This window comes from Marinicauda salina (assembly GCF_003122085.1).
Classification (GTDB): domain Bacteria; phylum Pseudomonadota; class Alphaproteobacteria; order Caulobacterales; family Maricaulaceae; genus Maricicauda_A; species Maricicauda_A salina.
On record NZ_QEXV01000003.1, the window covers coordinates 56,510 to 111,933 of the forward strand.

At 69.2% G+C, this 55,424-nt stretch carries 55 protein-coding genes and 1 pseudogene (2 of these 56 running past the window's edge); 12 read left to right on the forward strand and 44 right to left on the reverse strand.

All coding sequences use genetic code 11. From position 1 onward, the window contains the following. Nucleotides 1-692: the 5' portion of a dihydrolipoyl dehydrogenase gene (gene lpdA, locus DDZ18_RS05795; RefSeq protein WP_109252436.1), read on the reverse strand. 724 nt of this gene lie to the left of the window's left edge; only the first 692 of its 1,416 coding nucleotides appear in the window; its start codon is at nucleotides 690-692; the stop codon falls past the left edge of the window. Between the two features lie 149 nt (nucleotides 693-841). Here lpdA and DDZ18_RS05800 point away from each other — a divergent pair, with 149 nt between their 5' ends. Further along, nucleotides 842-1,750 carry a haloalkane dehalogenase gene (locus tag DDZ18_RS05800; protein ID WP_109252437.1) on the forward strand — a complete coding sequence of 303 codons (909 nt, stop codon included), beginning with the start codon at nucleotides 842-844 and terminating at the stop codon, nucleotides 1,748-1,750. Here DDZ18_RS05800 and DDZ18_RS13700 read toward each other — a convergent pair. The 12 genes from DDZ18_RS13700 to pdhA all read right to left on the reverse strand — a co-directional run bounded on the left by DDZ18_RS13700 (nucleotide 1,736) and on the right by pdhA (nucleotide 11,220). Continuing rightward, complete coding sequence (locus DDZ18_RS13700; RefSeq protein WP_146190614.1) at nucleotides 1,736-2,251, reverse strand: hypothetical protein; 516 nt, start codon at nucleotides 2,249-2,251, stop codon at nucleotides 1,736-1,738. The two genes, DDZ18_RS05800 and DDZ18_RS13700, sit on opposite strands and share 15 nt — an antisense overlap. Continuing rightward, nucleotides 2,248-2,727, reverse strand: a complete 480-nt coding sequence (locus tag DDZ18_RS13705) for a hypothetical protein (RefSeq protein WP_146190615.1) — start codon at nucleotides 2,725-2,727, stop codon at nucleotides 2,248-2,250. The genes DDZ18_RS13700 and DDZ18_RS13705 overlap by 4 nt, the downstream gene beginning before the upstream one ends. Before the next feature lie 559 nt (nucleotides 2,728-3,286). Beyond that, on the reverse strand, nucleotides 3,287-3,835 hold the full coding sequence (locus tag DDZ18_RS05805) for a hypothetical protein (RefSeq protein WP_146190616.1): 549 nt from the start codon (nucleotides 3,833-3,835) through the stop codon (nucleotides 3,287-3,289). A gap of 51 nt (nucleotides 3,836-3,886) precedes the next feature. Then, a complete protein-coding gene (locus DDZ18_RS05810; protein WP_109252439.1) occupies nucleotides 3,887-5,293 on the reverse strand; it encodes a pyruvate dehydrogenase complex dihydrolipoamide acetyltransferase in 1,407 nt (468 codons plus the stop codon). 30 nt (nucleotides 5,294-5,323) lie between these two features. Beyond that, a complete protein-coding gene (locus DDZ18_RS05815) occupies nucleotides 5,324-6,754 on the reverse strand; it encodes a pyridoxal phosphate-dependent decarboxylase family protein (protein WP_109252440.1) in 1,431 nt (476 codons plus the stop codon). A 122-nt stretch (nucleotides 6,755-6,876) separates the two neighbouring features. Then, entirely contained in the window at nucleotides 6,877-7,203 is a 327-nt protein-coding gene (locus DDZ18_RS05820; protein WP_109252441.1) for a hypothetical protein, read from the reverse strand. Between the two features lie 112 nt (nucleotides 7,204-7,315). Beyond that, on the reverse strand, nucleotides 7,316-7,744 hold the full coding sequence (locus tag DDZ18_RS05825; RefSeq protein WP_109252442.1) for a hypothetical protein: 429 nt from the start codon (nucleotides 7,742-7,744) through the stop codon (nucleotides 7,316-7,318). A 10-nt stretch (nucleotides 7,745-7,754) separates the two neighbouring features. Next, on the reverse strand, nucleotides 7,755-8,018 hold the full coding sequence (locus tag DDZ18_RS05830; RefSeq protein ID WP_109252443.1) for a DUF5076 domain-containing protein: 264 nt from the start codon (nucleotides 8,016-8,018) through the stop codon (nucleotides 7,755-7,757). An 11-nt stretch (nucleotides 8,019-8,029) separates the two neighbouring features. Further along, nucleotides 8,030-9,487 (reverse strand): pyruvate dehydrogenase complex E1 component subunit beta, encoded by a 1,458-nt coding sequence (locus DDZ18_RS05835; protein ID WP_109252444.1) that lies wholly within the window; start codon nucleotides 9,485-9,487, stop codon nucleotides 8,030-8,032. After that, a complete protein-coding gene (locus DDZ18_RS05840) occupies nucleotides 9,487-9,900 on the reverse strand; it encodes a nuclear transport factor 2-like protein (protein ID WP_109252445.1) in 414 nt (137 codons plus the stop codon). The genes DDZ18_RS05835 and DDZ18_RS05840 overlap by 1 nt, the downstream gene beginning before the upstream one ends. Beyond that, nucleotides 9,897-10,286 carry a VOC family protein gene (locus DDZ18_RS05845; protein WP_109252446.1) on the reverse strand — a complete coding sequence of 130 codons (390 nt, stop codon included), beginning with the start codon at nucleotides 10,284-10,286 and terminating at the stop codon, nucleotides 9,897-9,899. The genes DDZ18_RS05840 and DDZ18_RS05845 overlap by 4 nt, the downstream gene beginning before the upstream one ends. 7 nt (nucleotides 10,287-10,293) lie before the next feature. Continuing rightward, on the reverse strand, nucleotides 10,294-11,220 hold the full coding sequence (gene pdhA, locus DDZ18_RS05850; protein WP_408631536.1) for a pyruvate dehydrogenase (acetyl-transferring) E1 component subunit alpha: 927 nt from the start codon (nucleotides 11,218-11,220) through the stop codon (nucleotides 10,294-10,296). Nucleotides 11,221-11,224: 4 nt separating this feature from the next. Between pdhA and DDZ18_RS14095 the strand changes: the two genes are divergently transcribed. Then, nucleotides 11,225-11,491: a hypothetical protein gene (locus DDZ18_RS14095; protein ID WP_233245727.1), complete on the forward strand. Its 267-nt coding sequence runs from the start codon at nucleotides 11,225-11,227 to the stop codon at nucleotides 11,489-11,491. On the opposite strand, the gene DDZ18_RS05855 is transcribed toward DDZ18_RS14095, so the two are convergent. From DDZ18_RS05855 to DDZ18_RS05870, 4 genes are all read right to left on the reverse strand, one after another. Then, nucleotides 11,485-11,799: an FtsB family cell division protein gene (locus tag DDZ18_RS05855; protein WP_109253063.1), complete on the reverse strand. Its 315-nt coding sequence runs from the start codon at nucleotides 11,797-11,799 to the stop codon at nucleotides 11,485-11,487. The two genes, DDZ18_RS14095 and DDZ18_RS05855, sit on opposite strands and share 7 nt — an antisense overlap. A 98-nt stretch (nucleotides 11,800-11,897) precedes the next feature. Continuing rightward, nucleotides 11,898-13,175 (reverse strand): phosphopyruvate hydratase, encoded by a 1,278-nt coding sequence (gene eno / locus DDZ18_RS05860; protein ID WP_109252448.1) that lies wholly within the window; start codon nucleotides 13,173-13,175, stop codon nucleotides 11,898-11,900. Between the two features lie 408 nt (nucleotides 13,176-13,583). Continuing rightward, on the reverse strand, nucleotides 13,584-13,766 hold the full coding sequence (gene rpmF, locus DDZ18_RS05865) for a 50S ribosomal protein L32 (protein WP_109252449.1): 183 nt from the start codon (nucleotides 13,764-13,766) through the stop codon (nucleotides 13,584-13,586). A gap of 113 nt (nucleotides 13,767-13,879) precedes the next feature. Continuing rightward, nucleotides 13,880-14,509 (reverse strand): GIN domain-containing protein, encoded by a 630-nt coding sequence (locus tag DDZ18_RS05870; protein WP_158272083.1) that lies wholly within the window; start codon nucleotides 14,507-14,509, stop codon nucleotides 13,880-13,882. A gap of 148 nt (nucleotides 14,510-14,657) precedes the next feature. Here DDZ18_RS05870 and DDZ18_RS05875 point away from each other — a divergent pair, with 148 nt between their 5' ends. Beyond that, nucleotides 14,658-15,686 (forward strand): AraC family transcriptional regulator, encoded by a 1,029-nt coding sequence (locus tag DDZ18_RS05875; RefSeq protein WP_158272084.1) that lies wholly within the window; start codon nucleotides 14,658-14,660, stop codon nucleotides 15,684-15,686. Between the two features lie 142 nt (nucleotides 15,687-15,828). Then, nucleotides 15,829-16,530, forward strand: coding sequence for a CPBP family intramembrane glutamic endopeptidase (locus DDZ18_RS05880; protein ID WP_158272085.1), 702 nt, complete (start codon nucleotides 15,829-15,831; stop codon nucleotides 16,528-16,530). A gap of 30 nt (nucleotides 16,531-16,560) precedes the next feature. Here the strand turns inward: DDZ18_RS05880 and DDZ18_RS05885 are convergent, their stop codons facing one another. The 4 genes from DDZ18_RS05885 to tpiA form a co-directional block, all read right to left on the reverse strand. Continuing rightward, nucleotides 16,561-18,189 (reverse strand): CTP synthase, encoded by a 1,629-nt coding sequence (locus DDZ18_RS05885; RefSeq protein WP_109252453.1) that lies wholly within the window; start codon nucleotides 18,187-18,189, stop codon nucleotides 16,561-16,563. A 100-nt stretch (nucleotides 18,190-18,289) separates the two neighbouring features. Continuing rightward, nucleotides 18,290-18,688 carry a preprotein translocase subunit SecG gene (secG, locus tag DDZ18_RS05890; protein ID WP_109252454.1) on the reverse strand — a complete coding sequence of 133 codons (399 nt, stop codon included), beginning with the start codon at nucleotides 18,686-18,688 and terminating at the stop codon, nucleotides 18,290-18,292. A 46-nt stretch (nucleotides 18,689-18,734) separates the two neighbouring features. Then, the gene (locus DDZ18_RS05895; RefSeq protein WP_233245728.1) at nucleotides 18,735-19,739 is read right to left on the reverse strand and encodes a response regulator; all 1,005 of its coding nucleotides are present in this window, start codon (nucleotides 19,737-19,739) and stop codon (nucleotides 18,735-18,737) included. Nucleotides 19,740-19,842: 103 nt separating this feature from the next. Beyond that, nucleotides 19,843-20,583, reverse strand: a complete 741-nt coding sequence (tpiA, locus tag DDZ18_RS05900) for a triose-phosphate isomerase (protein ID WP_109252456.1) — start codon at nucleotides 20,581-20,583, stop codon at nucleotides 19,843-19,845. A gap of 155 nt (nucleotides 20,584-20,738) precedes the next feature. Between tpiA and DDZ18_RS05905 the strand changes: the two genes are divergently transcribed. Next, nucleotides 20,739-22,673: a peptidylprolyl isomerase gene (locus DDZ18_RS05905; RefSeq protein ID WP_109252457.1), complete on the forward strand. Its 1,935-nt coding sequence runs from the start codon at nucleotides 20,739-20,741 to the stop codon at nucleotides 22,671-22,673. 13 nt (nucleotides 22,674-22,686) lie between these two features. After that, entirely contained in the window at nucleotides 22,687-24,186 is a 1,500-nt protein-coding gene (gene trpE, locus DDZ18_RS05910) for an anthranilate synthase component I (RefSeq protein WP_109252458.1), read from the forward strand. A 3-nt stretch (nucleotides 24,187-24,189) separates the two neighbouring features. Here trpE and DDZ18_RS05915 read toward each other — a convergent pair whose 3' ends face one another. Further along, on the reverse strand, nucleotides 24,190-24,915 hold the full coding sequence (locus tag DDZ18_RS05915) for a divergent polysaccharide deacetylase family protein (RefSeq protein WP_158272086.1): 726 nt from the start codon (nucleotides 24,913-24,915) through the stop codon (nucleotides 24,190-24,192). Nucleotides 24,916-25,181: 266 nt separating this feature from the next. Between DDZ18_RS05915 and DDZ18_RS05920 the strand changes: the two genes are divergently transcribed. The 4 genes from DDZ18_RS05920 to lexA all read left to right on the forward strand — a co-directional run bounded on the left by DDZ18_RS05920 (nucleotide 25,182) and on the right by lexA (nucleotide 28,347). Further along, on the forward strand, nucleotides 25,182-25,769 hold the full coding sequence (locus DDZ18_RS05920) for an anthranilate synthase component II (RefSeq protein ID WP_109252460.1): 588 nt from the start codon (nucleotides 25,182-25,184) through the stop codon (nucleotides 25,767-25,769). Further along, a complete protein-coding gene (gene trpD / locus DDZ18_RS05925) occupies nucleotides 25,766-26,791 on the forward strand; it encodes an anthranilate phosphoribosyltransferase (RefSeq protein WP_109252461.1) in 1,026 nt (341 codons plus the stop codon). Before DDZ18_RS05920 ends, trpD begins: the two co-directional genes overlap by 4 nt. Next, complete coding sequence (gene trpC / locus DDZ18_RS05930) at nucleotides 26,788-27,600, forward strand: indole-3-glycerol phosphate synthase TrpC (RefSeq protein ID WP_109252462.1); 813 nt, start codon at nucleotides 26,788-26,790, stop codon at nucleotides 27,598-27,600. The genes trpD and trpC overlap by 4 nt, the downstream gene beginning before the upstream one ends. Before the next feature lie 72 nt (nucleotides 27,601-27,672). Beyond that, complete coding sequence (lexA, locus tag DDZ18_RS05935) at nucleotides 27,673-28,347, forward strand: transcriptional repressor LexA (protein ID WP_109252463.1); 675 nt, start codon at nucleotides 27,673-27,675, stop codon at nucleotides 28,345-28,347. Here the strand turns inward: lexA and DDZ18_RS05940 are convergent. Next, nucleotides 28,344-30,458 (reverse strand): ComEC/Rec2 family competence protein, encoded by a 2,115-nt coding sequence (locus tag DDZ18_RS05940; RefSeq protein WP_109252464.1) that lies wholly within the window; start codon nucleotides 30,456-30,458, stop codon nucleotides 28,344-28,346. The two genes, lexA and DDZ18_RS05940, sit on opposite strands and share 4 nt — an antisense overlap. 65 nt (nucleotides 30,459-30,523) lie before the next feature. Between DDZ18_RS05940 and gltX the strand changes: the two genes are divergently transcribed. Beyond that, nucleotides 30,524-31,963 (forward strand): glutamate--tRNA ligase, encoded by a 1,440-nt coding sequence (gene gltX / locus DDZ18_RS05945; RefSeq protein WP_233245729.1) that lies wholly within the window; start codon nucleotides 30,524-30,526, stop codon nucleotides 31,961-31,963. A 73-nt stretch (nucleotides 31,964-32,036) separates the two neighbouring features. Then, complete coding sequence (gene gltA, locus DDZ18_RS05950) at nucleotides 32,037-33,341, forward strand: citrate synthase (protein WP_109252465.1); 1,305 nt, start codon at nucleotides 32,037-32,039, stop codon at nucleotides 33,339-33,341. On the opposite strand, the gene lpxB is transcribed toward gltA, so the two are convergent. The 21 genes and pseudogenes from lpxB to DDZ18_RS06050 form a co-directional block, all read right to left on the reverse strand. Next, nucleotides 33,317-34,516, reverse strand: coding sequence for a lipid-A-disaccharide synthase (gene lpxB, locus DDZ18_RS05955; RefSeq protein WP_109252466.1), 1,200 nt, complete (start codon nucleotides 34,514-34,516; stop codon nucleotides 33,317-33,319). The two genes, gltA and lpxB, sit on opposite strands and share 25 nt — an antisense overlap. Further along, nucleotides 34,513-35,379 carry an LpxI family protein gene (locus tag DDZ18_RS05960; protein WP_109252467.1) on the reverse strand — a complete coding sequence of 289 codons (867 nt, stop codon included), beginning with the start codon at nucleotides 35,377-35,379 and terminating at the stop codon, nucleotides 34,513-34,515. The genes lpxB and DDZ18_RS05960 overlap by 4 nt, the downstream gene beginning before the upstream one ends. Nucleotides 35,380-35,382: 3 nt before the next feature. Further along, nucleotides 35,383-36,174 carry an acyl-ACP--UDP-N-acetylglucosamine O-acyltransferase gene (gene lpxA, locus DDZ18_RS05965; protein WP_109252468.1) on the reverse strand — a complete coding sequence of 264 codons (792 nt, stop codon included), beginning with the start codon at nucleotides 36,172-36,174 and terminating at the stop codon, nucleotides 35,383-35,385. 8 nt (nucleotides 36,175-36,182) lie between these two features. Further along, on the reverse strand, nucleotides 36,183-36,641 hold the full coding sequence (gene fabZ, locus DDZ18_RS05970; RefSeq protein WP_109252469.1) for a 3-hydroxyacyl-ACP dehydratase FabZ: 459 nt from the start codon (nucleotides 36,639-36,641) through the stop codon (nucleotides 36,183-36,185). Beyond that, nucleotides 36,638-37,663: a UDP-3-O-(3-hydroxymyristoyl)glucosamine N-acyltransferase gene (gene lpxD / locus DDZ18_RS05975; protein WP_109252470.1), complete on the reverse strand. Its 1,026-nt coding sequence runs from the start codon at nucleotides 37,661-37,663 to the stop codon at nucleotides 36,638-36,640. The genes fabZ and lpxD overlap by 4 nt, the downstream gene beginning before the upstream one ends. A 9-nt stretch (nucleotides 37,664-37,672) precedes the next feature. Then, on the reverse strand, nucleotides 37,673-38,281 hold the full coding sequence (locus DDZ18_RS05980; RefSeq protein WP_109252471.1) for an OmpH family outer membrane protein: 609 nt from the start codon (nucleotides 38,279-38,281) through the stop codon (nucleotides 37,673-37,675). A gap of 4 nt (nucleotides 38,282-38,285) precedes the next feature. Further along, nucleotides 38,286-40,571, reverse strand: coding sequence for an outer membrane protein assembly factor BamA (gene bamA / locus DDZ18_RS05985; RefSeq protein ID WP_233245730.1), 2,286 nt, complete (start codon nucleotides 40,569-40,571; stop codon nucleotides 38,286-38,288). Between the two features lie 165 nt (nucleotides 40,572-40,736). Then, the gene (locus DDZ18_RS05990; protein WP_109252472.1) at nucleotides 40,737-41,933 is read right to left on the reverse strand and encodes a M50 family metallopeptidase; all 1,197 of its coding nucleotides are present in this window, start codon (nucleotides 41,931-41,933) and stop codon (nucleotides 40,737-40,739) included. Nucleotides 41,934-41,982: 49 nt separating this feature from the next. Then, nucleotides 41,983-43,173, reverse strand: coding sequence for a 1-deoxy-D-xylulose-5-phosphate reductoisomerase (dxr, locus tag DDZ18_RS05995; RefSeq protein ID WP_233245731.1), 1,191 nt, complete (start codon nucleotides 43,171-43,173; stop codon nucleotides 41,983-41,985). Continuing rightward, nucleotides 43,170-44,003: a phosphatidate cytidylyltransferase gene (locus DDZ18_RS14100; RefSeq protein ID WP_233245732.1), complete on the reverse strand. Its 834-nt coding sequence runs from the start codon at nucleotides 44,001-44,003 to the stop codon at nucleotides 43,170-43,172. The genes dxr and DDZ18_RS14100 overlap by 4 nt, the downstream gene beginning before the upstream one ends. After that, nucleotides 43,996-44,715, reverse strand: a complete 720-nt coding sequence (gene uppS, locus DDZ18_RS06000; RefSeq protein WP_109252474.1) for a polyprenyl diphosphate synthase — start codon at nucleotides 44,713-44,715, stop codon at nucleotides 43,996-43,998. Before uppS ends, DDZ18_RS14100 begins: the two co-directional genes overlap by 8 nt. Nucleotides 44,716-44,746: 31 nt before the next feature. Further along, complete coding sequence (gene frr / locus DDZ18_RS06005; protein ID WP_109252475.1) at nucleotides 44,747-45,304, reverse strand: ribosome recycling factor; 558 nt, start codon at nucleotides 45,302-45,304, stop codon at nucleotides 44,747-44,749. Between the two features lie 38 nt (nucleotides 45,305-45,342). Beyond that, a complete protein-coding gene (gene pyrH / locus DDZ18_RS06010) occupies nucleotides 45,343-46,092 on the reverse strand; it encodes a UMP kinase (protein ID WP_199241137.1) in 750 nt (249 codons plus the stop codon). Nucleotides 46,093-46,131: 39 nt separating this feature from the next. Next, entirely contained in the window at nucleotides 46,132-47,073 is a 942-nt protein-coding gene (gene tsf, locus DDZ18_RS06015; RefSeq protein WP_109252476.1) for a translation elongation factor Ts, read from the reverse strand. Nucleotides 47,074-47,469: 396 nt separating this feature from the next. After that, a pseudogene (gene rpsB, locus DDZ18_RS14265) lies at nucleotides 47,470-48,324 on the reverse strand (30S ribosomal protein S2); the annotation flags it as partial. Between the two features lie 188 nt (nucleotides 48,325-48,512). Next, nucleotides 48,513-51,965: a DNA polymerase III subunit alpha gene (dnaE, locus tag DDZ18_RS06025; RefSeq protein WP_109252478.1), complete on the reverse strand. Its 3,453-nt coding sequence runs from the start codon at nucleotides 51,963-51,965 to the stop codon at nucleotides 48,513-48,515. A gap of 298 nt (nucleotides 51,966-52,263) precedes the next feature. Continuing rightward, on the reverse strand, nucleotides 52,264-52,959 hold the full coding sequence (locus tag DDZ18_RS06030) for an ABC transporter ATP-binding protein (protein ID WP_109252479.1): 696 nt from the start codon (nucleotides 52,957-52,959) through the stop codon (nucleotides 52,264-52,266). Continuing rightward, entirely contained in the window at nucleotides 52,952-54,283 is a 1,332-nt protein-coding gene (locus DDZ18_RS06035; RefSeq protein WP_109252480.1) for a lipoprotein-releasing ABC transporter permease subunit, read from the reverse strand. The genes DDZ18_RS06030 and DDZ18_RS06035 overlap by 8 nt, the downstream gene beginning before the upstream one ends. A gap of 84 nt (nucleotides 54,284-54,367) precedes the next feature. Beyond that, nucleotides 54,368-54,724, reverse strand: coding sequence for a DUF1467 family protein (locus DDZ18_RS06040; protein ID WP_109252481.1), 357 nt, complete (start codon nucleotides 54,722-54,724; stop codon nucleotides 54,368-54,370). Further along, entirely contained in the window at nucleotides 54,721-55,146 is a 426-nt protein-coding gene (mce, locus tag DDZ18_RS06045; RefSeq protein WP_109253067.1) for a methylmalonyl-CoA epimerase, read from the reverse strand. Before mce ends, DDZ18_RS06040 begins: the two co-directional genes overlap by 4 nt. Before the next feature lie 11 nt (nucleotides 55,147-55,157). Further along, a protein-coding gene (locus DDZ18_RS06050; RefSeq protein ID WP_456298948.1) for a ribonuclease J crosses the window boundary here: on the reverse strand, nucleotides 55,158-55,424 show its 3' end. It continues 1,431 nt past the right edge of the window; only the last 267 of its 1,698 coding nucleotides appear in the window; its start codon lies off the right edge, out of view — the gene reads right to left on this strand; the stop codon is at nucleotides 55,158-55,160.

Here is a 55,424-nt window from a genome sequence, read left to right on the forward strand (position 1 = left end):
CTGAACTGCTTTTCGGCCATCGCCGAGATCTCTTCGTCCTCGGCGGGCACGATACGGTCGACCATCTCCACGACCGTCACGTCGGCGCCCATCGTGTGATAGAAGCTCGCGAACTCGATGCCGATCGCCCCCGAACCGATGACCAGCATCGATTTCGGCATCGCCTCGGGAACCATCGCCTCCTTGTAGGTCCAGATGAATTTGCCGTCGGGCTCGAGCCCGGCCTTGGGGATCGTGCGCGCCCGCGCCCCGGTGGCGAGGATGACGTGCCTGGCCTTGTAGCCCGTCTCCTTGTCCTCCTTGCCCTTCACCAGGACCTTCGGCGCGTCGCCGCCCTTCTCGAGGCGCGCCTCGCCCTCGATCACCGTGACCTTGTTCTTCTTCATGAGATGACCGACGCCCGAGGACAGCCGCCCGGCGACTTTCCGCGAGCGCTTGACCACGGCCTCGATGTCGAACCCGACATTGTCGGCCTTCAGCCCGAATTCCTCGGCGCGCTGGAACAGGTGATAGATGTCCGAGGTGCGCAGGAGCGCCTTGGTCGGGATGCAGCCCCAGTTCAGGCACACGCCGCCGAGCTTGTCGCGCTCGACCACTGCGGTCTTGAATCCCAGCTGGGCGGCGCGGATGGCGGCGACATAGCCGCCCGGTCCGCCGCCGATGACGATCACGTCGAATTCGGTCTCGGCCAACACGATCTCCCTGGAACAGCCGGCGGGCGGGTCCCGCGTCGGCGCCGTTCATAACGGCGCCGCGCCGCGCGCGCCACCATCGCCGCGCGGTTTGCGCTTTTCTCGCCGAAGGCGCGTCTCCATGCTGTCGACGAGACAAGGAGACGCCGATGACGATAGACGCCCTGCGCACCCCCGACGACCGTTTCGCCAACCTGCCCGGCTGGGGTTTCGAGCCGGCCTATATCGACGACCTGCCCGGCTATGAGGGCCTGCGCCTGGCTTATGTCGACGAGGGGCCGAAGACGGGCGCGCCGGTCTTCCTGTGCCTGCACGGCGAACCGACCTGGGGCTATCTGTTCCGCAAGATGGCGCCGGTCTTTGTCGCCGCCGGCGCGCGCGTGGTCATTCCGGACTTCTTCGGCTTCGGCCGCTCCGACAAGCCCGTCGACGACGCGGTCTACACCTTCCACTGGCACCGGAACTATCTGAAGGCCTTCATCGAGCGGCTGAGCCTCACCGATATCTGCCTGGTCTGCCAGGACTGGGGCGGGCTGCTCGGGCTCACCCTGCCGATGGACTATCCCGACCGCTTCACGCGGCTGATCGTGATGAACACGGGGCTCGGAACCGGCCAGAGCCCCGGCGAAGGCTTCGAGGCCTGGCGCGCCTACGCCGCGGCCAATCCCGATCTCGACGTCGCCGGGCTGATGAAGCGGGCCACGCCGATCCTCGCCGACGACGAGGCGGCCGCCTACGCCGCGCCCTTCCCCGACGAGCGCTACAAGGCCGGCGTACGCCGCTTCCCCGCCATCGTGCCGACCTCGCCGGACATGGAGGGCGTCGAGACCGGAAAGCGCGCGCTGAAATTCTGGAGCGAGGACTGGGCGGGCGACAGCCTGATGGCGATCGGCATGGAGGACCCCGTGCTCGGCGCGCCGCTGATGGAGCAGCTGCACGCCCGGATCCGCAACTGCCCCGAGCCGATGCGTCTCGCCGGGGCGGGCCATTTCGTCCAGGAATGGGGCGAACCGATCGCGCGCGAGGCGGTGAAGCGCTTCGGGCTAGCTCATGCGTAGACGATCAGTCTCGGTCAAAGCGTCTCTAAGGAATTGCTTTGCCGAGTATCGAATCTCGTTTGCTAAAATATCTGTCGTCGCATATTTCACAAGTGGTTGATCAACTAGATTACGCGAATGCTCTAGGCCATCAAAATTTGATAACCAACGTTCACTTAATTTGTTATCGCGTACTTCTTTGATAGCAGAAACAATTGAAGCAAATTTGACCTCTGATTTATCTGCCAAAAGCAATTCAATTGTCTTATTAGGCTCTGACATATATGCAGCAAGCCAATAAACACTATCATCGATATAGTCTCCAGCATCCCTCTTCTGCAATTCATCGCCTCCATTTTCTTTACTTAACTCGTCAATAAGCTTAGCAGCAGCCATAGCGTGCAAATGAATGTATTTCCTCGCAATCAATCGCCTCGATATGAGAATACTCACTAGCAAAAATAGTGCACAATATAAGAAGGCGGCAATTGACAATAAATCTATGACTTGAAGAGCGCTCATTGCTCCGCTCCCGAGCGCTGTGTGTACCCAAATCTCGCGCGTGCCTCCTGAGATTTCTTTACAGTCATAGCAGCCTGCACGCCAATAGACGCAAATACAATTAACCCACATAAGACGATGAGAGGTTTCATAATTCGCATCAAGTCTAACGAAATTGCCTCTAGCTCAGACGATAGTGATGCATAAACAGCTAGGAAAGCTACACACAAAATAAGTCCGAAACCGCATAATATTGCAATAAGATTCGTAATTATTGGAAATCGAATTTTTTGCCGTAAACAATCCCAATTCAACTCTACTGCTTCTAATACGCAAGCCATAGAAATCGCCATAACAACAACAAATATATCATCAATTATATGTAATATAATCGGAACGTTAGACCCATTATTCTCTAAAACAAGAGCTTCAGCCCACTGAAACCCCAGAGGGATAATGATGATCGTTGCAGCAATCATCATGAAGATAACTTTCACAATTGCATCAATGAATAGCCGCAAACGCCTCCTCCGTTCATGCAATTTAGACGCTGAGAAATTTCAATCTAAGAGCGCCCGCCAATCCCGTCAATAATTCTGATATACGAGGGATCCGCGATGGGGCCCGTTGGGCTGCGGTTTGATGCTCCCAAATCTTACTCTTCGGTGCAACTGCGACGCGACAACCCAACAAGCGAAGAATCCTATCCGCTCAGCGCGGCAGTCGAAGCGGGGCGCGACCTCATCGCACCTCTCGGACTGTTGCGGTCACCTCTTGAGATGCGATTAGTACAGCTATCGCCGGATGTCCTAAGTAAGGCGGTCGGCAAGCCACTGTAACCGCCGTCGAGCTATTTCGACGGCGCGAGCATGCGATCGGATAGCTTGATAGCGAAGGGGCCGAACTGTTTGGCGATCCCCGTCCAGTCCTCAGCCCTGCCATCGGTCATGGCGCGAAACCTCGCGCGCGGTGCGGTCGGGTGCTGATCATCGGCAACTGCGAGACCCCCATAGCGAAAGATCAGCTTGGGGCCGGGACCCGGCTGCGGCAAGACGGTCAGCCGTCCCCGCCGCTGCAGTCGGCCTCGGCGCCGCCGACGAAGATCCAGCGTCCGCCGAGCCACGGAGTCTGACCGGCCGGGTCGGCGCGCTCGATGACGTAGGCGAAGGCGCCGCCGGTCGGCGCGGCCCAGGTCTCGTAGGTGATCTGCCGGCCGTCGCCGGTCTGCGCGGTGTTGGTGAAGTCGAAGCCGCCGCCCTCGACCGGGTAGCCGACGATGTCGATCGCCTCGAAGCCCATGCCCTCCCCGGTGAAGCGGCCGGTCACGCGGGTTTCGTCGGCGGTCTCGTCGAGCACGTAGCGGCCGTCGGAAACGACGCGCCAGCCCTCGCCGTCCTCCTCGGCGAGCATCATGCAGCCCTCGACCGCCGCGCCGTCGTCGACCATGAGGAAGGCCTGCCGGATCTGACCGTCCTCCGACTCCCAGACTCCCAGGTAAGGGCCGAAGGCGCGCCTGAGCTCGGCGTTCCCGCCGCCCGACCCGCCGGGTTCGGCCGAACACGCCGCGAGCGCGAGGGCCAGAATCGCAAAACCAAGATACCGCATCGCGCTCATCCTCCCCGCAAGGCCCGCCTCAATGCAAGCCGGACGCCTCGCCTACATCAGCATCGTCGTGGGATCCTCGACGAAGCCCTTGAACGCGGCGAGCCATTCCGCGCCGGTCGCGCCGTCGACGACGCGATGATCGCAGGTGAGCGTCACCGTCATCACGGTGGCCTTGGCGAGCGCGCCGTCCTCGACGACCGGGCGCTCCTCGCCCGCGCCGACCGACAGGATCATGCCCTGCGGCGGATTGAGGATCGAGGCGAAGGACTTCACCCCGAACATGCCGAGATTGGACAGCGAGAAGGTGCCGCCCTGGTATTCCTCGGGCTTGAGCTTGCGGTCGCGGGCGCGCGCGGCGAGATCCTTCATCTCGGTCGAGATCTCGACGAGACCCTTGCGGTCGGCGTCGCGGATCACCGGCGTGATCAGTCCGCCCTCGATCGCCACGGCGACGGCGACGTCGGCGTGCTTGTGCAGGGCGATGCGGCCGTCCTCGATCCAGGAGGCGTTGGCTCTGGGGACCTGCTTGAGCGCGGTCGCGCTCGCCCGGATCAGCACGTCGTTGACCGACACCTTCACGCCCTCGGGCGCGCGCTCGTTGACCTTCTTGCGAAAGGCCAGCAGCTCGTCGAGCCGGATATCGACGGTGAGCGGGAAGTGCGGCACGTCGCGGAAGGATTCGGTGAGCCGGCGCGCGGAGACCTTGGTGACGTTGTCGGCCTTCTCGATCTCGTAGCGCTCGGCGGGAATGCCGTGGCGCGCCAGCGGCTCGGACTCGTCGATCTCGACTTTCTCCGGCGCGGCGGCGGCCTTCGCGTCCTCCTTGGCCGGGACGCCCTTTTCCTTCGCCTCCTCGATGTCGCGCTTGACGATGCGCCCGTGCGGGCCGGAGCCCTCGAGCGCGGCGAGATCGATGCCCGCCTCCTTCGCCAGCCGGCGCGCCAGCGGCGAGGCCTTCACGCGGTTCCCCGCGCCGTTGACCGCGGCCGGCGCCTTCGTCTGCGCGGCGTCGGCGCGCACGCCCGGGCGGTCAGAGGCTTGCTCCGCCTTTCCTGAATCCCCGGACGCGCCTTCGGCGCGATCCGGGGCCTTTTCGGCCTTGTTCTCATCCGAGGCCCCGGATCGCTTCTTCGAAGCGTCCGGGGTTTCAGATTCGTCCTTCTTCTGCGCACCGCCCCCGCCGGGCTCGTAGCCCTCGAGCGCGCTCTCGTCCTCGCCCTCCTCGAGCAGCAGGCCGATCGGCTGATTGACCTTCACGCCCTCGGTCCCCTCGTCGACCAGGATCTTGCCCATCACGCCCTCGTCGACGGCCTCGACCTCCATGGTCGCCTTGTCGGTCTCGATCTCGGCGATGACGTCGCCCGCGGAGACCTCGTCGCCGGGCTTCACGGTCCACTTCGCGAGCGTGCCCTCCTCCATGGTCGGCGACAGGGCGGGCATCAGGATTTCGGTGGGCATCGGGGCGACCTCTCGCGAACAAACGGCGCGTTACGGGCTCATATCGTCCCGCGCGCGTTTCTTCAATTCATCCAGCCGCGCAATCGCGCCGGCGATGTCGTCGCGCGTCAGCCGCGGATTGATCGGGCACAGGCGCAGCACGACCCGGCCGCGCAGCTGCGTGGTGACGACGGCGTCCGGCGCCCGCTCGGCGCGCTGGCGGCGCGCGATGGCGTCGTTGAGCGCGTCGCAGGCCGCCCCGTCCCAGCCCTCGGGCGCGGCGCGGAAGGTGATCACGCCCATCCCGGCGGGCGTCACCACCTCCCAGTCCGGCAGGCCGGCCAGGCGGTCTCCCGCGAACTCGGCCATCTCGAAACCGCGGTCGATGGCGCGCGCGATCTCCTCGGTTCCGAAGCACTGCACGGCCAGCCACAGCTTGAGCCCGCGCGCCGAGCGGGTGAGCTGCGGGCCGAATTCGCAGAAATTGATCTCGCCCGACATGGTCGCGGTGTCGCGGAGATATTCCGGGCGCACGTCGAACGCATCGCGCAGGTGCGCCGGATCGCGGACCAGCACGCCGCCGATCTCGAAGGGCTGGAACAGCCATTTGTGGGGATCGAAGGCGATCGAGTCCGCCCGGCCCAGGCCAGTCAGCGCGTCCGCGCCGCGCGCGCAGAACGCCGCGCAGGCCCCGTAGGCGCCGTCGACATGCAGCCACAGACCCTCGGCGTCGCAGAGATCGGCGAGCGCGGGCAGCGGATCGACCGCGCCGGTATTGGTCGTTCCCGAATTGGCCACGACGCAGAACGGCGTCAGCCCGGCGCGGCGGTCTTCGTGGACGGCGCGCTCCAGGGCGGCGGGATCGAGCCGGAACCCGCCGTCGCTCTCGAGCTTGCGGTATTGCTCCGGTCGAAAACCCAGGATCCTGAGCGCGCGCTCGACGGCCGAATGCGTCTGGTCGGAGGCGTAGATCACCGCGCTCGCCATATCGCCGGCGAGCCGGACATGGCGCGCGGCGGCGAGCGCGGTGAGATTGGCCGCCGATCCGCCCGAGGTGAACAGCCCGCCCGCGCCGTCGGGAAAGCCGAAGGCCCCGGCGATCCAGGCGATCAGCTCGCGTTCGAGGCGGGCGTAACCCGCCGAGGCCATCCAGGTGCCCGCGAAGATATTGAAGCCGGACGCGTACAGATCGCCCAACGCGCCCATGAAATTCCCCGGACCCGGCACGAAGGAGAAAAACCGCGGATGGTCGACATGGGTGATGTTGTCGAAGACGGCCGCGTCCAGTTCGGCGGCGACCGCGTCGAATTCGCGCCCCTCAGCGGGCGGCGGCGTCAGCGCCGGGAAGTTCCCGCCGAATTCGCGCCAGGGCGATCGGTCTTCGAGCTCCGCCAGATGATCGACGATGCGGTCGACGGCGGCGTAGCCGCGCCGGCGCATCTCCTCGGGCGACAGGGAAAGCAGGGGATCGTCGTCGCTCACGATGGCGTCTCGGTCATGAGGGCGGGTCCGGTCGTCGGGAAAGACGCGCCGCAACGATCGCGGCGCGTCGGCGCAGCTTCGACGATCGGACCGGGCGGCTCAAGCGCGGCGACCGATCCCGCTCAGCCGTGGCCGCCGTTCGCGAGATGGCTTTCGAGGCAGCCCCGCATGGCGAGATAGGACGGCCGCCGGCCGGTCTCCTCGAACCGGTCCAGGCAGGCCTGCTCGGTTTCGTCGTCGACGCGTTCGAGCAGGACGCGCACGACCTCGCGATTGCGCGCCTCGCCGGTGAGGCAGTCCTGATACATCTGCTCCAGGTACGTCCCGTACTGGCGCGCCATCGCCTCGCACGCCGCCTCGGTGTCGAACGCCGGCGACAATTCCTCGAACTCTCCGGATTCGCCGGCCGGCTGCGCGGCAAGCGCCGCGGCCAAGATGAGCCACGCCATCACACCATCCTCGCGTCGCGCCCCGCGACCCCGGGGCCATCATGGCGCCATGCAGCAACGGCGCCGACGCGGTTTGTCAGATGAAGTGCAGCGGGGGCGGGATGGGGGAAATCTACGGTCTTTCAGGACCTCTGGAGATCCTGACTTTCGGCGCGCCCTGACAGATGAAGCGGATATATTCCGTGGTCGCGTCGATGTGGTAGGCGCGTAGATCGTCAAGGCGCTCATAAGCTTCGCGGAAGTTTCCCGTAATTGCTCGCCGGAGTCGCTCCATAGCGGGCGCCGAGGTATCCGAAGGCTTCAGCGGTCCGGGGTCCATCTGATCCTGCGAGAACTCGTCTAGGATGGCGAAGAAGATGGGTCTTATATCTATCGTCGCAGTACGCCCAAGCCCCTCGCTCGGCTCGCCGGCCTCCTCCAGTCGGACGCGGATGCCCAGCTCACCCATCCACGTGACCTCTTTCAGGAACCAGAAGCTGCCATCATAGAGTTCCTCGATTTCATAGACTTGCTCGAAGTCCGTGAAAACGCTGTCCCACATGTCGCGCCCCTCAGTTCCGGATCGAGCCCTCGACCGTATCGGTCGGGTTGTCGATCTCGGCGCCGAAAAGCTCGAGGATCTCCTCGAGCGCGGCGTCGGGCCCGGCGGCCTTGCCGGTCTGGGCGAGCGCGGATGCGAAATGGCGGGCGAAGTCGGCGAGCATGATGCCGGCGCTCGCGCCGTTCTCGACCTGGTCGACGTCGATATGGACGGTCATGCCGGCTTCGGCGGTGCGGAACGCGACGAAGAAGGGGACGTCCTCGTGTTCCGCCATGTCCGCCTCCCCTACTCCGCGTAGCAGACCGCCTTCGCTGCGGCGATTATGTCCTCAACGCCCGGTAGCGACAAGGTCTCCAGATTGGCGGCGTAGGGCAGCGGCACGTCGGCCTGGTGGACGCGCGCGGGCGGGGCGTCGAGATAGTCGAAGGCCTCGTTGGTCACGACCGCGGCGATCTCCGCGCCGATGCCGGAGCGCCCCCAGCCTTCCTCGGCGCAGACGATGCGATTGGTCTTCTTCACCGACTCCACGACCGTGTCGGTGTCGAGCGGGCGCAGGGTCCTCAGATCGATCACCTCGGCGTCTATGCCGGCTTCCGCCAGCGTCTCGGCGGCCTCGAGCGCGAAGGCGACCATGCGCGAATGCGCCACGATGGTGACGTCGCTTCCCTCGCGCCGGACGCGCGCCTTGCCGATCGGCAGCACCCAGTCGTCCCAGTCGGGCACGTCGAAGCTCTCGCCGTAGATGAGCTCGTGCTCGAGGAATATGACCGGGTTGGGGTCGCGGATGGCGGCCTTGAGAAGCCCCTTGGCGTCGGCGGCGTCGTAGGGCGCGATCACCTTCAGGCCCGGCACGTGGGCGTACCAGCTCGAATAGTCCTGGCTGTGCTGGGCGCCGACGCGGGCCGCCGCGCCGTTGGGGCCGCGGAACACGATCGGACAGCCCATCTGGCCGCCGGACATGTAGAGCGTCTTGGCGGCGGAATTGATCAGGTGGTCGATCGCCTGCATGGCGAAGTTGAAGGTCATGAACTCGACGACGGGGCGGAGCCCGCCGAAGGCCGCGCCGACGCCCAGCCCGGCGAAGCCGTGCTCGGTGATCGGGGTGTCGACGACGCGCTTGGGCCCGAACTCGTCGAGCAGGCCGCGCGTGACCTTGTAGGCGCCCTCGTACTCGGCGACCTCCTCGCCCATCACGAAGACCGTCTCGTCGCGGCGCATCTCCTCGGCCATGGCGTCGCGCAGCGCGTCGCGCACGGCGGTCTCCTTCCACTCGACGTCGTCGGGGACCTCGGGGTCGGAGGCGGCCGGTTGCGCATGGCGGACCTTTTCGGGGGCTTCCCCCCGGCCCTCGCCCTTCGAGACGGCGCTACGCGCCTCCTCAGGGTGAGGGCCTTGCTTATCGTCCTCATCCTGAGGAGCGCTCGAAGAGCGCGTCTCGAAGGACGAGGACGATTCAGATTCCCCGCCGGGCTCGTAGCCCTCGAGCGCGCTTTCGTCCTCGCCGTCTTCGAGCAGGAGCGCGATCGGGGCGTTGACCTTCACGCCCTCGGTCCCCTCCTCGACGAGGAGCTTGCCGACGGTCCCCTCCTCGACGGCCTCGACCTCCATCGTGGCCTTGTCGGTCTCGATCTCGGCGATGACGTCGCCCGAGGACACCTCGTCGCCGGGCTTGACCGTCCATTTCGCCAGCGTGCCCTCCTCCATGGTGGGCGACAGGGCGGGCATGAGCACTTCGATGGGCATCAGGCGCTTTCCTTCGAAGAAGGCTGATATTCGAGAACGTGTTCGCGCATGCGCTCGGCGAAGGCGAGCAGCGTGTTCATCGGCCGGATGAGGACTTCGAGGCGGGCCATCCGGCCCTGGTCATCGAGCGAGATCCGGTCGATCCCGACGAGGTCCTTGCCGTCCACCGAGCCGGTGAATTCGAGGATGATCTCGTCGCCGTCGACCCACTCGCGGCGGTAGTCGAACCCTTCCACGATGTCGATCACGCCCTGGAGGATGTGGATCAGATAGGCCTTGTCGGCGCTCGGCTTCCACACCACCGGCGAATGCAGTTCGCAGCCCTCGGCGATGATCGCGTCCATGCGCGAGGCGTCGCGCGCGGCGACGGCCTCATGCCAGGCGGCGAGGAAGGCTCGAGTCTCGCCGTTCATGCCGCGCCCTCGTCCTTCTGGAAAAGCCCCACCACATTGCCGTCCGGGTCCTTGAGATAGCCGACCCAGCCCACGCCCGGCAGCGCGAATTTCGGCAGAGCCTCCACGCCGCCCGCGCCGAGACCGGCCGCCATGGCGGCGTCGAGGTCGGCGACGTCTACGGTGATGATCGCGCCCATGACGGGCGCGCCCTCGCCCGGGGGCGGCCCCATGCGCTTGATCATCCGTCCCTTCGCTCCGGCGTCGGACCCCGTGCGTATCTCCCAGAAGACCGCGTCGCCGAATGCGTGTTCGACGAAGGACCAGCCGAACGCCGCTTCATAGAAGGCGGCGCTCGCGGCCTGATCGCTGGTGTGGATCTCGAACGTGGCGACGGCTCCGCTCATCGGCCCGCTACCCCTCCACCAGCACGTCGGTGTAGAGCTCGTCGGGATCGGGCTCGGGGCTCTCCTTGGCGAACTCGGCGGCCTCGTTGACGATCGCCTTGACCTCCTTGTCGAGTTCCTTGAGCGCGTCCTCGTCAGCGTAGCCGGCGTCGACAATGGTCTTGCGCGCATTGTCGATCGGATCGTTGTGCTCGCGATACTCGTTGACCTCGTCGCGGGAGCGGTACTTCGCCGGGTCCGACATCGAGTGGCCGCGATAGCGATAGGTCTTCATCTCGAGGATGTAGGGGCCCTTGCCGTCGCGGGCGTGCTTGATCGCCTTCTTCGCGGCCTCGTGCACGGCGAGGATGTCCATGCCGTCGACCTCGTCGCCGGGAATGTTGAAGCTGGCGCCGCGCTTGTAGAGATGGGTTTCGGCCGAGGAGCGCTTCACGCTCGTGCCCATGGCGTACTGGTTGTTCTCGATGACGTAGACGACCGGCAGGTTCCAGAGCTTGGCCATGTTGAAGCTCTCGTAGACCTGGCCCTGATTGGCCGCGCCGTCGCCGAAATAGGTCGCGCAGACCTTGCCGTTCTCCCTGTAGGCGTCGGCGAAGGCCAGCCCGGTGCCGATCGGGACCGAGGCGCCGACGATGCCGTGCCCGCCGAAGAACTGCTTCTCGCGCGAGAACATGTGCATCGAGCCGCCCTTGCCGCGCGAGTAGCCGCCCTCGCGGCCGGTGAGCTCGGCCATCACGCCCTTGGGATCCATGCCGGTGGCCAGCATGTGGCCGTGATCGCGATAGCCGGTGATCACCTGGTCGCCGTCCTCGAGCGCGCCCTGCACGCCGACCACGACGGCCTCCTGGCCGATATAGAGATGGCAGAAGCCCGCGATCAGCCCCATGCCGTAGAGCTGGCCGGCCTTCTCCTCGAAGCGCCGGATGACGAGCATGTCCTTGTACCAGGCCAGCAGCTCGTCCTTCGCCACGGACGGCTTCTTCGACCGGCTCGCGCCGCGCTTCGACGCGCCGGACTTCGAGGTCGAGGAGGACTTGGACGAGGAAGAGGAGGCGGAGCGTTTCGTCGCCATTATTCACACGCGAAATAAATCGCGCTCCCTGTCGGATACGAGGGAGCGTTTAACAGCCCCGGCGCGCGCAGGTAAAGCGGAACCGGCGCGCGGCGCGGTCAATTGTGGGACGTTCGGGCGCCGGCCTCAGTAGCCGGAGTCGCGGGACTCGATCTTGACGATGATCTCGTCGGGATGGGCGAAGTTGAGCACCTCGCGGGCGCGCTCCTCGACATAGTCGAGATCCAGCCCGTCGCCCGAGGGCGAGAGCCGCGCGACGCGATCCTCGAGCGCGGCGCGCTCGGCGCGCACCGCGGCGAGCTCCGCCTCGGCCTCGGCGATGCGGCCCTTCACGACGACGTAATTGAGATAGCCCTGCTCGCCGTGCAGCGCGTGATAGCCGAGATAGCTGATCACCACCGCCCAGATCGCCGGGGCGAGGAAGCCCTTCAGCCTCCGCATCGCCGTCTCCATCCACCGCCCGCCTTTTCTGCGGATCGTGCAGGATGAGAATGCCCGGCTATCGTAAAGGAACAGTTAGGCGAATCGCTCCCGCCGCGTTAACCCGCGGCGAGCGCGGACCGCCCGGCGTACTCCGCCATGTCGCCGAGCTCGGCCTCGATGCGGAGCAGCTGGTTGTACTTCGCGGTGCGGTCGGAGCGCGCCAGCGATCCGGTCTTGATCTGCCCGCAATTCGTCGCCACGGCGAGATCGGCGATGGTCGCGTCCTCGGTCTCGCCGGAGCGGTGGCTCATCACCGCGCCATAGCCCGAGCGCAGCGCCATCTCCACGGCGTCGAGGGTCTCGGTGAGCGTGCCGATCTGATTGACCTTGACCAGGATGGCGCTCGCCGCGCCCTCCTCGATGCCGCGCGCCAGGCGGTCGGGATTGGTCACGAACAGGTCGTCGCCGACGAGCTGGCAATCGCCCTCGAGCGTCTCGGTGAGCGTCTTCCAGCCCGCCCAGTCGTCCTCGGCCATGCCGTCCTCGATGGACGCGATGGGATAGGTCTTCACCAGCTTCTTCAGGTATTCCGCGAACCCGTCGGCGTCATAGCTCTCGCCGGCGCCCTCGAGCACGTATTTCCCGTCCTTGAAGAACTCGGTCGAGGCGACGTCGAGGGCGAGCACGACGTCGTCGCCGGCCGAATAGCCCGCTTCCGCGATCGCGGCCATGATGGCGTCGAGGGCCTCCTCGGCGCTCTTGAAGTCGGGCGCGAAGCCGCCCTCGTCGCCGACATTGGTGTTGCGGCCTTCCGACTTCAGCCGCGCCTTGAGGGCGTGGAACACCTCCGCGCCGCAGCGCAGGGCCTCGGAGAAGCTCGGCTGCCCGACGGGCATGATCATGAATTCCTGGAAGTCGATCGGGTTGTCGGCGTGGGCGCCGCCATTGACGATGTTCATCATCGGCGCGGGCAGCATGCGCGCATTGGCGCCGCCGACATAGCGATAGAGCGGCAGGCGCGCGGCCTGCGCGGCCGCCTTCGCCGTGGCCAGCGAGACGCCGAGCATGGCGTTGGCGCCGAGATCGGCCTTGTTCGCCGTGCCGTCGAGATCGATCAGGGTCGCGTCGATGCGGCGCTGGTCCTCGGCCTCGAAGCCGGCGAGCGCATTGAAGATGTCGGTCTCGACCGCCTTGACCGCCTCCAGCACGCCCTTGCCGCCATAGCGTTTCCCGCCGTCGCGCTTCTCGACGGCCTCGTGGGCGCCGGTGGACGCCCCCGACGGCACGGCGGCGCGACCGGTCGAGCCGTCCTCCAGGACCACGTCGACCTCGACCGTCGGGTTGCCCCGGCTGTCCAGGATCTCGCGGGCGACGATGTCGACGATGGCGGTCATGGAGCGGTCCTCGCGATGCTGGATGCGGCGCGCGGGCGCGCGCGGGAATCGCGGGCTTCATAGACGAGCCCGTCGAACGCGAAAAGCCCCGCGCCTGTCCGCTCGGTCCCCGTCGTCTCCGGCCTGCAGGACACCCCGCCCCGGCCCTCCCCTCGAGGGGAGGGAGACCGGAAGCGTCCGAGGCGTTCGTCCGCGCAACGACGTCCGTCGCAGCAAACGCATCCGTCGCCGCAAACACATCCGTCGCCGCAAACACATCCGTCGCCGCAGAATTGCGATTCGTGCGGGACGCCCTTCCCCCTCCCCCGCTTGCGGGGGAGGGTCGGGGTGGGGGCCACAACGCAAAAAGCCCCGCGCCTCGGGCGCGGGGCTCATGCATCCAGACGGCGGCGCGAGCCGCGGGAGGACTTAGTCCTCCTTCGACTCCAGCACCTGCTTGCCGCGATACATGCCGGTCTTCAGATCGACATGGTGCGGCCGACGCAGCTCGCCGGTGTCCTTGTCCTCGACATAGGCCGGATTCTTCAGCGCGTCGTGGCTGCGGCGATGATTGCGCTTCGACGGCGAGACTTTTCTCTTCGGGACCGCCATGGGTCTCTCCCGGACTGATGAGCGAATTCCGTCCGCCGGCGGCGGGCCGTCGGCGTGAGCGCGTGCGTATACATGCCGCCGCGCGGCGTGGCAACCGGCGTGATGCGCGGGGCTCAGCGCCCTCGCCGCACCGATCCGGCGCTGCTCTCGCGCTCGTCGTAACGCGCGGGATCGCCATGGACGATCACGTCGGCGGCGCTGCGCGCCGTCGCATCGGCGGCCTCGCTGGCGAAGACGCGCGCATTGGCGGCCGAACGCGCGTCGACCGTCACCCGTTCGCATTCGAGGTCCTGTGCGTTCAGATCGGCGGCGCTGGACGCGCTGGCGTCGAGATCGCCGCATCGGCCCGACAACCGCGCGTCGGCCGCCGACGAGACGCGCACCCGCAATGTCTCGGCGTCGATCCCCTCGACGCGGGCGTCCACGGCGGCGGCGAAAGTCAGCTCGGAGACGGCCGGCGCCCGAACGTGAACGACGGCGTCGGAGCCGGCGATGTCGCCGAACCAGCGCCGCCAGAACGGCTCGTCGGGCTCCTCCAGCTCGATGCGCAGCTCGCCGCTGCGCACATCGACGTCGAAGCGTTCGATCTCCTCGGGATCGCCGTCGATGGTCACGGCGTGCGGCTGACCGAGCGTCACCTCGATGCGAAAATCGCCGCGCGCGTCGATCGCGCTGAAGGGTTCGACGTCGACGGTTTCGCCCGCCTGGGCGAGCGCCGCGGCGGCGATGAGGGTTGTGATCATGTCTCTGGCTCCCTGTCTCGGGTTCGGTTCGCAATCGAACCGATGATGCGCGCGAACCGCATCCTGGATGCAGACGCGCATATTCTACCCGAATTAATGCGCGCGACCCGCCGCTATCCTGAGCATGCGCGAATCGACCGGAGCGATAATGGCCGAGCTTGAGGTATTCTTCCGCATCTCAGCGATCGCGCTGTTCGCCGCCCAGATCGCGCTTGTGCTGCGCGATGCGCGCGTCGAGCCCGCAGCGCGCTTCTATGCGCTGATGGCGCTCGGCGTCATCGGGTTTTTGGCGACCCACGCCAGCGTCGATCTCGCTCTGCCGGCGGGCCTTCACGCGCCGCTCTCGTTCCTGAGCAAGACCGCCGCGCTCTTCATCTGGTGGTTCGTGTTCGCCCTGTTCGTGGACGGGTTCCGGCTTGGTCGTGCGGAGATCGGCTTTGCGGCGGCCTGGGTCGCGCTCGTTCCGTTCGGTTTCGAACCGGTCGCGCGTCTGGCGCCGGACATCGCGGGCCTCGCCTCGGGCGGCCGGACGATCATGGCGGCCGGGCTGGCGGTCTATATTCTGGCGCGCCTGCTGGCCGACCGGGCGATCGACCTCGTCGAGCCGCGCCGCCGGGCGCGGGTCTGGCTGGCCGGCGCGATCATGGCGATCTTCCTCGCCGATCTGGCCAGCGATTACATCCTGGGTTTCGGCGCGCCTCCGCTCGCCTACTCGACCGCTCAGAAGGGCGCGATCCTGATCTTCGCCTTCGCCGGGATGCTCATCATCGCTCAGGGCCGGCCGGACGTGTTCAGGTTCGAGTCCCGGCCCGCTGCGACCGGACCCCAAGCGATAGACGCCGCGCTGAATGCGCGCCTTCAGAGCGCGCTCTCGGACGGCGTGCATCTTGAGCCGGCGTTGAGCCTGCCCGCCCTCGCCAGGCGGCTCGGCGCGCCGGAGCACAGGCTGCGCAAGCTCATCAATGAAGGTCTCGGCCACCGCAATTTCCGTGGCTTTCTCAATGCGCGCCGGGTGGAGACCGCCAAGGCTCTGCTCGCCGATCCGCAGCGGTCGAGCGACAGCATCACCGCCATCGCCTTCGACGCCGGCTTCGCCTCGCTCGCCAGCTTCAACCGGGTGTTCAAGGAAACCGTGGGCGAAACGCCCTCGGAGTGGCGGCGCAAAAACCGTCCATAAAATTCGATGTTCAAGCTTTTGAGGTGCGTTTTTCCAGTTTTGAGGAGCACGCCTGCGGGCGATGCATCACAGCCAGGGCTGTCGGCATTCACAAGGAGATCTCCCCGTGTCCTCAGTCCACATCACCGCAGAGCTCATCGAAATGGGCGCCATGCTCGGCGTCCTGCTTCTCTCCGGCCTTATCTTCCGCAAATCCGTTCGCCCGGGCTGGTTCCTCGCCTCCATCGGCGCGATCATTGTCGGGCTTGGCGCGTGGGCGCGCGGCTATGGGTGGATCCATGAGCCCGCCGTCTTCGACCAGCTCAGCTACCCGTGGTTCGATTACGTGCTTCTTGGCGCGGTCAGCATCGCGATCATTCTGGCGATGCCTGATGGCTGGCGGCGCAGCGGCATGACGCTGCGCCACACCGGCCCGGGCGTCCCCTGGGCGCTGGGCCTGTCTTTAGCGCTTTGCGGATTTCTGACCTATACGGCGGTCGCCGACGTGTTCGGCTCGCCGGAATTCGAACTGGAGCCAGTCGCGTTCAACGCCTTCGCCTCGGTTCCGGTGGAAGAGCTCTTCTTCCGCGGAGTGATCGTCGCGCTCATGCTGGAAGCCTTCGGCGCGCGGCGCACCTTGCTGCGCGCGGAAATGAACTGGGGGCTGATTCCGGCTGCGGTCGTGTTCGGCTTCGGCCACCTCACCTCGGTGTCCGGCGGCGAGGAGATCGTGATCAACTACTTCCAGACCCTGTGGACCGTGTTCGGCGGCTTTGTGCTTGTCTGGCTGCGCGTCGCGACGGGCAGTCTGCTCCTGCCGTTCGCCGTCCACCTCTACGGCAACCTGATCCATTTCTTCATCTAGCGCCTCGAGGGCCGCGTTAAGCAGAGCCGATCAGACCAGCCGGGACTGCTCGACCGCCGCGGCGATGAAGCTGGCGAACAGCGGATGGGGATCGAAGGGCCGCGACTTGTACTCGGGATGGTACTGCACGCCGACGAACCAGGGATGGTCGCGATACTCGACGATCTCCGGCAGCACGCCGTCCGGCGACAGCCCGGAGAAGATCAGGCCGGCGTCCTCGAGCTGTTCGCGATAGGCGACATTGACCTCGTAGCGATGCCGGTGACGCTCGGAGATCTGCGCGGAGTCGTAGATCTCGCGGACCCGGGAGCCTTCGCTCAGCAGGGCGGGAAAGGCCCCGAGCCGCATCGTGCCGCCCAGATCGCCGCCCTCGTAGCGGCGCACGACCTCGTTGTCCTTCACCCATTCGGTGAGCAGGCCCACGAGCGGGGGATCGGCCTCGCCGAACTCGCTCGTGCCCGCGCCGTCCATGCCGGCGAGATTGCGCGCCGCCTCGATGACGGCCATCTGCATGCCGAAGCAGATGCCGAAATACGGAATCTTCCGCTCGCGGGCGAAGCGGGCCGCGGCGATCTTGCCCTCCGCGCCGCGCTCGCCGAAGCCGCCGGGCACCAGGATGGCGTGGACGTCCTCGAGCGGGCTGAACGCGTCGGGCTGCTCGAACTGCTCGGAGTCGAGCCACTTGATGCGGACCTTGACGTCATTGGCGATGCCGCCGTGGGCGAGCGCCTCCATCAGGGATTTGTAGGCGTCGACCAGCACCGTGTACTTGCCCACGATCGCGACGGTGACCTCGCCGTCCGGCGCGTGAACCGCGTGCGAGATCGCCTTCCACTTCGACAGGTCGGGTTCGGGCGCGTCCTCGACGCCGAAGCGTTCCAGCACGACCGTGTCGAGGCCCTGGGCGTGGTACTCGAGCGGCACGTCGTAGAGCGACTCCGCGTCCAGCCCCTCGATCACGGCGGCCTCGGGCACGTTGCAGAACAGCGCGATCTTGCGCCGGTCGCCGGGATCGATCGGCTGCTCGCACCGGCACAGCAGGATGTCGGGCTGGATGCCGATCGAGCGCAGCTCCTTGACCGAGTGCTGCGTCGGCTTGGTCTTCATCTCGCCGGCGGCCTTGATGAAGGGCAGCAGCGTGACGTGCATGAACACGGCCTGCTCGCGGCCGAGCTCCTGGCCGAGCTGACGGATCGCCTCGAAGAAGGGCAGCCCCTCGATGTCGCCCACCGTGCCGCCGATCTCGCACAGCACGAAGTCGACGTCGCCGGCGTCCGACAGGACGAATTCCTTGATGGCGTCGGTGACGTGGGGAATCACCTGCACCGTCGCGCCGAGATAATCGCCGCGCCGCTCCTTCTCCAGGATGTTCCGGTAGAGCCGGCCCGTCGTGATGTTATCGCTCTGGGCCGCCGACACGCCGGTGAAGCGTTCGTAATGGCCCAGGTCGAGATCGGTCTCGGCGCCGTCATCGGTGACGAAGACCTCGCCGTGCTGATACGGCGACATCGTTCCGGGGTCGACATTGAGATACGGGTCGAGCTTGCGCAGACGCACGGAGTATCCGCGCGCCTGCAACAGCGCGCCCAGCGCGGCTGAGGCGAGGCCTTTTCCAAGCGAGGAGACCACGCCGCCCGTGATGAAGATATAACGCGGCATGGGCGGACGGCTTAGCGCAGAATCGGATCGGGTGGAAGCGACAGTGCGCCGCTCAGCTGTGTAGAGTTATGAGTTTCGCGCGCCGGAGCGGCGACGGGGCTCAGCGCCCGGGAACCTCGGGCGATTCTTCCTCGCTCGACGGTTCGTCGGGAACGGCCGGCGTCTCCTCCGCGGCGGGGGCTTCGGCCTCGCCGGGCTCTTCGCCGTCGAAATCGAAGGGAAGATCCGTCGTCTGCTCGGTCCCGCGGCCCTCGTCGAAGACCGACCGGCCGCTGCTGTCGACGCCGGAAACGATGGCGAGCAGGATCGAGTTGCCGATAAACACCGCGCACAGGATCATGGTCACGCGCGTGAGCAGGCTCGCTGCGCCGCGTCCGGACATCATGCCGCCGGGTCCGCCGCCGATTCCGAGCGCGCCCCCTTCGGAGCGCTGCATCAGGACGACCGTGACGAGCGCGGCGGCGACAATGAGATGAATGATGAGCAGGACGGTGGTCATTGGGCTCGCTCGGGACTTGGGCGCGCCCGGCGATCACCGCGGGCGCTCAACTGGCGGCGCGTTTTAGCCCAGCGTCCGGTTCGACGCCACCGTCGTGTTCGGTCGAGTCCGCGTCGGCTGCATCTTTCGACGAATCTTCGGGCTCCGCCGTCACGACGCGCTTGCGAAGCGCCTCGACGGTGCGTTCGATCTCCTGGCTCGACCGCTCGATGCCCTCGTCGCCGGCGTAGGCGGCGTAGACAGCCATGGCCAGCTCCTTGGCCCGGCCGAGCCGGTCGGCGGTGAAGCCCTCCTCGGCCTGCAGCTCCGTCGCGGTCTGGCACAGCGCCTGGGCGATGCGCGACGCCTCCGCCGAGCGCACCCGGCCGAGACGCAGCTTCAGCTCGCTCGCCGCGCGCTCGAAATCGGAGAGGTCCATCTGCGGGCGCCGCCCGGCCTTCAGCTCGCGCGCGCCGACCTCCGCGCCGACGATCACGCGCATGCACAGACGGCGCAGCCGCTCGGCGTCGACGCTGCGCTTGGCTTCGGCGATCGAGGCGTTGGCCTGGTCGAGCGCTTCCGTATCGTTCTCCACGATCGCCTTGAGCGTATTGGGCGGATCGATCGGCGGCGCGCCGTCGTCCTCGCGATCGGCGTCGCGGCGGCGATCCGGGCCGATATAGTCGCTGGTGACGATGAACGGCTTGCGCCCCTTCACCAGCGTGCGGATGCGCTCCTCGGCGAAGGCCGTCGAGAACGGGCGGATGATGATGTCGTCCGCGCCGCAGCCGATCGCCTGCTTCAACGTGCCGCCATCGCGCGACCAGGAGGTCAGGAGGATCGGGATGAAGGGATTGTCGCCGACATCGCCGGCGCGCACGCTGCGGACCAGATCGAAGACCTCGGCCTCCTGGTGGGACATCTCCGCGATCAGCAGGTTCGGGCAGGCCTCGTCGAGCCGCTTGCGGAGCTCGTTCATCGAGCTCATGCACGACATCTCGCGGAAGCCCATCTCGTGAAGGGCGTACCGCGTCGTGCGCAGATTGACGTGCACCGGGTCGAAAATCGCCACCGATGCCCGCCGATAATCGAGCCCCTTCATCCGACACCCTGTCGCCGCAGCGTTCTGCTCCAAGACAAGGTCGGCAGCTTCAGGTCAAAGTCTGAAAATCCGATTACCGAACAGCGTTTACGATGGCGGCGAAGGCCTCCGGATCGAGGCTCGCGCCGCCCACGAGCGCCCCGTCCAGATCGGGCTGGCGCAGCAGCTCGGCGGCGTTGGCCGGCTTGACCGAGCCGCCATAGAGAATGCGCAGCCGGTCGCCGTCATCTCCCGGCCAGGCCGCGCGGATCGCCGCGTGCATGGCCTGGGCGTCCTCCGGCGCGGCCGTCCGCCCGGTCCCGATCGCCCAGACGGGCTCGTAGGCGACCACGACCCGCTCGGCGGCGGCATCGGGCGCGCTCGCGCGCAGCTGGTTGACGACGACCGCCTCGGCTTCGCCCGCCTCGCGCTGGTCGAGGGTCTCCCCGACGCACACGATCGGCGTCAGGCCGGCCTCGAGCGCGGCGGCGGCCTTGGCGTGAACATGAGCGTCGGTCTCGCCGTGGCCCGCGCGGCGCTCGGAATGGCCGACGATCACGTGCGTACAGCCCAGATCGGCGAGCATCGCCGCGGAGATGTCTCCGGTGTGCGCGCCGGACTCCTGGGCGGCGCAATCCTGGCCGCCGAGGGCGACGGGCGCGTCGGCGAAGCGTCGCGCGAAATCGGCGATGAGCGTCGCGGGCGGACACAACAGGACCTCGCCCGCCTCGACGGCTGCGGGTTCGACCGCGCCCAGGAAGGTCTCGGCCCACGCCAGGTCGGCGCTGAGCCCGTTCATCTTCCAGTTTCCCGCGATCATCGCGCGCCGCGCCATCGCCCTCTCCCTTCCCGCTCACGGGTCGGGAGCGTTACCAGCGCCGGGGCGATCCGGCAACGCAGGCGGGTTCTTGCCGCCCTGTCCGGCCGCGGCTAGGTTCGCGCGTCGAATTCCCCAGCCGGAACGCGCCTGGACGAGGCGCGCAGAGGTCCATGCTCGAACGCATTCGCAAACTCGCCCGCTCGCCGATCGCCGTGGCGCTCATCATCGTCCCGATCATCGCGGCCTTCGCGCTGTTCGGGATCAGCGACATCTTCCGTGGAACCGGCGACGCGGTCGCGCTGGTCGGCGAAGAGCGCGTCACCGTCAGCGAACTCAACCGCGCCTATGAACGCGAGCTGCAGACGATCCAGCGGGAGAACCCGCGCTTCACGCGCGAGCAGGCCGACGAGATCGGCCTCGGCGAACAGGTCCTCCAGGGGCTCGTCGCCCGGGCCGCGGTCGACGCCAAGGCGCGACAGCTGGGCCTGGCGGTCTCCGACACGGAGCTTCGGGACACCATCCAGTCCCTCCCCGTCTTCCGCAACGCGTTCTCCGACCAGTTCGACCGGCAGACCTACGAGTCGGTGCTGGCGCAGAACCAGATGACCCCGACCATGTTCGAGCGCGACGTCCGCGGCGACATTCGGCGCTCGCAATACCTCACCAGCGTGCTCGCCGGCCTCGACGCGCCCGACGTGCTCGCCCGCGCGCGCCACGCCTACGCCGAGGAGCGCCGCGACATCGCCGCGCTGCTCATCGCGCCGAGCCTGGCCGACGAGGTCGGCGAACCGTCCGACGACGACCTCGCCGCCTTCATCGAGGAGAACGCCGACGCGTTCCGCCGGCCCGAGCAGCGCCGGTTCACGCTGGTGCGCGCCAACCCGGACCTGTTCGCCCGCGATGTCGACGTCGCCGAGGCGGACATTCGCGAGCTGTACGAGATCCGGCTGGAGAACGGCGAGCTGTCCGACCCGGCCACGCGCAGCTTCGTGCAGTGGCCCGCGCCGGACCAGGCGACCGCGGAAGCCGCCGCCGAAAGGCTTTCGGCCGGCGAGACGGCCGAGGCCGAGGCCGAGGCCGTCGCCGCCGAACTCGGCCTCGGCGAAGCGACGGAATTCGAGGCGCTCGAAGCCTTCGAGGTGCCCGACAGCGCCGTCGCCGACGCCGTTTTCGGGCTCGGCGCGGACGAAGCCGCCGCCGTGGAGGCCCGGCTCGGCTGGCGGGTCGTCCGCGTCTCCGACGCCGTCGATCCCGAGGCGCCCGATTTCGCGTCCATGCGCGACGAGCTGCGCAGCGAGCTCGCCTCGGAATCCGCCGAGGCGGCCATGCTCGACGCCTTCGCCGTCTTCGAGGAGGCCCGCGGCGCCGGCGCGACGCTTTCGGAGGCCGGACGCGAGGCCGGCCTGCCGGTGGAGCGGTTCGACTATGTCGGCCAGAACGGGTTCTCCGCCGACCGCGAGCCCGCGGCCACGCTGCTCGAGGCCCCGGAGATTCTCTCCGCCGTCTTCGCCCAGCCGGAGGGCTTCGCCGGCGACCTGCAGAACTATGGCGAGAACGGCTATTTCGCCGTGCGCGTCGACGCGATCGACCCGGCCAGGCTGCCCGAGGTCGCCGAAGTGCGCGACGAAGCCGCCGCCTTCTGGCGCGTCCGGCGCATCGACGAGCAGCTCCAGGCCTTCGTCGACGACGCGCTCGCACGCGTCGAGGCCGGCGAGCCCCTCGACGCGATCGCCGCCGATCTCGGTCCCGGCGCCAGCGTCGAACGCGCCACGCTGCGCCGCGACGAAACCGCCGGACCGTTCACGCAGGCGCTAGTCTCGGCGGCGTTCAACGCGGAGGTCGACACGCCGTTCGCCGCCCGCGCCGGCGACCAGCGCACCCGCGCCGTGGCGATCGTCCGCGAGGTGATCCCGCCCGAAAACGCCGCGCCGCCGGCGACGACGGCGACCGAGCTGGCGGACTCGCTCGAAAGCGACCTCACCGCGGCGCTCGAGCGCGGCCTGAGGAGCAATTACGAGGTCCGCGTGGACACAGACCTGCGCGATCTCGCGCTGGGCCGCACGGATCCCGCCCAGCAGCGGCGCCCCGCCACCGGCGGCTTCTAGGTCCGCCGCGGCCGTGACGGCCTACGACCCCGACCGCGAGACGGCCGTCGCGCGCGTCGCCGCCGGCGAGACGGTGCTCGTCACGGCGCGCCGCATCGACGATCTCGAGACGCCGGTCTCGGCCTATCTCAAGCTGGCGCAGCCCGGCCGGACGGCCTTCCTGCTGGAAAGCGTCGAAGGCGGCGCCTGGCGGGGCCGCTATTCCGCGATCGGCCTGGATCCCGACCTCGTCTGGCGCTGCCGCGGAGGGCGCGCGGAGATCGCCCGCGCGCAGACCGCGACGGACGTTCCCGACGCCTTCGAGGCCCAGACCGCAGCGCCGCTCGACTCGCTGCGGGCGGTCGTCGCCGAGACCGCCATCGAGAACGCCGACGCCCCGCCGATGGCGGCGGGCCTGTTCGGCTATCTCGGCTACGACATGATCCGCGAGGTCGAGCGCCTGCCGTCCGACGCCGCGCCCGACCCGCTGGACACGCCGGACGCGCTGCTCGTCCGGCCGCGCGTGATGGTGATCTTCGACGCGCTCAGCCAGGAAATCCTCGCCGCGGCGCCGGCCCGGTCGACTTCCGGCGACAGCCCGGCGGCCGCCGTCGACGCCGCGCGCGAACGCATCGAGGCCGTCTTCGCCGCGCTCGACGCGCCGTCCCCGCAGCGCAAGGAGCTCACCCGCACCGAGGCGCCCGAGCCGTCGCCGAACATGGCCGAATCGACCTATCGCGACGCCGTCGAGCGCGCCAAGGCGTATATCCGCGCCGGCGACATCTTCCAGGTCGTGCCGAGCCAGCGCTTCACCGCGCCCTTCCCGGCCCCGGCCTTCTCGCTCTATCGCTCGCTCAGGCGATCCAACCCCTCGCCTTTTCTCTACTTCTTCGACTTCGAGGACTTCTCGATCGTCGGCTCCAGCCCGGAGATCCTGGTGCGGGTCCGCGACGACGTCGTCACCGTCCGCCCGATCGCGGGCACGCGGCCGCGCGGCGCGACCCCCGAACAGGACGCCGCCTACGAAGCCGAGTTGAAGGCGGACCCGAAGGAGCGCGCCGAGCACCTGATGCTGCTCGACCTCGGCCGCAACGATGTCGGCCGCGTCGCGAAGGCCGGAAGCGTGCGCGTCACCGAGCGCGAGGGCGTGGAGCGCTATTCCCACGTCATGCACCTGGTCTCGAACGTCGAGGGCGAGCTGGCCGAGGGAGAAGACGCGGTCTCGGCGCTGTTCGCGGGCTTCCCGCCCGGCACCGTCTCGGGCGCGCCGAAGGTCCGCGCGATGGAGATCATCGACGAGCTCGAACCGCATCGCCGCGGGATCTACGCCGGCGCGATCGGCTATTTCGGCGCCGACGGCGGGCTCGACACCTGCATCGCTTTGCGCACGACCGTGATCAAGGACGGCGCGATGCACGTCCAGGCGGGCGCGGGCGTGGTGCTGGATTCCGATCCCGAGGCCGAGCGCGTCGAGACCGTCAACAAGGCGCAGGCCCTGTTCCGGGCCGCCGCCGAGGCCTGGCGCTTCGGCTGAGCGTCAGGCGTCTTCGGGCGCAGCGAGAGCCGAGACGGTGGTCAAACGCACGCCGGCGGCCTCGGCGCGCGCCCTCGCCTCGCTCAGCACGGCCAGCGTCTCGGGATGGGGATGACCGATCGCGACGGCGCGGCCCTGCTTGACGGCCCGCTCCAGCGCGGCGTCGAACGCCGCGGAAACCGCCTCCGGCGACCGATCATTGTCGAGGAAGACGTCGCGGCGCAGCGCCGGGATGCCAAGCGACGCGGCGGCCTCGGCGGCGACGCTGTCCGGGCTGGTCATGGAATCCAGGAAGACAAGCCCTCGCCCCTCGAGCGGCGCCAGCGCCTCGGAGACCGCCGCGCGGTCGGCGGTGAGACGGCTGCCCATGTGGTTGTTGACGCCGGCCGCGCCGGGCACCCGGTTCAACGCCCAGGCGGTGCGGGTCGAGACCTCCGTCGGCGACAGCGCCTTGGTCAGGGCCCGCGGGCCCGGATCGGCCAGGCCGCGCGGCTCCATGGGCAGGTGCAGGAACACCTCGCGTCCGGCGGCGCTCGCCGCGCGCGCGAACTCCGGCGCCTCCGGCGCATAGGGCAGGATCGCGAACGTCAGCGGCGCGTCGATCGCCATGGCCGCTTCGAAGGCCGCCCGATCGAGCCCGACATCGTCGATCACGACCGCAAGCGCGGGCTGCGGATCCGGGGGCGCGGGAGCTCCGGCGGCGGCGTCCGCCGGGTCCGACGCCTCCACGGAGCGTTCCTCGATCGCCGAACTCGTGCTTTCAACGAGGCTTGACGAGACTTCTTCAAGCTCTATGAAAATGCTGTCACTGCTGGCGCCTGCGCGAAAGGCTAGGCCGGCCGCGACGAGAATCCCGGCCGCAAGCGCCGCCCCGAGCAGGGGCGCGAATGGCGAAGGCCGCACCATGGAATTTTCATTAGCCTGAGTCGGCGCTGTTGGCGCGCGCCCGCGGCGCGCCTAAGTTCGCGGCTTCGCCCGTCTGCGAGCCTGCGCCCATGCTGCTGATCATCGATAACTACGACAGCTTCACCTACAACCTGGTCCATTATCTCCAGGAGCTGGGCGCGCGCACGCATGTCGTGCGGAATGACGACGTCACCGCCGACGAGGCGCTCGACCTCGGCGCACGGGCGGTCGTGATCTCGCCCGGCCCATGCGATCCGGACAAGGCCGGGATCTGCCTCGATTTCCTGCGTCGGGCGCCGGCCGAGCTGCCGATTCTCGGCGTCTGTCTCGGCCACCAGGCGATCGGTCAGGTCTATGGCGGCGAGGTCATGCAGGCGCGCTCGATCATGCACGGCAAGACGAGCGAGATCGAACACGAGGGGTCGGGCGTCTTCGCCGGCCTGCCCCAGCCCTTCACGGCGACGCGCTACCACTCCCTCGCCGTGCGGCTCGCCCCGGACTCGCCCCTGAAGGTGACCGCGCGCACGGCAGACGGCGAGATCATGGGGCTCGCGCACCCGGACCGCCCGGTTCACGGCGTGCAGTTCCACCCCGAATCCATCGCCTCGCAGAACGGCCACGCCCTGCTGGCGAATTTCCTCAGGCTCGCCGGACTGGAAGCCGAGCCCGCCGCATGAGCGAGATGAGCCCCGCCATTCGCGCGCTCGCGGCCGGGCGCCTGCCCGACGCCGACACCCTGCGCGCGGCGTTCGACGCGCTGATGGAGGGCGAAGCCGATCCGGTCGAGATCGGCGGCTTCCTGACCGGGCTGGCCGCGCTCGGCGAGACGCCGGAAGCGCTCGCCGTCGGGGCGCGGGCCATGCGCGCGCGGATGACGCCGGTGGCCGCGCCGGACGGCGCGATCGACACCTGCGGCACGGGCGGCGATGCGCGCGGCACCTGGAACGTCTCCACCGCCGCCGCGCTGGTCGCGGCCGGCGCGGGCGCGGTGGTGGCCAAGCACGGCAACAAGGCCGCCTCGTCGAAATCGGGATCGGCCGAGATCCTCGAGACCGCCGGCGTCAACCTGTTCGCCCCCACCACGGCCGTCGAGCAGGCGCTCGCCGAGGCCGGCATCGGCTTTCTCTTCGCCCAGGCCCATCACGGCGCGGTGCGCCATGTCGGCCCGGCGCGGCGGACCCTGGGCGTGCGCACCATCTTCAACCTGCTCGGCCCGCTCTCGAACCCGGCCGGGGCGAAGCGCCAGCTTCTCGGCGTGTTCGACCCGCGCTGGCTCGAACCCATGGCCGAGGCGCTGCGCGACCTCGGCGCGGAGCGGGCCTGGATGGTCCACGGCGCCGACGGGCTCGACGAGCTCACCACCACCGGCGAAAGCGCGGTCGCCGAGCTGGCCCACGACGGGACGATCCGGCGCTTCACCGTGACGCCGGAGGACGCCGGCCTGCCGCGCGCCGACCTCGCCGACCTCAAGGGGGGCGATCCCGAGACCAATGCGCGCGCGCTGTTCGCCCTGCTCGACGGCGCGCCCGGCGCCTATCGCGACATCGTCCTGCTCAACGCCGCCGCCGCGCTCGTGCTGGCCGACCGCGCCGGGACGCTGAAGGAAGGCGCGGAGCTCGCCGCTGCGGCGATCGACGACGGACGGGCGCGCGCCGCGCTGGATGCGTTGGCGCGCATCACGACCGAGGCGAGCGAATGAGCGACGCCCTCGCCCGCATCATCGCCTACAAACGCGACGAGGTCGCCGAGCGCAAGGCGGCGAAACCCTATGACGCGATCGCGCGGGCCGCCGCATCCGCCGCGCCGGTGCGCGGCTTCCTGGAGGCGCTGCGCCGCCGCGCCGCCGCCGAGGGCCTGGCGCTGATCGCCGAGATCAAGAAGGCGAGCCCGTCGAAGGGGCTGATCCGGGCCGATTTCGATCCCGCCGCGCTGGCCCGCGCCTACGAAACGGGCGGTGCGGCCTGCCTGTCGGTGCTCACCGACGGGCCGAGCTTCCAGGGCGCCGACGGCTTTCTCGGCGAGGCGCGCGACGCGACCGCCCTGCCCGCGCTGCGCAAGGATTTCATGCTCGATCCCTGGCAGATCGCCGAATCGCGCGCGCTCGGCGCCGACTGCGTGCTGGTGATCCTGGCCGCCGTCGACGACGCCACCGCCGAATCCCTCATCGCCGAGGCCGATGCGTGGACCATGGACGTGCTCGTCGAGGTTCACGACGCCGACGAGCTGGCCCGCGCACGCGCCCTCGGCGCTCCCATGATCGGCGTCAACAACCGCGATCTGCGCACGTTCGAAACCTCGCTCGAGACCTTCGAATCGCTGGCGCCGCAGGCCGGTCCCGACCGTTTCCTCGTCGCCGAGAGCGGCGTGTTCACGTCGGCCGACGCCGACCGCCTGCGCCGCGCCGGCGCGGGCGCGCTGCTGGTCGGGGAAAGCCTGATGCGACAGGACGATGTCGCCGCCGCGACGCGCGAACTGCTGAGCCTGCCCGCCGGCGCGAGCGACGGATGACTTGACGGACTCGCGGAACAGGCATAGAACACGACGCGAAGTTTCCGGTTTTGTTCCTTTGACGAGGGCGTCATGCTTACGAAGAAACAGCACGAACTCTTGCTGTTCATTCACAAACGGCTCAGCGAGGACGGCGTCTCGCCCTCCTTCGACGAGATGAAGGACGCCCTCAATCTCGCCTCGAAATCGGGCGTGCACCGCCTCGTCAGCGCGCTCGAGGAGCGCGGCTTCATTCGCCGCCTGCCCCATCGGGCCCGCGCCCTCGAAGTGCTCAAGCTGCCGAACACCGCCGCGCCGCAGGCCGAGGCGAGCGCATCGAGCAACGTGGTCGAGGCCGATTTCGGTCGGTCCGCGCCCGAATCCGGCGTGGATGTGCCCGTGCTCGGCCGCATCGCCGCAGGCGTGCCGATCGAGGCGATCCAGCACGAGATGGATCGGCTGAGCGTGCCGCCGGGCATGATCTCGCGGGGCGAGCATTTCGCCCTCGAGGTCAACGGCGATTCCATGATCGAGGCGGGAATCCTCGACGGCGATCTCGTCATCATCAAGCGCGGCGACACCGCCGACAGCGGCGACATCGTCGTCGCCCTCGTCGACGAGGAGGAGGCCACCCTCAAGCGCCTGCGCCGCAAGGGCGGCTCGATCGCGCTGGAGGCCGCCAATCCGAGCTACGAGACCCGCATCTTCGGCCCCGACCGGGTGAAGGTGCAGGGCCGGCTCGTCGGGCTCATTCGCCGCTACCACTAACCTGTGGCCCAGAGCCGGTCGGCGCCCGCCGCCCACGGCCGGCGTCCCTGCGCGCGCAACGCGCTGTCCAGGCGGATCACCTCGCCGTCGCGAATCCAGATCTCCGAACCGCCGAGTTCGGCGCGCGCGGCGTCGTCGAGCAGGATCGCGGCGCACCGCCGGCGCCGCCAGGCCGTCGCCTCCCCGCGGAACACGACGATGCGGGCCCGGGCGCAATCCTCGGCGAGCGCTTCATGCGACTCCGTCACCGCGATCACCGCGCCTTCGGCTGTCTCGCCCACGCATCCCAGCGAATCGCAGACGACCGGCGCGCGTCCGGGCCGTATCTCCCCGGCCCCGGCGCGCTGCAGGAACACGCCCGTCTCGAAGCGGCCGCGCCTGAGATCGGTGGCCGACCAGCCCGCTCCGCCCGCGAAGCGGCCGACGACGACGCCGTCGTCGGAGACCATCAGGTTCGGCGCCGGCTGGACCGTCCACAGTCCGAGCGCGAGCGCGGCGGCGACCGCCCCGACCGGCCGCGCCGCGCCGCGTCCGATGACGAACACGACGAAGCCGAGCCCGTACGCGGCGAGCACGAAACCGGGCGGCGCGGCCGCAGCCGCCGCGGCGCCGGGCGTCTCCGCGGCCCGGTGGGCGACGCCGAGCACCACGCGCAGCCCGTAATCCATCACCGTCAGCGCCGGCGCTTCGAGCCCGAGCGGGGCGAGCGCGAGCGCCGCCACGCCGGAGGGCATCACCCAGAAGGTGAAGACCGGCATCGCGGCGAGATTGGCGAGAAAGCCGTAGGCGGCCACGCGCTGGAAATGGAAGGCGGCGATGACGCCGGTGGCCGCCCCGGCGATGAGGCTGGTCGCGGCGATGCCGAGAAACGCGCCCCGGACGCGACCGACGAGACCCGGCGGCGTGCGGTCGCTCCGGCGTCGATCGCGCCAGATTTCGTAGACGGCGATGAGCGCCGCGGCGGCCGAGAAACTCATCTGGAAACCCGGCTCGACGACGCTCTCCGGCGCGATCACCAGCACGACCACCGCGGCGATGGCCAGCGAACGCAAGGAGAAGGCGCGGCGTTCGAGCATCACGCCGACCAGCACGACCGCGGCCATGATGAAGGCGCGCTGGGTGGAGACCGCCGCGCCCGAGAGCGCAAGATAGCCGGCGGCCGCCATGAGCGCGATCGCGGCGGCGGGCTTCCTGGGGTCGTGCGCCCGGGCGAAGCGTTCGATCGAGGCGAGCGCGAGCAGCGCGGCGAAATAGACCGCGCCGGCCAGCAGCGCCATGTGGAGCCCCGAGATCGCGAGAATGTGACCCAGGCCCGATTTCCTGAGCGCCTCGGCGTCCTCGGGCGCGACCCCGGCGCGTTCTCCGGTCAGCAGCGCCGCGGCCACCCCGCCGGTGCGCGGCCCGGCGGTTTCGGCGATGCGCTCGGCGAGGCTCCAGCGCCAGGCCACCCAGCGCCGGGCCCACCTGTCCTCGCCGGTCTCCGGCAGCGCCTCGGGCCGCGTGATCGCGTAGCCGGTGAGCGCGATGCGGTCGAACCAGGCCGCGCGAGCGGGATCGTAGCCGCCCGGCGCGGCCGGCGGCGGCGGCGGCGAAAGCACGGCGCGCAGGCCGATCCGGTCGCCGGGCCGGAACTCGCCGAGATTGGCGCGCACGCGCACCCGCTTCGGAGGCGTCTCCGCGCCCTCGAGTGCCTCGACGCGCAGGATCAGACGATCGCGGCCGCCCGAGCGCCGGACTCGTTCGATCCATCCCTCGACGCCGCGCGCCCGATCGTCCGAAGCGATCTGCGGCGGTGCGAGCGCATGGGTGCGCGCCTGGGCGATCGCGAATCCGGCGCAGGCTGCGGCGAAAAGTATCAGACCGAAGACCGGCCAGGCGCGCCGGCGCATCACGCCCGCCGCCAGAACCGCCGCAACGGCGGCGACGGCGCAACCTGTTCCGAGGCCGGTCGGCGGTTCGGCGGCGAGCGCGAAATAGACGGCCGAGCCGGCGCCGAGGGCGACGGGAACCCACAGGACCAGCCGCGACGGTTGCGGCGGGCCCAGCGCGAACCCCCGCCGCGCGCCGGCGATCCAGCGCTTCGCATACGCCTGAAACGCGCCGATCCCCATGCCAGGCCGCCGCCTTCCGTTCGGCTGTCGGCGCAACACTATCGCGTTTCCCGCGCGGCGTGGTAATGAAGCGGCCCGCCCTGCAGCGCAGCATGATTTCGCAATTGCAAGATAACGCTCAGATCGTCACGCGCTTCGCGCCGTCGCCGACCGGCTTCCTGCATATCGGCGGCGCGCGCACGGCCTTGTTCAATGCGCTGTTCGCCCGCCGCCACGGCGGAACGTTCAAGCTGCGCATCGAGGACACCGACCGGGCGCGCTCCACCCAGGAGGCGATCGACGCCATTCTCGACGGCCTGGCCTGGCTCGGCCTCGACTGGGACGGCGAGGTCGTCTCCCAGGCCGCCCGCGTCGAGCGGCATCGCGCCGCCGTCGACCAGCTGGTCGAAAGCGGCGCGGCGTTCCGCTGCTATTGCGACGCCCAGCAGGTCGAGGAGCTGCGCGAACGCGCCTTCGAGGAAGGCCGCGCCTTCCGCTCGCCCTGGCGCGACGGACGCCCCCACCCCGCAGACGCCGATCAGCCTTATGTCGTGCGCTTCCGTGCGCCCGACGAGGATCTCGTCCTCAAGGACGCCGTCCAGGGCGAGGTGCGCTGGGCGGCCAAGGAGTTCGACGATCTCGTCCTGCTGCGCGCCGACGGCACGCCGACCTACAATCTCGCCGTCGTCGTCGACGATCACGAGATGAATATCAGCCACGTCATCCGCGGCGACGACCACCTGGTGAACGCCGGGCGCCAGTCCCAGATCTATCGGGCGCTCGGCTGGGAGCCGCCGGTCTTCGCCCATATCCCGCTGATCCACGGGCCCGACGGCAAGAAGCTCTCCAAGCGCCACGGCGCGCTCGGCGTCGAGGCCTATCGCGAGATGGGCTATCTGCCGGAGGGCCTGCGCAACTACCTGCTGCGCCTGGGCTGGGCGAAGGGCGACCAGGAGCTGTTCACCGACGAGGAGATGGCCGCCGCCTTCGATCTCGACGGCCTGGGCAAGGCGCCGGCGCGGCTCGATTTCGACAAGATGGCGAGCGTCAACGCCTGGCACATGCGCCGCGCCGACGACGCGCGCCTGACCGGGCTGGTGACGGCGCGCATGGAGGGCCGCGACGACATCGCGCTCGACGACGCCGCCCGCGCGCGGATCCTCGCGGCGATGCCGGTGCTGAAAGAGCGCGCGCGCACCCTCGCCGAACTCGAGGATCAGGTCTATTTCGTGGTCCGCAAGCGACCGTTCGCCGTCGAGGGCAAGCCGGCCAAGGCGCTCAACGAGGACGGGCTCGCCCGCCTCGGGCGGCTGCGCGCCCTGCTTGCGGACACGGACGACTGGTCGGAGGAGACGCTCGGCCAGGCGCTCAAGGATTTCGCCGCGGCCGAGGAGGTCGGCTTCGGCAAGGTGGGCCAGCCGCTGCGCGCGGCGCTCACCGGGGGCGCGCCCGCGCCCGACATGAGTTTCGTGCTGGCGGTCCTCGGCCGCGAGGAGACCCTCGCCCGGCTCGACGATCGGCTTTGACGGAGACGACGAGGATCCGGCGACGTCCCGCGCCGACCGGGTCAGGATGAAGAACGAGGAAGGGGTTGGAGAGATGAAGAACAAGGTCGAGAAGAAAGACGTCGCCCAGCTGACGGTGCACGGAGAAACCTACGAGCTGCCCGTGCTCGGCGGCTCGATCGGTCCCGACGCGATCGATATCCGCTCGCTCTACAAGGACGCCGGCGTGTTCACCTTCGACCCCGGCTTCACCTCGACGGCGAGCTGCGAGAGCCAGATCACCTATATCGACGGCGGCGAGGGCGTGCTGCTCTATCGCGGCTACCCGATCGACCAGCTGGCCGAGCAGTCCAACTTCACCGAGGTCGCCTACCTGCTCATGCACGGCGAGCTCCCCGGCGCGCGCGAACTCGACGAATTCGACTGGACGCTGCGCCGGCACACCATGCTGCACGACCAGTTCGACCAGTTCTTCCGGGGCTTCCGCCGCGACGCCCATCCCATGGCGATCATGGTCGGCACGGTCGGCGCGCTGTCGGCCTTCTACCACGACTCCACGGACATCAATGATCCCGAGGCGCGCACCATCGCGAGCCACCGCATGATCGCGAAGATGCCGACGATCGCGGCGCGGGCCTTCAAGTACTCGACCGGCCAGCCCTTCATCACCCCGCTCAACAAGTACGACTACGCGTCGAACTTCCTGCGGATGTGCTTCGCGGTTCCCGCCGAGGAATACGAGGTCTCCCCCACCCTCGCCCGGGCGATGGACCGCATCTTCATCCTGCACGCCGATCACGAGCAGAACGCCTCGACCTCGACGGTGCGCCTGGCGGGTTCGTCCGGCGCCAACCCGTTCGCCTGCATCGCGGCGGGCATCGCCTCGCTCTGGGGGCCGGCCCACGGCGGCGCCAACGAGGCCGCGCTCAACATGCTGCGCGAGATCGGATCGGTCGATCAGATCCCCGAATACATCAAGCGCGCCAAGGACAAGAACGACCCGTTCCGGCTGATGGGCTTCGGTCACCGCGTCTACAAGAACTACGACCCGCGCGCGAAAGTCATGCGCACCACGGCCCACGAGGTCCTCGACGAGCTCGGCGCCAAGGACGATCCGCTGCTGCAGGTCGCCATGGAGCTCGAGAAGATCGCGCTCGAGGACGAGTATTTCGTCGAGAAGAAGCTCTACCCGAACATCGATTTCTATTCGGGCATCACGCTCAAGGCGATGGGCTTCCCGACCGAGATGTTCACCGTGCTGTTCGCCGTCGCGCGGACGGTCGGCTGGATCGCGCAGTGGTCGGAGATGATCGAAGATCCGAGCCAGAAGATCGGCCGTCCGCGCCAGATCTTCACCGGCGCCGAGGGCCGCGACTACGTCCCGCTGTCCAAGCGCTGAGGCTCGCCGGACGCGATGCGGAGCACCGCCTCGGCGGCGCTCCGCGACGGCGCGCGCTCCTCGCCCAGCATGTCGCGCGTCACCGCGCGCAGGGCGTCCGCCGTCTCCGCCCTCAGGGCCGGATCGTCGAGGAAGGACTGAACAGCGCACGCGAGCGTCTCGCCGGTGCATCGCATCTGGACGAATTCCGGGATCAGCTCCCGGTCGGCGGCGAGATTGACCAGGCTGATGTATTTGGCGCGCATCAGGAAGGCGCGCGCGATCGCCCAGGCCAGCCAGCCCAGCCTGTAGGCCGCGATGGTGGGCACGCCGACGCGCGACAGCTCGACGGTCGCCGTGCCCGAGCACGCCAGCGCGACATCGCCGGCGGCGTAGGCGTCATTGCGCTCGTCGGCGTCGACCGCGATCAATCCTTGCAGACGCGGATCGCCGGCGATCATTTCCCGGGCCGGCTCGGCGATGGACGGCGCCAGCGGCGCGACGAGCCTCAGCTCGGGATTGGCTTCGAGCAGGCGCGAAGCCGCCTCGGCGAAGGGCGGGAACAGCCGCTCGAGCTCCTTCCGGCGGCTTCCGAACAGCATGAGCAGGACCGGCGCGTCCGGCGCGATGCCGTGGCGCGCCCGGAAGCCCGGCCCGTCTCCGGACAGGTCGCGATCGAGCACCGGGTTTCCGACGAAGGTGACCGGCAGGCCGTGCGGCGCGTAGTACGGCGGATCGAACGGATGGATGGCCAGCAGGTGATCGACCGTCCTCGCAAGCGTCTTCGCCCGGCCGGGCCGCGTAGCGAAGACCTGCGGGCCGACATACTTGATCAGCGGGATATCGGGCGCGAGCTCGCGCAGCTTCCAGGCCGCGCGCAGCATGAAGCCCCAGGAATCGATCAGCACGACGGCGTCGGCGCCGAAGGCCCGCGCGGCCTCGGCGGTCTCCCGGGCGCGCTGGTGGACGAGCTTGAGAATGGTCAGGCCGTCGAACACGCCGAGCACCGACAGGTCCGAAATGTCGAAGGGCGACTCGACGCCGAGGCGCGCCATTGCGGGACCGCCCACGCCGGCGATCTCCACATCGGGCCGCTGTTCCCGGAGCGCCGCGATCAGGTCCGCGCCGAGCGCGTCGCCGGACGGCTCGGCGGCCACGAGAAACACCCGCGGCGGCCGCGAGGCGCCGGGGCTCACGGCGCCCGCTCCGCATCGGCGAGTTCCGACTCGGTGAGCACCCAGACGAACAGCCCGGCGTCCTCGGCGGCCCGGGCGACGCTGTCGCGGCCGAGGATCAGCGCCTCGCCCTCGGGCGCGGCGATCCCGGCCAGCCCGGCCGCCGCCGCGCGTTCGACGGTCGACACGCCGATCACCGGCAGGTCCACGCGGGTTTCCTGGCCGGGCTTCGGGCGCTTGGCGAGCACGCCCCGGCGCGCGTCGGGCCCGCCGCGCAGGGCGTCAGGCAGGCCGGCGACGCGCTCCAGCATGGAGTCGGTGCCCTCCTGGGCCTCGACGGCCAGGACGAGCCCGTCGCCCACGACGGCGCCCTGACCGATATCCTCCGCCCCGATCACGCCGGCGATGCGCATCGCCTTGAGCGCGTCGGCGCGCGCGCCGTCGGAGGGTTCGACGCCGCCGAGAAGCCCGGGCCGCGCCAGCAGCGCGTCGGCAACCTCGTCGGCGCCGACGACGGTGAAGCCGGCGTGTTCGAAGGCGCCGAGGATCGCGCGCAGCAGCGCGTCGTCGCCGCGCGCGGCGGCGGCCAGCACCTTCGGCAACAGGCGCGCGCCCTCCCAGTCCGGCTTGAGCTGGCTGAAATCCGGGCGCGTGACGATGCCCGCGAAGCAGACCGCATCGCACTCGGCTTCGTTCAGGTCCCGGATGATCTGGCCGAACTGGCCGAGCCCGCGCTCCAGCGGAGACGCGAAACGCGCCGGGTCGGCGAAGCCGGAAAGCGCGATGACGCAGCCCAGCCGACCCTCCGCGGCGCAGGCTTCGGCCACGCGCTCGGGAAGCTCGCCGGCGCCCGCGATCAGGCCGAGCCGTCGCCAGGCGGTCATGACCTATCTCAGGTCCGGCCCGCAGAGCGGGCGCGAGGCGGGCGCGCGGACGAAGTCGATGATCTCCATCACCTCCGGGCGATCGGCGAAAAGCCGGGCGGCGTCCTCCAAGCGTTCGTTGAACGCGCCCTCGACGGCGAAGATGAGCCGGTAGGCCGAGCGCATATCGTGGATCGAATCCCGCTTGAAGCCGCGACGCTTCAGGCCGACGAGATTGAGCCCGCCGAGCCAGCCGTGATTGTCGACCATGCCGTATGGAATGACGTCGCCGGTGACCGGCGCGCCGCCGCCGATGAAGGCGTAACGCCCGACGCGGCATTTCTGATGGACCGCCGACAGCCCGCCCATGATCACGTAATCGCCGACGCTCACCCCGCCGCCGAGCGTGGCGTTGTTGGCGAACACGACATGATCGCCGACGCGGCAGTCATGGGCGACGTGGGCGCCGACCATGAAATACCCGTCAGAGCCGACGCGGGTCTCCCCGCCTCCGGCCTCGGTGCCGAGCTGCATGGTGACCTGTTCGCGCAGGACGTTGCGGTCGCCGATGACGAGGCGCACCTCGCCGCCCTCATGCTTGAGATCCTGCGGCGGTTGGCCGAGGGCGACGAAGGGATGCAGCACGCAGTCCGCGCCGATCTGCGCGCCGCCATCGATGCTGACATGCGAGACCAGGCGCGTTCGGTCGCCGACGCGCACGCCCGCGCCGACCGAGCAGAACGGACCGATCTCCACGCCGGCGCCGAGTTCGGCTTCCGGGTGGACGACCGCGCTTGGATGGATTGCCTCGGACATCGGCGCGTTCAGCCCTCGCGCGCCGCCGAGGTCGCGGAGAACTCCGCTTCGGCGCACTTCACCCCGTCGACCATGGCGACCCCCTTGAACTTGAAGACGCCGTGCCGCGTGCCGAGGATCTCGACGGGCATCTCCATGCGATCGCCCGGTTTGACCGGACGGCGGAAACGCGCCTTCTCCACGCCGAGAAAGTAGATCACGGTCCGATCGATGTCGGCGTCCAGCGTCTTCGACATCAACAGCGCGCCGGTCTGGGCGAGCGACTCGATGATCAACACGCCGGGCATGACCGGATTGCCGGGAAAATGGCCCTGGAAGCAGGGCTCGCCCGCCGTCACGCACTTGATGCCCCGGATCGACCGGCCCTCCTGGTACTCCTCGGCGCAATCGACCAGCAGGAAGGGATGACGGTGAGGAAGCCGCCGGAGAACCTCCTCGGGTTCGATGCGCGATTGGATCTCGGTCACGTCTCGTCCTTGCTCCCGCGCTTGGCTGGGCGCCGCGCGCTTTCGCGCCTGATCCAGGCGACTTCCCGCATGAAGCGGGAGATCGGTTGGCCGGGCGATCCCGCCCAGGTCTCGCCGGCCGGCACGTCGCGCATGATAGCCGCATCCGCGGCGAGCCGCGCGTTCTCGCCGATGGAAAGGTGATCGGCCACGCCGACCCGGCCGCCGAACTGCACGCCGCGCCCGACGGTGACGCTGCCGGAGACCCCCGCGAAGGCGGCCATCACGGCGTGTTCGCCGACCTCCACGTTGTGGGCGATGTGGGAAAGATTGTCGATCCGGCAGCTGCGGCGCAGCACGGTGTCGATGAACATGCCCCGGTCGACGGTGACGTTCGCGCCCAGCGTGACGTCGTCCTCGATGATCACGCGTCCCATGTGCGGCAGCGTGAACAGCGCGCCGTCGGCCTGGGCGAGCCCGAAGCCGGATTCGCCGATCACCGCGCCGGCGGATATCTCGCAGCCTTCGCCGATGAGGCAGAAGCCCAGCACGGCGCGCGCGCCGATGCGCGTGCCGCGCCCGACCGTCACGCCCGGACCGATCACCGCGCCGGGCCCGATCCATGCGCCTTCGGCGATCTCGGCGTCCGGCCCGATCGCGCAGCCCGGTCCGACGTCGGCGCCGTCGGCGATCCGCGCGTCGGGATGGATCAGGGCGTCGCCGAGATGACGCCGCGGGCGCACGATCAGCGGCGCGGCCTTCGCGAACGCCGTCTTCGGCGAGTCGTGGACGATGACCGCGGCGAGCCCGTCGAGGCGCGCCGCCAGGTCGGCCGGGCCGATGGCGACGCCGGCGGACGGCGCACGCCCGTCCTCCTCGATCGTGGTCAGGAAGAAGAGATCGCGCGCCTCGGCCGACGCCGGAGCGGCGACATTGTCGACGGGCGCGTCGCCGTCTCCGGCCACGCGCCCGTCGATCGCATCCGCGATCTCTGCGGCCGTCAGCGGGCCAAGCCGCTCGTAGAAGCGCGCATCGGCCCCCATCGTTCCGCCCTACTGCTGCTGCTGACCTTGACCCTGCTCGGGCAGGCGCACGCGATTGACGGGCGTGGTCTGCATCTGCGCGTTCAGGCGCTCGATCGCCGTGTCGGTCACGTCGACCGCGTCATTGGCGTAGACGATCTGCGAGCGGTCCAGGAGCACGTTCGCGCCGCGCTCCTCGACGATCTGCTGAAGAATGCCCTGCAGCGCCTGGAGCACCGGCTGCATCGCGGCGCGCTCGGTCGCGACCAGCTCCTGCTGGCGGCGGCGGCGGGTCTGCTCGAACGCCGCGGCGTCCTGCTGAAGCTGCTGGATGCGCTGCATCAGGTCGGGACGGCCCTGGATGGCCTCCTGGCTGAGCGCCGAGGTTTCGGCGTTGAGCGCTTCGTTCTCCTGGGCGATCGGCTGACCGGCCGCTTCGAGTTCGGCCTGGATCTCGCCGCCGATGCGCTCGAGTTCGCTGGCGATGTGCTGGCCGACGGCGCTTTCGCGGAGGATGCGCTCCTCGCTCATGATGAGCACCTGCTGGGCCTGGGCGGCTGCGGAGAGCGCGACCCAGGCGGCGAGAGCGGCGATGAGGCCGAGACTGGCGGTCAGCGACCGGTTGAGAGTGCGTTGCATAGCGTTAGAACCCCGTTCTTGTGCTGAATCTGAAGAATTCGGCGCGATCGTAGTCTTCCCTCACGAGCGCATCCGCAAAGTCGAACTGCACCGGGCCGAACGGCGAATCCCAGAAGACGCTGAGCCCGGCGGACACGCGCGGGGACAGATCGTCCACGGTGAAGATGGCGTCCGCCGTGCCGTCGTCGACGATTTCGTCCTCGCCCGGAAGGAAGCCGAGCGTGCCGAATTCGGTGAAGACGCTGGCGCGGATTCCGTATTCCTCCGGAAGCGGCAGCGGGAAGCTGAATTCGACGGCGCCCTGGGCGTAGAAGTTGCCGCCCAGCGCATCGAGCGACCGGAACTGGTCGCCGTCCTCGAGCGGTTCTTCGCGGCGTTGCACGACGCGAGGCCCGATGCCGGCGGTCTCGAACCCGCGGAAGTTGTTGCCTCCACGGAAGAAACGGTCGTTGATCCGGGCGGAGTCGCCGCCCCAGGAATACAGCAAGCCGGTCTCTCCGGTGACGCTGAACACGAAGTCGTCCCTGAAGACGCTCTGGTACACCCCGCCCTGCAGTTCAGAGCGGACATAGCGAACATCACCGCCGAATCCGGCGATATCTTGACTGAAGACGAGCCGGAATCCGTCGGACGGCCGGGCGTAGTTGTTCACGCGGTTCCAGGCGAGCGAGTAGCCGAGCAGCGATGTCACCCGGTCGCCCGACGCGCGCAGGATCGACGAGGACACCCCGCCGAAGGTTCGAACCTCGTCGTTACGCAAGGTATAGCTCACGCTCGACTGGACCGAGCGCGTCAGGGGGAAGCTCGCCCGCAGCGTCGCGCCCGTCGAGGAGGTCCGGAAGGAGGCCTCGCGCGAGAAGTCGGATTCGATCCGGAAGATGTCGAAGCCCGCGCTCAGGTTTCGGTCGAGGAAGCGCGGTTCGGTGAATCGGATATCGATCTGCTCGCGACGCGAGCTCGCCGAGACCCGCAGGCGGAGGAACTGGCCGCGGCCGCGGAGATTGCGCTCGGAGATCGAGAAATCGACGAGGAAGGATTCCGTCGAGGAGAAGCCGGCGCCGAATGCGAGCTCGCCCGTGGGCTGCTCGGTGACGCTGACCTCGACCCGGGCCCGGTCCTGCGACGAGCCCTGCACGGGCTCGATCGAGACTTCCTCGAAGAAGCCCAGCCGGTTGACGCGGCGCTCGGACGAGTTGAGCAGCGCCTGGTTGAACGGATCGCCCTCTACGAGGTCGAGTTCGCGACGGATCACGCGATCGAGCGTGCGCGTGTTCCCGACGATGTCGATGCGCTCGATATAGACGCGCGGCGTCTCGTTGATGACGTACTCGACGTCGACCGTCCGTTCCTCGCGATTGGTCGTCACCCGCGGGCGAATGTCGACGAAGGCGTAGCCGGCCGCGCCCGCGGCGAAGGTCAGCGTCTCGATCGAATCCTCGATCTGGCTGCCGACATAGAGCTCGCCGGGCTGCGTCGCCACGACCTGCGCCAGGCGCTCGCCGTCGAGATCGGGGATCTCGGTGGTGACGGTGATGTCGCCGAACTCGTAGCGCCGCCCCTCCTCCATCGTGAACGTGATGTAGAAGCCGGACTGGTCGGGGGTCAGCTCCGCGACGGCGGAGACGATGCGGAAGTCGGCGTAGCCGCGATCGGCGTAGAACTGGCGAAGCTGCTCGCGGTCGAATTCGAGCCGGTCGGGATCGTAATTGTCGTTCGACGACAGGAAGCGCCACCACCGCGCTTCCGTGGTGACGATCTGGCGGCGGAGCTGGCGGTCCGAGAACGCCTCGTTGCCGATGAAGCTGATCCGCCGGACGCTCGTCACCGGGCCTTCGGATATCTCGTAGACGAGATCGACCCGGTTCTGGTCGAGCTCGACGATCTTGGGCTCGACCTGCGCGGCGAACCGGCCGGAGCGGCGGTAGACCTCGAGGATCCGCTGGACGTCCGACTGAACGCGGGCGCGGGTGAACACCGCCCGCGGCTGCAGCTCGGTCTCCTCGGTGATCTTGTCGTCGTCAATCGCGCGGTTTCCGTCGAGGATCACGCGGTTGATGATCGGGTTCTCCTCGACCGCGATGATCATGTTGGGACCGTCGATGGCGATGCGGACGTCGGAGAAAAGCCCCGTGCCGTAAAGGGTCTGGATCGAAAGGTTGATCAGGCGCGGATTGGGAACGTCGCCCGGCTGGATGAGCAGATAGGACAGGATCGTGTCGGCTTCGACGCGCTGATTGCCCTCGACCAGGACCTGCAGGATCGGCCGCTGCGCGCTTTGCCCCGTCGACACCGCCTGTCCGGCGGCCTGCCCCGCGCCCTGTTGCGCCGGCGGTTCCGCTGCGGGCTCCTGGCCGCGCGCCGGAACGGCCGCAATCATCAAGGCGGCGAGGACCGCCAACACCAAACGGTAGGTCGCTGTCATGAACGCCTCTGTCCCTCGCCCGGCCGCGTGCGGCTAGGAAAACAAACCCCGCAAATAACTTACATCGTTCCAGGTGGCCACAAAGAGCATTCCCAGAACGAGCGCAAGGCCGATCCGGAACCCCGCCGCCTGCAGGGCGGGGCTCGGCGGCCGCTGCGCAACGGCCTCGTAGGCGTAATACACAAGGTGGCCGCCGTCGAGGACCGGGATGGGGAGAAGGTTCATCAGACCGAGCGCCACGGACAACAGGCCGGCGAGCGTCACGAGGCCGAGAACGAGCGCCAGGACGCGATCGCCCGCGGCCGGCGCGGCGCCGCCCGACGCTCCCCCGTCGACGGCCTGATTGGCGATCTGGCCGGCGGTCGTGGCGATTCCCAGAGGGCCGTTGATGTGCTCGACCGAGGCGCGTCCGGTCACCAGGCGGCCGATATAGTCGAGGATCATGCCCGTGATCTCGGCGGTCCGGCGCACGCCGTAGGCCGGCGCCTCGATGACGGAATAGCGGCGATAGGCGAGCTCCGCATCCGGAGACAACCCGACGCCGAGAAAGCCCATGGCGCGCTCCCCGCCGAGCCCGTCCTCGCGCATCTGGCGCTGGGGCTCGGCGACCAGTTCGAGCTCGCGCCCGTCGCGGTCCACGAGGAAACGCATGGTCTGGCCGGCGCGGATATAGACGCTTTCGGTGATGTCGGTGAAGGAGCGCACCGGCGCGCCGTCGATCTCGAGGACGCGGTCGCCCGGCTGGAAGCCGGCGGCCTCGGCCGCCGAGTCCTCGATGACCGTTCCGATCAACGGCTCGGCGCTCACCTCGCCGCGGGCCGCGCCGAGAACGGCGAACACCGCGATCGCGAGCACGAAATTCGCCGCGGGTCCGGCGAGCACGATCAGGGCGCGCTGCCAGACCGGCTTGAAATGGAACACGGTGTCGGCGTCACCGTGGGCGTCGCGCGCCTGCTCGAGCGCGGCGCGATCCGGCGCGCTCGCGGCGTTCTCGTCGCCGCGGAACTTGACGAAGCCGCCCAGCGGCAGCGCGGAGATGCGCCAGCGCGTCCCCTGCCCGTCCCGCCACTCGGCCAGCACCGGCCCGAATCCGATGGAGAACGCTTCGGCGTGAACGCCGAACAGCCGCCCGACGCCATAGTGACCCAGCTCGTGGATGACGATCACGAAGGAGATCACCGCCACGAAGGCGAACAGGCTGAGCAGGCCGGAGCCGAGCAGATCGATCATGTCACACCCCTCAGGCGGTCCGATGCCGCCGACTTGATGAGACGCAGGCTCACCCCCTCCTGCGAGCCGTGCGCGCGATGGCGTCCCGGGCGAAGGTCCGCCCGGTCCCGTCGGCCTCGAAGACCGCCTCGAAATCGGCCGGTTCCGCGCCGTCCAGCCCCTCACGCAAGGCGCGTTCCAGAGCCTCAGAAACCGTCGACGGGATGTCAAGAAAGCCGATCCGGCGCTCGAGGAAGGCGCTCACCGCGATCTCGTTGGCCGCATTGAAGATCGCCGGCAGCGCGCCGCCGGAGTCCGCGGCCATGCGCGCCAGCGCCAGGGCGGGAAAGCGCTCCGCGTCGGGCGCCTCGAAGGTGAGCCGGCCCAGCTTCGCGAGATCCAGGCGTTCGACCGGCGTCTCGATCCGGCGCGGCCAGGCCAGCGCGTGCGCGATCGGCGTGCGCATGTCGGGCGCGCCCAGCTGGGCGAGCAGTCCGCCGTCGATGTGCTCGACGAGGCCGTGGACGATGGATTCGGGATGCACCAGCACGTCGACGCGCGTCTGCGGCAGATCGAACAGATGGCAGGCCTCGATGATCTCGAGGCCCTTGTTCATCATCGTCGCGGAATCGATCGAGATCTTCGCGCCCATCTCCCAGGTCGGATGGGCGAGCGCGGCTTCCGGCGTGGCCGCGGCCATCGCCTCGCGCGTGGCGGTCCGGAACGGGCCGCCCGACGCGGTGAGGATGATCCGGCGCAGCTCGGCCGGCTTCGAGTCGTCGAGCGCCTGGAAGACGGCGTTGTGCTCGGAATCGACGGGCAGCAGCGTCGCGCCGCATTCCCGCGCCGTCTCCATGAACAGCCGGCCGGCGCAGACGAGCGCCTCCTTGTTGGCGAAGGCGACGACGGCGCCCCGGCGCACGCCCTCCAGCGTCGGGCGGAGGCCGGCGGCGCCGACGATGGCGGCCATCATCCAGTCGGCCGGCATGGCCGCAGCCTCGAGCACCGCGCCCTCGCCGGCGGCCGCGCGGATCCCGGTTCCCGCAAGGGCGTCGGAAAGCGCGTCGCCGGCGGCGGAATCGGCCACGGCGGCGAACTCGGCGTCGAAGCGCCGGGCGAGCGCGGCCAGCTCGGAGGCGTTCGAGTTGGCGGTGAGCGCGACGACGTCGAACGTTCCCTCCGGCGCGCGCGCGATCAGGTCGAGCGTGGCGCGCCCGACGGAGCCGGTCGCGCCGAGGATGGTGACGCGGCGGGGGCTCACCACCCGCCTCCGGGCCAGCCCTGGGGCGAGGCCGCCGTCCAGGCCGCGGCGACCAAGGTGGCCAGCATCAGCGCGTCGACGCGGTCGAGCACGCCGCCATGACCCGGGATGAGCGTGCCCGCGTCCTTCACGCCGAAGCGCCGTTTGCACAGGGACATCACGAGGTCCCCAATCACCGCAGCGGCGGCGGTGGGTACCGCGACGATGCAGGCGTGACCGACATCGAAGCCGAAGCCGGCCGCGACCAGGCCGCCCGCCGCCGCGCCGGCGGCGAGCCCCGCCGCCAGCCCGGTCCACGTCTTGTTGGGGCTGGCCGCGGGCAGCAGCTTCCAGCCGCCGATCCAGGTGCCGGCGAGATAGGCGAAGGTGTCGGCCGACCATACGACCGCCAGCAGGTAGACCACCGCGACCAGCCCGCCGGCCTCGGCCATGCGCAGGCTGACCAGCGCGGCCGCGGCGGCGGCGACATAGGCCACGCCGGCGAACGCCTCCCAGGCGCGCCCCCGCGGCGCCCGGTCGAAGGCCGCCCCGGCGGCGCCGGCGAGCACCCAGACCGCGGTGTAGGCATAGGCGTCCTGGGCGGCGAGCAGCGCGGCGCCCACCGCCGTCCCGGTCGCCGTGGCGAAGGCGCGCGGCGGCGCGGCCTTGTCCGACATCCGCACCCATTCCCACGCCATGGCCGCGGCGAAGGCGGCCACGAACATCGCGAAGAGATGGCCGCCGGCGAAGACGAGCCCGATCGCGATCGGCGCGAGCACGAGCGCCGACAGGACCCGTCTTCCGAAGACCGGATCGCGGGCAGCCCGGCGGCCGGGCGCCGCCTCAGACATGACTGAGACCGCCATAGCGGCGCTCGCGGCCGCGATAGTCCTCGATCGCGGCCTCGAGATGCTCGCGCGAGAAATCCGGCCACAGCACGTCCATGAAGATCAGCTCGGCGTAGGCGGCCTGCCACAGCATGAAGTTCGACAGCCGGCGCTCGCCGCTGGTGCGGATGAGCATGTCGGGATCGGGCAGGCTCGCCGTGTCGAGATGGGCCGCGAAGCCGTCCTCGTCGAGATCGGCGAGATCGCCTCCGTCCGCGGCGGCGCGCACGGCGGCGCGGACGATCTCGTCGCGACCGCCGTAATTGAACGCGATCGTCAGGTTGAAGCGCGTGTTCTCCGCCGTCCGCGACTCGGCGTCCCGGATGATGTCGAGGATGTCGGCGGACAGCCCTTCGCGCCGTCCGATCACGCGCACGCGGACGCCCTCCGCGACCAGCCGGTCGAGATCGGCGGCGACGAAACGCTTCAGAAGCGCGAACAGCGCGTCGACCTCCTCGGCGGGGCGACGCCAGTTCTCGGTCGAGAAGCCGAAAAGCGTGAGATGGGTGAGCCCCAGGTCGCCGGCGGCGCGCACCGCGCCGCGCACGGCCTCGACGCCCTGGCGATGGCCGAACGCCCGCGGCTTGCCGCGCGCGGCGGCCCAGCGGCCATTGCCGTCCATGATGATCGCCACGTGGCGGGGCGGCGCGCGGCGCGCTTCGGATTGCGTCGCCATGTCCGGCCTCCCTGCCGCGGTCCGCGCGGCGTCAGACCTTCGTGATCTCGTCCTGCTTGTGCTTGAGCAGATCGTCGATCGTCTCGATGCGTTCGTCGGTCAGCTTCTGGACCTGGTCGGCGAGCTTCTTGTGCTCGTCCTCGCTGATCTCGTTGTCCTTCTCGAGCCGCTTGAGCGCGTCCATGCCGTCGCGGCGGACATTGCGCACCGCGACGCGGGCCTGCTCGGCGTAGGACCCCGCCGTGCGCGCCAGCTCGGCGCGGCGCTCCTCGTTGAGCGGCGGGATCGGGATGCGGATCAGCCCGCCCTCGACGACGGGGTTGAGGCCGAGCGAGGAATTGCGGATCGCCTTGTCGACGGCCGGCGCGAGGCTCTGGTCCCAGACCTGGACCGAGATCATCCGCGCCTCGGGCGTTGTGATCGTGCCCAGCTGGTTGATCGGCGTCGGCGTTCCGTAGGCCTCCACCTTGATCGGATCGAGCAGCGAGACGTGCGCCCGGCCGGTCCTGAGGCCCGAGAATTCCGTCTTCAGCGAGTCCACGGCGCCGTCCATGCGCCGCTTGATGTCGTTGATGTCGAAATCGGCCATCGTCGTGTCATCTCCCCTAAGCGGCGCCCGGCGCCGAGTCAGTCTCCGCCGACCACGGTGCAGCGGCCATCGCCGTTGAGCACGCGCGCCAGACCGCCCTGCTCGCGGATATTGAACACCACGATCGGGATCTGGTTGTCACGCATGAGCGACACCGCGGAGGCGTCCATAACCTTCAAGTTCTTTGCAAGGACATCGGTGTAAGTCAGGGACTCGAAACGCTTCGCGTCAGGCGCCTCATTGGGGTCGGCGTCATAGACGCCATCGACGTTCGTGCCCTTGAACAGCGCGTTGCAGCCCATCTCCGCGGCCCGCAGCGCGGCGGCCGTGTCCGTGGTGAAGAAGGGATTGCCCGTGCCCGCGGCGAAGATCACCACGCGGCCCTTCTCCATGTGCCGGATGGCGCGGCGGCGGATATAGGGCTCGCACACCGTCGTCATCGGGATCGCCGACTGGACGCGCGTCGACACGCCGACGCGCTCGAGCGCGGTCTGCATCGCCAGCGCGTTCATCACCGTGGCGAGCATGCCCATGTAGTCGGCGGCGGCCCGGTCCATGCCGCGCGCGGCGGCGGACAGCCCGCGGAAGATGTTGCCCCCGCCGATGACCAGGCAGATCTCGTAGCCCGCCTCGACGGCGTCGCCGATCTCTTGCGCGACGCGGTCGGCGGTCTCGATGTCGATGCCGTAGGCCTGGTCGCCCATCAGCGCCTCGCCGGAAATCTTGAGCAGGACCCGGCGATACGGGCCCGGCGGATCTCCGGCGGAGGGCTGATCGGCGTCAGTCACGGTTCGCGCGTCTCCTGGCGTCGGGCCGGCGGTTATCGTTCAGCCGCGCGCGGCGGCGGCGACTTCGGCGGCGAAGTCCTCGTCCTTCTTCTCGACGCCCTCGCCGAGCTCCATGCGGACGAAGCCGGTGCACTCGATCGGCGCGCCGACATCGGCCTCGGCGGCCTTGAGCGCCTGCTCGACCGTGTTGTCGGGATCGAGCACGAAGGCCTGATTGAGCAACACGACCTCTTCGTAGAACTTGCGCAGCCGGCCTTCGACCATCTTCTCGATGATGTTCTCCGGCTTGCCCGAGGCGCGCGCCTGGTCGGACAGCACGTCGCGCTCCTTCTGGACCACCGCCGGGTCGAGATCGTCGACCGACAGCGCCAGCGGCGCCGCCGGCGAGGCCGCGGCGACGTGCATGGCGACCTTGCGGCCGAGCTCGGCGAGCTTGGCCTTGTCGCCCTCGGACTTCAGCGCGACGATCACCCCGATCTTGCCCATGCCCTCGGCGGCGGCGTTGTGGACATAGGTTGAAACCACACCCGGATCGACGGCGAGCGCGGCGGCGCGGCGCAGCGTCATGTTCTCGCCGATCTGGGCGATCAGGTCGGTGAGCGTGTCGGCGACCGACTTGCCGCCGCTGGTCTGGGCGGCCGACAGCGCCTCTATGTCGGCGGCGTCGATGGCGAGCTCGGCGATCTCGGAAGCCGCCTTCTGGAACAGCTCGTTGCGGGCGACGAAGTCGGTTTCGGAGTTCACCTCGACGGCCGCGGCGGCCATGCCCGCGCCGCGCTCGGCCGACGCGACGGCGACCAGGCCCTCGGCGGTGACGCGGTCGGCCTTCTTGGCGGCCTTCGACAGGCCCTTCTTGCGCAGCCAGTCGACGGCGGCCTCGACGTCGCCATCGGTCTCGGCGAGCGCCTTCTTGCAGTCCATCATGCCCGCGCCGGTCTTCTCGCGCAGGTCCTTCACCAGAGCGGCGGTGATTTCGGCCATGGGGAGGTCTCCTTGGTTCGCGCGCCGGCGCTATTCGCTCTTGGCGGCTTCGTTCTTCTGCTCGGACGAGTCGTCATCGGCCTTCTTCTTCGAGGCGGCCTTGGTCGTCTTCGACGCGGCCTTGGTCGTCGACTTCGCCGCGGTCTTCGAGGTCGACTTGGCGGTCGATTTCGACTCGGTCTTCGTCGTCGACTTCGCCGCCGACTTGGTCGCCGTCTTGGCGCCGGACTTCGCGGTCGATTTCGTGGCCGTCTTGGAAGCCGTCTTGGAAGCCGGCTTCTTGGCCGCCGTCTTCGCGGTCGACTTGGACGCCTTGGCCTTGGTCTCGGCGGCGGGGGCCTCCTCGGTCTTCTCGGCGGCCTTCTCGGCGGCGGGGGCCTCCTCGGCCTTCCCTTCGGCCTTCGCCGGCTCGGCCGCGGCTTCGGCGGCGGGCGCTTCGGTCTCGGCCGGGGCTTCGGCGGCTTCAGCCGGGGCGGCTTCGGCCGGAGCGGCCTCCTCGGTCACCGCGGCTTCCACCGGCGCCTCGGATTCGCCGAGATCCACGCCGAGCGCCGAGGAGCTTTCGGCGATGCCGTCCAGCACGGAGTCGGCGACGAGCTCGCAATAGAGCGAGATCGCGCGCGCCGCGTCGTCATTGCCCGGGATCGGGAAGTCGATCGGATCGGGATCGCAATTGGTGTCGACCACGGCGACGACGGGGATGTTCAGGCGCTTGGCCTCCTGGATGGCGATCGACTCCTTGTTGGTGTCGATCACGAACATCAGGTCCGGCGTGCCGCCCATCTCCTTGATGCCGCCCAGCGAGCGCTCGAGCTTCTCGCGCTCGCGCGACAGGTTGAGAATTTCCTTCTTGGTGAGACCCTGCGGGCCGCCTTCCTGGTCGAGCAGATCCTCGAGCTCGCGCAGGCGCGCGATCGAGTGCGAGATCGTCCGCCAGTTGGTGAGCGTGCCGCCCAGCCAGCGGTGATTGATGAAGTACTGCGCGCAGCGGCCGGCCGCCTGCGCCACCGGCTCGGAGGCCTGGCGCTTGGTGCCGACGAACAGGATGCGCCCGCCATTGGCGGCGACTTCGCGGATCTTGACCAGCGCCTGGTGCATCAGCGGCACCGACTGGGACAGGTCGATGATGTGGATGTTCGCGCGCTCGCCGAAGATGAATTGCTTCATCTTCGGGTTCCAGCGGTGGGTCTGGTGTCCGAAATGGGCGCCGGCTTCCAGCAGCTGACGCATGGAGAATTCAGGAAGGGCCATCGTTGTCATCCTTTTCCGGTTGGCCTCCACGGGGCGGAGCCGGCCGCCCGGATCCGAAGAAGCCGGGACGGACGCGGCACCGGAGCGACGCGCGTTCGATACGCGCCGTAGCCCCGTGTGCGGGATCGCGCGCGCTTATACGAGTGATGACGGGTCGAGACAAGCCGCGATCGCGGTGAACCCGGAGGCTACTCCGCCTCGACGGCGACGACGCCGGCGACCTGCTTGATCGCGGCCCGGGCGGCGGGATCGACCGCGTGGCGGCCGTCGAGGCGCAGTTCCGCGGTCCGCCCGTCGCTCAGCGGCACGGCGAGATGGACCGCGCCGCGCGGCCCGCCCTCGCGGGCGTCGGCGCGCTCGAGCCGGGATTTCACGCCGGGCAGCGCCTCCGGCCCCTCGACATGGATGCGCAGGCGCTCGCCGGCCGGCTCCATGGCGAAGGGATCGATCATGTCAGCGTCGTCGATGATGACGCGCATCTCGTCTTCCTGCGCCTCGATGCGGGCGTTGACCGTCACGGCCGCGCCGGGCTCGAGGATCTCGCGGGTGTCGCTGAGCACGTCGGGGGGCACCAGCGCCTCGAACTCGCCGGACGGGTCGGACAGGGTGAGGAAGGCGAAACGCTTACCGGTCCGCCGCGAAATCTTCTCCTGGCGCCGGCGCACCACGCCGGCCATGCGCGCCGCGCTCGCGCCCTCGGCGACGCGCGCGGGCAGGTCGGCGTGAAAGACCACGCCCCGGCGGGCGAGCGCGGCGGCCATGTCGTCGAGCGGATGGCCGGAGAGATAGAAGCCGATCGCGGCGAGCTCCTCATCGAGCCGGCGCACCGGGTCCCAGGGCTCGACATCGGGCAGGCGCGGCCGCTCGAGACCCGAGGGCGCGCCCTCCCCGCCCCCGCCGAACAGCGAAGCCTGCGAACTCTCACGCTCGGAATGGGCGCGCTGCGATAGCGCGATGAGCGTGTCGGCGGCGGCGAGCGCGCGGGCGCGATCGGGCTCGAGCGAGTCGAAGGCGCCGGCGCGGGCGAGATTCTCGAAGGCGCGCTTGTTGACCTGGCGGGGGTCGACGCGCTCGGCGAAATCGAACAGGTCGCGGAACGGCCCGCCGGCGCGGCGCACCTCGGCGACGTGCTCCATCGCGGCGAAGCCGACATTGCGGATGGCGCCGAGCGCGTAGCGGATGGCGCCGTCCTCGACGGCGAAGTCGGCCTCCGAGGCGTTGACGTCGGGCGGCCGCACGGCGAGCCCCATCCGCCGCGTCTCCTGGAAGAACACGGCGAGCTTCTCGGTGTTGTGGGCGTCCAGGCTCATCAGCGCGGCCATGAAGGCGACGGGATGGTTCGCCTTCAGCCAGGCGGTGCGGTACGCGATCACGGCGTAGGCCGCGGCGTGGGACTTGTTGAAGCCGTAGCCGGCGAACTCGGCGACGAGATCGAAGATGTAGGAGGCCTTGTCGCGGCTCACGCCGCGCTCCTGCGCGCCTTCGAGGAAGCGGACGCGCTGCTTGTCCATCTCCTCCTTCTTCTTCTTGCCCATCGCCCGGCGCAGCAGATCGGCCTCGCCGAGCGAGTAGCCCGACAGGATCTGGGCGATCTGCATCACCTGCTCCTGATAGATGATGACCCCGTAGGTCTCCTTCAGGACGGGTTCGAGTTCGGGATGGAGATAGTCGGGTTCGGCGCGGCCGAACTTCCGGTCGACATAGACGTCGATATTCTTCATCGGGCCGGGCCGGTAGAGCGAGATCAGCGCGATCACGTCCTCGACCGTGTCCGGCTTGAGCTTCTTCAGCGTGTCGCGCATGCCCGAGCTTTCCAGCTGGAACACGCCGATCGAGCCGCCGGTGGCGAGCAGCTCGTAGGTCGCGGGATCGTCGAATCCCAGCGCCTCGAGATCGATGCGCTCCCCGCCGGCGCGTTCGACGAAATCGAGCGCGCGCGAGATCACGGTGAGCGTCTTCAGGCCCAGGAAGTCGAACTTCACCAGGCCGGCGGGCTCGACCCAGTTCATGTTGAACTGCGTGGCCGGCAGGTCGGCGCGCGGATCGCGGTAGAGCGGCACCATCTCGACCAGCGGCCGGTCGCCGATCACCACGCCGGCGGCGTGGGTCGAGGCGTTGCGGAACAGGCCCTCGAGCTGCAGCGCGACCTCGATCAGCCGGTCGACGGCCGGGTCGTCGCGGCGGGCCTGGTCGAGCTTGGGCTCGGTCTCGACGGCCTCGGCCAGCGTCACCGGCTCGGCGGGATTGTTCGGCACCAGCTTGGCGAGCCGGTCGACCAGGCCGAAGGGCAGCTGCAGCACGCGGCCGACATCGCGCACCACGGCGCGGGCCTGCAGCGTGCCGAAGGTGATGATGTGAGCGACACGGTCCTCGCCGTAGCGCTGCTTGACGTAGCGGATCACCTCGCCGCGCCGCTCCTGGCAGAAGTCGACGTCGAAGTCGGGCATCGACACGCGCTCGGGATTGAGGAAGCGCTCGAACAGCAGGCCGAAGCGCAGCGGGTCGAGATCGGTGATGGTGAGCGCCCAGGCCACGACCGAGCCCGCCCCCGAGCCGCGCCCCGGCCCGACGGGGATGTCGTGAGCCTTCGCCCACTTGATGAAGTCCGACACGATCAGGAAATAGCCGGGAAAGCCCATGCGCTCGATGATGGCGAGCTCGTGGTCGAGGCGCTCGCGGTAGGTCTCGACGGGCGCGGCGGGCTCGACCTTCTCGAGCCGCGCGGCGAGCCCGGCCTCGGCCTGGGCGCGCAGCTCCTCGGCTTCGTCGCGGCCGCCCTCGGTGGGAAAACTCGGCAGGATCGGATCGCCGACGCGGGGACGGAAGGCGCAGCGGCGCGCGATGTCGGCGGTGTTCTCGATCGCCTCGGGCAGGTCGGCGAACAGCTCGGCCATTTCCGCGCCGGACTTGAAGTAGTGCTCGGGCGTCACCCGGCGGCGGTCGTCGACGGTGACATAGCTCGACTGGGCGATGCACATGAGCGCGTCGTGCGCGCCGTGCAGCTCGGGCTTGGCGAAGAAGGGTTCGTTGGTCGCCGCGAGCGGCAGGCCGTCGGCGTAGGCGCGCTCGACGAGCCAGTCCTCGGCGGTGAGCTCGTCGCGGCGGCCGTGGCGCTGCAGCTCGATATAGAGCCGGTCGGGAAAGCCGCCCGCCAGACGTTCCAGAAGCGCGCGCGCCGGCCCGTCCCGACCCTCGCAGACGAGGCGGTTGAGCGCGCCCTCCGGACCTCCGGTGAGACAGATCAGCCCCTCGGCCCGCTGAAGCACGGTCTCGATCGGGACGTGCGGCTCCTCGGCCGCGCCCACGTCGAGATAGGCCGACGAGGACAGCGCCATGAGATTGCCGTAGCCGGTCTCGTCCTGGGCCAGAAGGACGAGCGTCCCGTCGGGTCCGGCGCGTTCGCCGGGTCGCGGGGCCTCCAGCCGGACCGACAGCGTGCAGCCCATCACCGGCTGCACGCCGTTCTTCGCCAGCGTCTCGGAGAACTCGAGCGCGCCGAACAGGTTGTTGGAGTCGGTCAGCGCCAGCGCCGGCATCGATTCCGTCCGGCACAGCTCGGCCATCTCGCCGATGCGCATCGCGCCCTCGAGCAGCGAATAGGGCGAGCGCGCCCGCAGATGGACGAATGGCGACGCCGTCATGATGAGGCCCCTTCCCGGCCGCGGCCGGATCGATGATTCCGTGACCCGGAGAGGCTAGCCCAGGCCCCGGCCGCGATCAGCCCGAGACCGCGCTTCCCCAGGTGACCACGAGGCAGATGAAACCGAGAACGGCGGCGGCGGAGGTGGTTTCCTCGATCAGGCGGCGCATGGCGAAACTCCGGCGGCTTGATGATGTATTCGCGTTTTGTTCCGCTCTACGTTTTCCCTTTTTGTTCCGCCTGTCAAGGGTGGTGATTCAAATTGTGGAAAACTCGGGAGACGCCCCGTCGGGACGCGTTCAGGCGTCCTCGCCCGCATACGGGACGAGCTTGCCGTCGGCGAGCGTGACGACGCGGTCCATCCGGCTGGCGAGCGCCTGATTGTGGGTCGCCACCAGCGCGGCCGCGCCGGCCTCCCGGCAGGCCTCGGCCAGCGCATCGAAGACCTGGTCCGAGGTCGCGGGATCGAGATTGCCGGTCGGCTCGTCGGCCAGCAGGACGCGCGGCCGGTTCACCAGCGCGCGCGCGATCGCGACGCGCTGCTGCTCGCCGCCGGAAATCTGGCCGGGGCGGTGAGCGAGCCGCGCACCGAGGCCCAGCGACTCCAGGCGCGCCTTCGCGTCTTCCCGGGCCTTCGGAAAGCTCGCCCCGGCGATGAGGCGGGGCAGCGCGACATTATCCAGCGCATCAAGTTCCGGCAGCAGGTGATGGAACTGGTAAACGAAACCGATTTCACGACGGCGCAGCTTGGTGCGCGCGCGCTCGCCGAGCTTGAGCCCGTCGCGGCCGCCGATGAAGACCTGGCCCGCCGTCGGGGTCTCGAGCAACGCGGCGGCGTGCAGGAGCGAGGACTTGCCCGAGCCGGACGGCCCCACGAGGCCGACCAGCTCGCCGGGATAGAGATCGAGATCGGCCCCGGTGAGCACTTCCAAGCGCTCGCCCTCGGTCTCGTAGATCCGCGTGAGATCGCGGATGGACAGCGCGGGCTCACTCATAGCGCAGCGCCTCCACCGGATCGAGCCGGCCCGCCCGCCAGGACGGCGGCAGCGTGGCGATCAGCGCCATCAGGAAGCCCCATATCGCGACGAACACCACCTCGCTCCATTCCAGGCGCGCCGGCAGGCGGTAGAGCGAATAGACCGACGGGTCGAACACGTTGACGCCGGTGAGCAGGCCGATGAAGTCCTGGATCGGACCGATGAAGGTCGCGATCAGCACGCCGCCGACGATGCCAGCCAGCGTGCCGAGCACCCCCACCGCCGCGCCGGCGATCAGGAAGATGCGCATCACCGCGCCGCGCGTCGCGCCCATCGTGCGCAGGATGGCGATGTCGCGGCTCTTGTTCTTCACCAGCATGACCAGCCCGGAGATGATGTTCATCGCCGCGATCGCGACCAGGATGGACAGGATGAGCCGCATCGCCGTGCGCTCGACCTGCAGCGCGGTCCAGAACTGCTGGTTCTGCCGGCGCCAGTCGTACATGACCGTGCCTTCCGGGACGATCTCGCGGATGCGGGTCATCACCGGACCGGGCTCGTCGGGATTGGTCAGGCGCACGTCGATATAGTCGCCGCCGCCCGGCCGGTTGAAGAAGAGCGAGGCCTGCTCGATCGGCATGAAGACATAGATGCGGTCGAGATCGAGCACGCCCATCGAGACGACGCCGGCGACCTCGTAGGCCTTCCGGCGCGGCGCCGAGCCCATGGGCGTGGCCGCGCCCTCCGGCGCGATCAGGGTGACGGGATCGCCCGGCCCGACGCCGAGGCTGGCCGCGATGCCCGAGCCGATCAGGATGCGGTTCCCGCCATTGCGGCCCTCGCCGAAGCCCTCGAGCGAGCCCTGCACGATGCCGGCGTTCTCCGGCGCGCCCTCCCCGATCAGCGCGTAGCGGGCGAGGTCCTGGGCGCGCACGCCGAGCGTCTGCACGCCGGTCGAGGCGCGGCCCGACGTCGCCAGCGCCTGGCCGGTAATCACCGGGCCGGCCTGGCGCACCCCGTCGATCGCGTTGATGGACTCGCTGAGCGCGTCGATCGCGGCGGGGTCCTCGCTGGGCGCGTAGACATAGACATGCGCCTGGACGCCGAGCAGGCGCGAGAGCAGCTCGTGGCGGAAGCCGTTCATGATCGACATCACCGCGATCAGCGCGGTGACCGCGAGCGCGATGCCGACGAACGAGATCACCGAGATCAGCGTGACGCCGCCATACTTGCGGCGGGTGCGCAGATAGCGGAAGGCGAGCATGAACTCGAAGCCGCTGAACGGCCGCGAGCCGTTCGGCCCGGCCTCGTCTGCGGCGACGGTCTCGGCGGCCTCGCCCATGCGTCAGGTCTCCCGGTCGGGTGGGAAGGAAAGTCGTTTCAAGGAGTAGACCGCGTCCCGGCGCGCGGTCCAGCCCCGCGCGTCCTATCCCGGCGGTTCGAAACGCGGGCCGAAGGGGATCGCATCGAGCCCGAACAGGCCGAACTCGAAGACGACGAAATAGACCAGCCACAGCCCGCACGCTATCAGCGTCGTGAGCCAGGCCTTCTCCTTGAGCCGCGGTTCGACGGGCGCGCCGGGCTCGGAGCCGGGCACGATGTCGCCGTCCTCGAACTGGCCGCGCACGCGGCGCGGCAGCACGGCGAACAGCACCATCCACCAGATCAGCAGCAGCACCACGAGCCCGGTGACGAAGCCGACGCCGTCATCGGGCAGGAAGAGCTGCGCGACGAGCAGGACGACGACCAGGGCGACGAGGCCGTTCTTCAGCCAGCGGCTCAATGCGCGCCCTCCGGCTCCTGCATCAGCTCGATCAGCACGCCGCCGGTGTCTCGCGGATGGACGAAGATGACCGGCACGCCGTGGGCGCCGATATAGGGCTCGCCCGTTCCGAGCACCGTCGCGCCGCGCTCGCGCATGGCGTCGCGCGCGGCGACGATGTCGGGGACCTCGAAGCACATGTGATGCTGACCGCCCTTCGGGTTCTTCTCCAGGAATTTCGTCACCGGGCTGTCCGCGCTCAGCGGCTCGAGCAGCTCGATCTGCATGTTGGGCAGATTGACGAAGATCACCTTCACGCCGAGCTCTGGAAATTCCTTCGCCGGCGTGGCGTCGGTCGCGCCGTAGAGATCGGCGTAGACCTGCGCGGCCGCCTCGACGTCGGGCGTCGCCACGCCGACATGGTTGAGCCGTCCGATCTTCATCGCGTCCTCCTTCACGCCCCCGGCGTCGACTGCACGACCGCCTCCACATGGGGCTTCTTGCCCCAGATCCGGTTGGCCTCGCGGCGCACCGCGACGCGCAAGACCTCCTCGATCGCGCCGACGTCGCGGCGATCCTTTCGCGACATCCGATCGTAGGCGTCCTCGGCGGCGTCCTCGAGCGCGTCGAGAAAGGCGTCGAGGTCGAACTCGTAGCTCTCGGCGACGCCGACGGCGCGCAGCTCCGGGCCCGACACCAGGTCCCCCTGCGGGTCCACCGT

What these genes read in the sequence shown, in the direction of transcription:
- DDZ18_RS05800 (WP_109252437.1), top strand. Translation starts at nt 842, where the DNA reads ATGACGATAGACGCCCTGCGCACCCCCGACGACCGTTTCGCCAACCTG.
- DDZ18_RS13700 (WP_146190614.1), bottom strand. Translation starts at nt 2,251, where the DNA reads ATGAGCGCTCTTCAAGTCATAGATTTATTGTCAATTGCCGCCTTCTTA.
- DDZ18_RS05805 (WP_146190616.1), bottom strand. Translation starts at nt 3,835, where the DNA reads ATGCGGTATCTTGGTTTTGCGATTCTGGCCCTCGCGCTCGCGGCGTGT.
- DDZ18_RS05810 (WP_109252439.1), bottom strand. Translation starts at nt 5,293, where the DNA reads ATGCCCACCGAAATCCTGATGCCCGCCCTGTCGCCGACCATGGAGGAG.
- DDZ18_RS05820 (WP_109252441.1), bottom strand. Translation starts at nt 7,203, where the DNA reads ATGGCGTGGCTCATCTTGGCCGCGGCGCTTGCCGCGCAGCCGGCCGGC.
- DDZ18_RS05825 (WP_109252442.1), bottom strand. Translation starts at nt 7,744, where the DNA reads ATGTGGGACAGCGTTTTCACGGACTTCGAGCAAGTCTATGAAATCGAG.
- DDZ18_RS05830 (WP_109252443.1), bottom strand. Translation starts at nt 8,018, where the DNA reads ATGGCGGAACACGAGGACGTCCCCTTCTTCGTCGCGTTCCGCACCGCC.
- DDZ18_RS05835 (WP_109252444.1), bottom strand. Translation starts at nt 9,487, where the DNA reads ATGCCCATCGAAGTGCTCATGCCCGCCCTGTCGCCCACCATGGAGGAG.
- DDZ18_RS05840 (WP_109252445.1), bottom strand. Translation starts at nt 9,900, where the DNA reads ATGAACGGCGAGACTCGAGCCTTCCTCGCCGCCTGGCATGAGGCCGTC.
- DDZ18_RS05845 (WP_109252446.1), bottom strand. Translation starts at nt 10,286, where the DNA reads ATGAGCGGAGCCGTCGCCACGTTCGAGATCCACACCAGCGATCAGGCC.
- pdhA (WP_408631536.1), bottom strand. Translation starts at nt 11,220, where the DNA reads ATGCTCGTCATCCGGCGCTTCGAGGAGAAGGCCGGCCAGCTCTACGGC.
- DDZ18_RS05855 (WP_109253063.1), bottom strand. Translation starts at nt 11,799, where the DNA reads ATGCGGAGGCTGAAGGGCTTCCTCGCCCCGGCGATCTGGGCGGTGGTG.
- eno (WP_109252448.1), bottom strand. Translation starts at nt 13,175, where the DNA reads ATGACCGCCATCGTCGACATCGTCGCCCGCGAGATCCTGGACAGCCGG.
- rpmF (WP_109252449.1), bottom strand. Translation starts at nt 13,766, where the DNA reads ATGGCGGTCCCGAAGAGAAAAGTCTCGCCGTCGAAGCGCAATCATCGC.
- DDZ18_RS05870 (WP_158272083.1), bottom strand. Translation starts at nt 14,509, where the DNA reads ATGATCACAACCCTCATCGCCGCCGCGGCGCTCGCCCAGGCGGGCGAA.
- DDZ18_RS05875 (WP_158272084.1), top strand. Translation starts at nt 14,658, where the DNA reads ATGGCCGAGCTTGAGGTATTCTTCCGCATCTCAGCGATCGCGCTGTTC.
- DDZ18_RS05880 (WP_158272085.1), top strand. Translation starts at nt 15,829, where the DNA reads ATGGGCGCCATGCTCGGCGTCCTGCTTCTCTCCGGCCTTATCTTCCGC.
- DDZ18_RS05885 (WP_109252453.1), bottom strand. Translation starts at nt 18,189, where the DNA reads ATGCCGCGTTATATCTTCATCACGGGCGGCGTGGTCTCCTCGCTTGGA.
- secG (WP_109252454.1), bottom strand. Translation starts at nt 18,688, where the DNA reads ATGACCACCGTCCTGCTCATCATTCATCTCATTGTCGCCGCCGCGCTC.
- tpiA (WP_109252456.1), bottom strand. Translation starts at nt 20,583, where the DNA reads ATGGCGCGGCGCGCGATGATCGCGGGAAACTGGAAGATGAACGGGCTC.
- DDZ18_RS05905 (WP_109252457.1), top strand. Translation starts at nt 20,739, where the DNA reads ATGCTCGAACGCATTCGCAAACTCGCCCGCTCGCCGATCGCCGTGGCG.
- DDZ18_RS05920 (WP_109252460.1), top strand. Translation starts at nt 25,182, where the DNA reads ATGCTGCTGATCATCGATAACTACGACAGCTTCACCTACAACCTGGTC.
- trpD (WP_109252461.1), top strand. Translation starts at nt 25,766, where the DNA reads ATGAGCGAGATGAGCCCCGCCATTCGCGCGCTCGCGGCCGGGCGCCTG.
- trpC (WP_109252462.1), top strand. Translation starts at nt 26,788, where the DNA reads ATGAGCGACGCCCTCGCCCGCATCATCGCCTACAAACGCGACGAGGTC.
- lexA (WP_109252463.1), top strand. Translation starts at nt 27,673, where the DNA reads ATGCTTACGAAGAAACAGCACGAACTCTTGCTGTTCATTCACAAACGG.
- DDZ18_RS05940 (WP_109252464.1), bottom strand. Translation starts at nt 30,458, where the DNA reads ATGGGGATCGGCGCGTTTCAGGCGTATGCGAAGCGCTGGATCGCCGGC.
- gltX (WP_233245729.1), top strand. Translation starts at nt 30,524, where the DNA reads ATGAAGCGGCCCGCCCTGCAGCGCAGCATGATTTCGCAATTGCAAGAT.
- gltA (WP_109252465.1), top strand. Translation starts at nt 32,037, where the DNA reads ATGAAGAACAAGGTCGAGAAGAAAGACGTCGCCCAGCTGACGGTGCAC.
- DDZ18_RS05960 (WP_109252467.1), bottom strand. Translation starts at nt 35,379, where the DNA reads ATGACCGCCTGGCGACGGCTCGGCCTGATCGCGGGCGCCGGCGAGCTT.
- lpxA (WP_109252468.1), bottom strand. Translation starts at nt 36,174, where the DNA reads ATGTCCGAGGCAATCCATCCAAGCGCGGTCGTCCACCCGGAAGCCGAA.
- lpxD (WP_109252470.1), bottom strand. Translation starts at nt 37,663, where the DNA reads ATGGGGGCCGATGCGCGCTTCTACGAGCGGCTTGGCCCGCTGACGGCC.
- DDZ18_RS05980 (WP_109252471.1), bottom strand. Translation starts at nt 38,281, where the DNA reads ATGCAACGCACTCTCAACCGGTCGCTGACCGCCAGTCTCGGCCTCATC.
- DDZ18_RS05990 (WP_109252472.1), bottom strand. Translation starts at nt 41,933, where the DNA reads ATGATCGATCTGCTCGGCTCCGGCCTGCTCAGCCTGTTCGCCTTCGTG.
- DDZ18_RS14100 (WP_233245732.1), bottom strand. Translation starts at nt 44,003, where the DNA reads ATGTCTGAGGCGGCGCCCGGCCGCCGGGCTGCCCGCGATCCGGTCTTC.
- uppS (WP_109252474.1), bottom strand. Translation starts at nt 44,715, where the DNA reads ATGGCGACGCAATCCGAAGCGCGCCGCGCGCCGCCCCGCCACGTGGCG.
- frr (WP_109252475.1), bottom strand. Translation starts at nt 45,304, where the DNA reads ATGGCCGATTTCGACATCAACGACATCAAGCGGCGCATGGACGGCGCC.
- tsf (WP_109252476.1), bottom strand. Translation starts at nt 47,073, where the DNA reads ATGGCCGAAATCACCGCCGCTCTGGTGAAGGACCTGCGCGAGAAGACC.
- dnaE (WP_109252478.1), bottom strand. Translation starts at nt 51,965, where the DNA reads ATGACGGCGTCGCCATTCGTCCATCTGCGGGCGCGCTCGCCCTATTCG.
- DDZ18_RS06030 (WP_109252479.1), bottom strand. Translation starts at nt 52,959, where the DNA reads ATGAGTGAGCCCGCGCTGTCCATCCGCGATCTCACGCGGATCTACGAG.
- DDZ18_RS06035 (WP_109252480.1), bottom strand. Translation starts at nt 54,283, where the DNA reads ATGGGCGAGGCCGCCGAGACCGTCGCCGCAGACGAGGCCGGGCCGAAC.
- mce (WP_109253067.1), bottom strand. Translation starts at nt 55,146, where the DNA reads ATGAAGATCGGACGGCTCAACCATGTCGGCGTGGCGACGCCCGACGTC.